General features: G+C 46.3%; 66 protein-coding genes (2 of these 66 running past the window's edge). 42 read left to right on the top strand and 24 right to left on the bottom strand.

Annotated elements, in window-relative coordinates:
• Positions 1-210, top strand: partial view of a multidrug transporter gene (locus NF859_RS02675; RefSeq protein WP_252742868.1) — the 3' portion only. The gene continues 471 nt to the left of window position 1, outside the view; only the last 210 of its 681 coding nucleotides appear in the window; the start codon falls outside the window, past its left edge; its stop codon occupies positions 208-210.
• A 29-nt stretch (positions 211-239) separates the two neighbouring features.
• On the opposite strand, the gene taw3 is transcribed toward NF859_RS02675, so the two are convergent.
• A complete protein-coding gene (taw3, locus tag NF859_RS02670) occupies positions 240-836 on the bottom strand; it encodes a tRNA(Phe) 7-((3-amino-3-carboxypropyl)-4-demethylwyosine(37)-N(4))-methyltransferase Taw3 (RefSeq protein ID WP_252742867.1) in 597 nt (198 codons plus the stop codon).
• A 31-nt stretch (positions 837-867) separates the two neighbouring features.
• A complete protein-coding gene (locus NF859_RS02665) occupies positions 868-1,215 on the bottom strand; it encodes a thioredoxin family protein (RefSeq protein WP_225807303.1) in 348 nt (115 codons plus the stop codon).
• Positions 1,216-1,316: 101 nt separating this feature from the next.
• On the opposite strand from NF859_RS02665, the gene NF859_RS02660 reads away from it, so the two are divergent.
• Complete coding sequence (locus NF859_RS02660; RefSeq protein ID WP_252742866.1) at positions 1,317-1,844, top strand: DUF998 domain-containing protein; 528 nt, start codon at positions 1,317-1,319, stop codon at positions 1,842-1,844.
• Positions 1,845-1,847: 3 nt separating this feature from the next.
• Here NF859_RS02660 and NF859_RS02655 read toward each other — a convergent pair whose 3' ends face one another.
• Together NF859_RS02655 and NF859_RS02650 are read right to left on the bottom strand one after the other, a co-directional pair.
• Positions 1,848-2,234 (bottom strand): transcriptional regulator, encoded by a 387-nt coding sequence (locus tag NF859_RS02655; RefSeq protein ID WP_252742865.1) that lies wholly within the window; start codon positions 2,232-2,234, stop codon positions 1,848-1,850.
• 91 nt (positions 2,235-2,325) lie between these two features.
• Positions 2,326-2,802, bottom strand: a complete 477-nt coding sequence (locus tag NF859_RS02650) for a DUF1858 domain-containing protein (protein WP_252742864.1) — start codon at positions 2,800-2,802, stop codon at positions 2,326-2,328.
• 111 nt (positions 2,803-2,913) lie between these two features.
• Between NF859_RS02650 and NF859_RS02645 the strand changes: the two genes are divergently transcribed.
• From NF859_RS02645 to NF859_RS02635, 3 genes are read left to right on the top strand one after another with little or no spacing between them, the layout of a single operon-like run.
• Positions 2,914-4,254, top strand: a complete 1,341-nt coding sequence (locus NF859_RS02645; protein WP_252742900.1) for a DUF438 domain-containing protein — start codon at positions 2,914-2,916, stop codon at positions 4,252-4,254.
• Position 4,255: 1 nt separating this feature from the next.
• Complete coding sequence (locus NF859_RS02640) at positions 4,256-4,567, top strand: cupin domain-containing protein (RefSeq protein ID WP_252742863.1); 312 nt, start codon at positions 4,256-4,258, stop codon at positions 4,565-4,567.
• Between the two features lie 42 nt (positions 4,568-4,609).
• Positions 4,610-5,683 (top strand): M24 family metallopeptidase, encoded by a 1,074-nt coding sequence (locus NF859_RS02635; RefSeq protein ID WP_252742862.1) that lies wholly within the window; start codon positions 4,610-4,612, stop codon positions 5,681-5,683.
• A 3-nt stretch (positions 5,684-5,686) separates the two neighbouring features.
• Here NF859_RS02635 and NF859_RS02630 read toward each other — a convergent pair whose 3' ends face one another.
• The 5 genes from NF859_RS02630 to NF859_RS02610 form a co-directional block, all read right to left on the bottom strand.
• Positions 5,687-6,499 carry a hypothetical protein gene (locus NF859_RS02630; protein ID WP_252742861.1) on the bottom strand — a complete coding sequence of 271 codons (813 nt, stop codon included), beginning with the start codon at positions 6,497-6,499 and terminating at the stop codon, positions 5,687-5,689.
• Positions 6,500-6,555: 56 nt separating this feature from the next.
• The gene (locus tag NF859_RS02625; RefSeq protein WP_252742860.1) at positions 6,556-6,909 is read right to left on the bottom strand and encodes a DUF302 domain-containing protein; all 354 of its coding nucleotides are present in this window, start codon (positions 6,907-6,909) and stop codon (positions 6,556-6,558) included.
• 12 nt (positions 6,910-6,921) lie between these two features.
• Positions 6,922-8,187 (bottom strand): urease accessory protein UreH domain-containing protein, encoded by a 1,266-nt coding sequence (locus NF859_RS02620; protein WP_289846397.1) that lies wholly within the window; start codon positions 8,185-8,187, stop codon positions 6,922-6,924.
• Positions 8,188-8,262: 75 nt separating this feature from the next.
• On the bottom strand, positions 8,263-8,592 hold the full coding sequence (locus NF859_RS02615) for a hypothetical protein (protein ID WP_252742858.1): 330 nt from the start codon (positions 8,590-8,592) through the stop codon (positions 8,263-8,265).
• Between the two features lie 2 nt (positions 8,593-8,594).
• Complete coding sequence (locus tag NF859_RS02610; RefSeq protein ID WP_252742857.1) at positions 8,595-8,801, bottom strand: hypothetical protein; 207 nt, start codon at positions 8,799-8,801, stop codon at positions 8,595-8,597.
• A gap of 157 nt (positions 8,802-8,958) precedes the next feature.
• Between NF859_RS02610 and dmpI the strand changes: the two genes are divergently transcribed.
• Both dmpI and NF859_RS02600 read left to right on the top strand, forming a co-directional pair.
• Complete coding sequence (gene dmpI, locus NF859_RS02605) at positions 8,959-9,159, top strand: 4-oxalocrotonate tautomerase DmpI (RefSeq protein ID WP_252742856.1); 201 nt, start codon at positions 8,959-8,961, stop codon at positions 9,157-9,159.
• 37 nt (positions 9,160-9,196) lie between these two features.
• Positions 9,197-9,658, top strand: coding sequence for a flavodoxin family protein (locus tag NF859_RS02600; RefSeq protein WP_252742855.1), 462 nt, complete (start codon positions 9,197-9,199; stop codon positions 9,656-9,658).
• Here the strand turns inward: NF859_RS02600 and NF859_RS02595 are convergent.
• Positions 9,651-10,187 carry a nitroreductase family protein gene (locus NF859_RS02595; RefSeq protein WP_252742854.1) on the bottom strand — a complete coding sequence of 179 codons (537 nt, stop codon included), beginning with the start codon at positions 10,185-10,187 and terminating at the stop codon, positions 9,651-9,653. The genes NF859_RS02600 and NF859_RS02595 overlap by 8 nt on opposite strands.
• Before the next feature lie 72 nt (positions 10,188-10,259).
• On the opposite strand from NF859_RS02595, the gene NF859_RS02590 reads away from it, so the two are divergent.
• The 12 genes from NF859_RS02590 (at position 10,260) to NF859_RS02535 (ending at position 25,229) form a co-directional block, all read left to right on the top strand.
• Positions 10,260-11,096: an NAD(P)-dependent oxidoreductase gene (locus NF859_RS02590; protein ID WP_252742853.1), complete on the top strand. Its 837-nt coding sequence runs from the start codon at positions 10,260-10,262 to the stop codon at positions 11,094-11,096.
• Between the two features lie 56 nt (positions 11,097-11,152).
• Positions 11,153-12,109, top strand: a complete 957-nt coding sequence (locus NF859_RS02585; RefSeq protein ID WP_252742852.1) for a HesA/MoeB/ThiF family protein — start codon at positions 11,153-11,155, stop codon at positions 12,107-12,109.
• Position 12,110: 1 nt separating this feature from the next.
• A complete protein-coding gene (gene thiI / locus NF859_RS02580) occupies positions 12,111-13,202 on the top strand; it encodes a tRNA uracil 4-sulfurtransferase ThiI (protein WP_252742851.1) in 1,092 nt (363 codons plus the stop codon).
• Between the two features lie 91 nt (positions 13,203-13,293).
• Positions 13,294-15,825, top strand: coding sequence for a hypothetical protein (locus NF859_RS02575; protein WP_252742850.1), 2,532 nt, complete (start codon positions 13,294-13,296; stop codon positions 15,823-15,825).
• A 73-nt stretch (positions 15,826-15,898) separates the two neighbouring features.
• Complete coding sequence (locus tag NF859_RS02570) at positions 15,899-16,420, top strand: ferritin (RefSeq protein WP_252742849.1); 522 nt, start codon at positions 15,899-15,901, stop codon at positions 16,418-16,420.
• 81 nt (positions 16,421-16,501) lie between these two features.
• Positions 16,502-18,505 carry a thiamine pyrophosphate-dependent enzyme gene (locus tag NF859_RS02565; RefSeq protein ID WP_252742848.1) on the top strand — a complete coding sequence of 668 codons (2,004 nt, stop codon included), beginning with the start codon at positions 16,502-16,504 and terminating at the stop codon, positions 18,503-18,505.
• On the top strand, positions 18,502-19,104 hold the full coding sequence (gene iorB / locus NF859_RS02560; RefSeq protein WP_252742847.1) for an indolepyruvate ferredoxin oxidoreductase subunit beta: 603 nt from the start codon (positions 18,502-18,504) through the stop codon (positions 19,102-19,104). Before NF859_RS02565 ends, iorB begins: the two co-directional genes overlap by 4 nt.
• Before the next feature lie 70 nt (positions 19,105-19,174).
• Complete coding sequence (locus tag NF859_RS02555; RefSeq protein ID WP_252742846.1) at positions 19,175-19,867, top strand: SDR family oxidoreductase; 693 nt, start codon at positions 19,175-19,177, stop codon at positions 19,865-19,867.
• 128 nt (positions 19,868-19,995) lie between these two features.
• Positions 19,996-20,721 (top strand): Fe-S cluster assembly ATPase SufC, encoded by a 726-nt coding sequence (gene sufC, locus NF859_RS02550; protein WP_252742845.1) that lies wholly within the window; start codon positions 19,996-19,998, stop codon positions 20,719-20,721.
• Positions 20,718-22,145 (top strand): Fe-S cluster assembly protein SufB, encoded by a 1,428-nt coding sequence (gene sufB / locus NF859_RS02545; RefSeq protein ID WP_252742844.1) that lies wholly within the window; start codon positions 20,718-20,720, stop codon positions 22,143-22,145. Before sufC ends, sufB begins: the two co-directional genes overlap by 4 nt.
• The gene (locus tag NF859_RS02540) at positions 22,145-23,251 is read left to right on the top strand and encodes a SufD family Fe-S cluster assembly protein (RefSeq protein WP_252742843.1); all 1,107 of its coding nucleotides are present in this window, start codon (positions 22,145-22,147) and stop codon (positions 23,249-23,251) included. Before sufB ends, NF859_RS02540 begins: the two co-directional genes overlap by 1 nt.
• A gap of 139 nt (positions 23,252-23,390) precedes the next feature.
• Positions 23,391-25,229 carry a hypothetical protein gene (locus tag NF859_RS02535; RefSeq protein ID WP_252742842.1) on the top strand — a complete coding sequence of 613 codons (1,839 nt, stop codon included), beginning with the start codon at positions 23,391-23,393 and terminating at the stop codon, positions 25,227-25,229.
• A 14-nt stretch (positions 25,230-25,243) separates the two neighbouring features.
• Here the strand turns inward: NF859_RS02535 and NF859_RS02530 are convergent, their stop codons facing one another.
• Together NF859_RS02530 and NF859_RS02525 are read right to left on the bottom strand one after the other, a co-directional pair.
• On the bottom strand, positions 25,244-25,906 hold the full coding sequence (locus NF859_RS02530) for a cytochrome b5 domain-containing protein (protein ID WP_252742841.1): 663 nt from the start codon (positions 25,904-25,906) through the stop codon (positions 25,244-25,246).
• A 9-nt stretch (positions 25,907-25,915) separates the two neighbouring features.
• Positions 25,916-26,113, bottom strand: coding sequence for a YgaP family membrane protein (locus NF859_RS02525; RefSeq protein WP_252742840.1), 198 nt, complete (start codon positions 26,111-26,113; stop codon positions 25,916-25,918).
• A 92-nt stretch (positions 26,114-26,205) separates the two neighbouring features.
• Between NF859_RS02525 and NF859_RS02520 the strand changes: the two genes are divergently transcribed.
• Positions 26,206-26,763 (top strand): Lrp/AsnC family transcriptional regulator, encoded by a 558-nt coding sequence (locus NF859_RS02520; protein WP_252742839.1) that lies wholly within the window; start codon positions 26,206-26,208, stop codon positions 26,761-26,763.
• A complete protein-coding gene (locus NF859_RS02515) occupies positions 26,764-27,285 on the top strand; it encodes a class I SAM-dependent methyltransferase (protein WP_252742838.1) in 522 nt (173 codons plus the stop codon). It begins immediately after the preceding gene.
• Here NF859_RS02515 and NF859_RS02510 read toward each other — a convergent pair.
• On the bottom strand, positions 27,276-27,842 hold the full coding sequence (locus tag NF859_RS02510; protein WP_252742837.1) for an NADPH-dependent FMN reductase: 567 nt from the start codon (positions 27,840-27,842) through the stop codon (positions 27,276-27,278). The two genes, NF859_RS02515 and NF859_RS02510, sit on opposite strands and share 10 nt — an antisense overlap.
• A 140-nt stretch (positions 27,843-27,982) precedes the next feature.
• On the opposite strand from NF859_RS02510, the gene NF859_RS02505 reads away from it, so the two are divergent.
• From NF859_RS02505 to NF859_RS02470, 8 genes are all read left to right on the top strand, one after another.
• Positions 27,983-28,552, top strand: a complete 570-nt coding sequence (locus NF859_RS02505) for a peroxiredoxin (protein WP_252742836.1) — start codon at positions 27,983-27,985, stop codon at positions 28,550-28,552.
• Between the two features lie 269 nt (positions 28,553-28,821).
• Positions 28,822-29,676 (top strand): FTR1 family iron permease, encoded by an 855-nt coding sequence (locus NF859_RS02500; RefSeq protein WP_252742835.1) that lies wholly within the window; start codon positions 28,822-28,824, stop codon positions 29,674-29,676.
• 70 nt (positions 29,677-29,746) lie between these two features.
• Positions 29,747-30,139, top strand: coding sequence for a CoA-binding protein (locus NF859_RS02495; protein WP_252742899.1), 393 nt, complete (start codon positions 29,747-29,749; stop codon positions 30,137-30,139).
• A 2-nt stretch (positions 30,140-30,141) separates the two neighbouring features.
• Positions 30,142-30,516 (top strand): DUF302 domain-containing protein, encoded by a 375-nt coding sequence (locus NF859_RS10685; protein WP_087037022.1) that lies wholly within the window; start codon positions 30,142-30,144, stop codon positions 30,514-30,516.
• Positions 30,517-30,612: 96 nt separating this feature from the next.
• Positions 30,613-30,819: a heavy-metal-associated domain-containing protein gene (locus tag NF859_RS02485; protein WP_252742834.1), complete on the top strand. Its 207-nt coding sequence runs from the start codon at positions 30,613-30,615 to the stop codon at positions 30,817-30,819.
• Complete coding sequence (locus tag NF859_RS02480; protein ID WP_252742833.1) at positions 30,820-31,011, top strand: YHS domain-containing protein; 192 nt, start codon at positions 30,820-30,822, stop codon at positions 31,009-31,011. It abuts the gene before it with no gap.
• 69 nt (positions 31,012-31,080) lie between these two features.
• Complete coding sequence (gene merA / locus NF859_RS02475) at positions 31,081-32,481, top strand: mercury(II) reductase (protein ID WP_252742832.1); 1,401 nt, start codon at positions 31,081-31,083, stop codon at positions 32,479-32,481.
• 166 nt (positions 32,482-32,647) lie between these two features.
• Entirely contained in the window at positions 32,648-33,556 is a 909-nt protein-coding gene (locus NF859_RS02470; RefSeq protein ID WP_252742831.1) for a DMT family transporter, read from the top strand.
• 9 nt (positions 33,557-33,565) lie between these two features.
• Here NF859_RS02470 and NF859_RS02465 read toward each other — a convergent pair whose 3' ends face one another.
• Together NF859_RS02465 and NF859_RS02460 are read right to left on the bottom strand one after the other, a co-directional pair.
• The gene (locus NF859_RS02465) at positions 33,566-34,471 is read right to left on the bottom strand and encodes a helix-turn-helix transcriptional regulator (protein WP_252742830.1); all 906 of its coding nucleotides are present in this window, start codon (positions 34,469-34,471) and stop codon (positions 33,566-33,568) included.
• Positions 34,472-34,492: 21 nt separating this feature from the next.
• Positions 34,493-35,851, bottom strand: a complete 1,359-nt coding sequence (locus NF859_RS02460) for a hypothetical protein (protein WP_252742829.1) — start codon at positions 35,849-35,851, stop codon at positions 34,493-34,495.
• Between the two features lie 235 nt (positions 35,852-36,086).
• On the opposite strand from NF859_RS02460, the gene NF859_RS02455 reads away from it, so the two are divergent.
• The 5 genes from NF859_RS02455 to NF859_RS02435 all read left to right on the top strand — a co-directional run bounded on the left by NF859_RS02455 (position 36,087) and on the right by NF859_RS02435 (position 42,181).
• Positions 36,087-36,434 carry an ArsR/SmtB family transcription factor gene (locus tag NF859_RS02455; protein ID WP_252742828.1) on the top strand — a complete coding sequence of 116 codons (348 nt, stop codon included), beginning with the start codon at positions 36,087-36,089 and terminating at the stop codon, positions 36,432-36,434.
• A 388-nt stretch (positions 36,435-36,822) separates the two neighbouring features.
• Positions 36,823-38,904: a heavy metal translocating P-type ATPase gene (locus NF859_RS02450; RefSeq protein ID WP_252742827.1), complete on the top strand. Its 2,082-nt coding sequence runs from the start codon at positions 36,823-36,825 to the stop codon at positions 38,902-38,904.
• Between the two features lie 157 nt (positions 38,905-39,061).
• Positions 39,062-39,583 (top strand): DUF302 domain-containing protein, encoded by a 522-nt coding sequence (locus NF859_RS02445; protein WP_252742826.1) that lies wholly within the window; start codon positions 39,062-39,064, stop codon positions 39,581-39,583.
• 71 nt (positions 39,584-39,654) lie between these two features.
• A complete protein-coding gene (locus NF859_RS02440) occupies positions 39,655-41,787 on the top strand; it encodes a copper-translocating P-type ATPase (RefSeq protein ID WP_252742825.1) in 2,133 nt (710 codons plus the stop codon).
• A gap of 97 nt (positions 41,788-41,884) precedes the next feature.
• A complete protein-coding gene (locus tag NF859_RS02435) occupies positions 41,885-42,181 on the top strand; it encodes an SHOCT domain-containing protein (RefSeq protein ID WP_252742824.1) in 297 nt (98 codons plus the stop codon).
• Between the two features lie 258 nt (positions 42,182-42,439).
• Here NF859_RS02435 and NF859_RS02430 read toward each other — a convergent pair whose 3' ends face one another.
• The 4 genes from NF859_RS02430 to NF859_RS02415 form a co-directional block, all read right to left on the bottom strand.
• Positions 42,440-43,174 carry a class I SAM-dependent methyltransferase gene (locus NF859_RS02430; protein WP_252742823.1) on the bottom strand — a complete coding sequence of 245 codons (735 nt, stop codon included), beginning with the start codon at positions 43,172-43,174 and terminating at the stop codon, positions 42,440-42,442.
• Positions 43,171-44,328, bottom strand: coding sequence for a cystathionine gamma-synthase (locus tag NF859_RS02425; RefSeq protein ID WP_252742822.1), 1,158 nt, complete (start codon positions 44,326-44,328; stop codon positions 43,171-43,173). Before NF859_RS02425 ends, NF859_RS02430 begins: the two co-directional genes overlap by 4 nt.
• Positions 44,325-45,494 (bottom strand): PLP-dependent cysteine synthase family protein, encoded by a 1,170-nt coding sequence (locus NF859_RS02420; protein WP_252742821.1) that lies wholly within the window; start codon positions 45,492-45,494, stop codon positions 44,325-44,327. The genes NF859_RS02425 and NF859_RS02420 overlap by 4 nt, the downstream gene beginning before the upstream one ends.
• Before the next feature lie 174 nt (positions 45,495-45,668).
• Positions 45,669-46,274, bottom strand: a complete 606-nt coding sequence (locus NF859_RS02415; protein ID WP_353936091.1) for a class I SAM-dependent methyltransferase — start codon at positions 46,272-46,274, stop codon at positions 45,669-45,671.
• A gap of 158 nt (positions 46,275-46,432) precedes the next feature.
• On the opposite strand from NF859_RS02415, the gene NF859_RS02410 reads away from it, so the two are divergent.
• Together NF859_RS02410 and NF859_RS02405 are read left to right on the top strand one after the other, a co-directional pair.
• Complete coding sequence (locus NF859_RS02410; RefSeq protein WP_252742820.1) at positions 46,433-46,783, top strand: hypothetical protein; 351 nt, start codon at positions 46,433-46,435, stop codon at positions 46,781-46,783.
• A gap of 115 nt (positions 46,784-46,898) precedes the next feature.
• Complete coding sequence (locus tag NF859_RS02405) at positions 46,899-47,639, top strand: GAP family protein (RefSeq protein WP_252742819.1); 741 nt, start codon at positions 46,899-46,901, stop codon at positions 47,637-47,639.
• Here NF859_RS02405 and NF859_RS02400 read toward each other — a convergent pair.
• A complete protein-coding gene (locus NF859_RS02400) occupies positions 47,580-48,200 on the bottom strand; it encodes a TRASH domain-containing protein (RefSeq protein ID WP_252742818.1) in 621 nt (206 codons plus the stop codon). The genes NF859_RS02405 and NF859_RS02400 overlap by 60 nt on opposite strands.
• A gap of 123 nt (positions 48,201-48,323) precedes the next feature.
• Between NF859_RS02400 and NF859_RS02395 the strand changes: the two genes are divergently transcribed.
• Genes NF859_RS02395 through NF859_RS02385 form a run of 3 tightly spaced genes read left to right on the top strand, consistent with a single transcriptional unit; the run spans position 48,324 to position 51,488 of the window.
• Positions 48,324-50,723, top strand: a complete 2,400-nt coding sequence (locus NF859_RS02395) for a heavy metal translocating P-type ATPase (protein ID WP_252742817.1) — start codon at positions 48,324-48,326, stop codon at positions 50,721-50,723.
• 42 nt (positions 50,724-50,765) lie between these two features.
• Complete coding sequence (locus tag NF859_RS02390; RefSeq protein WP_252742897.1) at positions 50,766-51,071, top strand: thioredoxin family protein; 306 nt, start codon at positions 50,766-50,768, stop codon at positions 51,069-51,071.
• Between the two features lie 60 nt (positions 51,072-51,131).
• A complete protein-coding gene (locus NF859_RS02385) occupies positions 51,132-51,488 on the top strand; it encodes a hypothetical protein (protein ID WP_252742816.1) in 357 nt (118 codons plus the stop codon).
• On the opposite strand, the gene NF859_RS02380 is transcribed toward NF859_RS02385, so the two are convergent.
• Complete coding sequence (locus NF859_RS02380) at positions 51,485-52,075, bottom strand: SagB/ThcOx family dehydrogenase (protein ID WP_252742815.1); 591 nt, start codon at positions 52,073-52,075, stop codon at positions 51,485-51,487. The two genes, NF859_RS02385 and NF859_RS02380, sit on opposite strands and share 4 nt — an antisense overlap.
• 159 nt (positions 52,076-52,234) lie before the next feature.
• Here NF859_RS02380 and NF859_RS02375 point away from each other — a divergent pair, with 159 nt between their 5' ends.
• Positions 52,235-52,684, top strand: a complete 450-nt coding sequence (locus tag NF859_RS02375) for an arsenate reductase ArsC (protein WP_252742896.1) — start codon at positions 52,235-52,237, stop codon at positions 52,682-52,684.
• Between the two features lie 116 nt (positions 52,685-52,800).
• Here NF859_RS02375 and NF859_RS02370 read toward each other — a convergent pair whose 3' ends face one another.
• The gene (locus tag NF859_RS02370) at positions 52,801-53,151 is read right to left on the bottom strand and encodes an OsmC family protein (protein WP_252742814.1); all 351 of its coding nucleotides are present in this window, start codon (positions 53,149-53,151) and stop codon (positions 52,801-52,803) included.
• A gap of 289 nt (positions 53,152-53,440) precedes the next feature.
• Here NF859_RS02370 and NF859_RS02365 point away from each other — a divergent pair, with 289 nt between their 5' ends.
• Together NF859_RS02365 and NF859_RS02360 are read left to right on the top strand one after the other, a co-directional pair.
• Positions 53,441-54,298 carry a cation diffusion facilitator family transporter gene (locus NF859_RS02365; RefSeq protein ID WP_252742895.1) on the top strand — a complete coding sequence of 286 codons (858 nt, stop codon included), beginning with the start codon at positions 53,441-53,443 and terminating at the stop codon, positions 54,296-54,298.
• Positions 54,291-54,623, top strand: coding sequence for a NifB/NifX family molybdenum-iron cluster-binding protein (locus NF859_RS02360; protein ID WP_252742813.1), 333 nt, complete (start codon positions 54,291-54,293; stop codon positions 54,621-54,623). Before NF859_RS02365 ends, NF859_RS02360 begins: the two co-directional genes overlap by 8 nt.
• Here the strand turns inward: NF859_RS02360 and NF859_RS02355 are convergent.
• Positions 54,598-54,798 (bottom strand): ATP-binding protein, encoded by a 201-nt coding sequence (locus NF859_RS02355; protein ID WP_252742812.1) that lies wholly within the window; start codon positions 54,796-54,798, stop codon positions 54,598-54,600. The genes NF859_RS02360 and NF859_RS02355 overlap by 26 nt on opposite strands.
• Positions 54,799-54,800: 2 nt before the next feature.
• Positions 54,801-54,983 carry the end of a heterodisulfide reductase subunit A-like protein gene (locus NF859_RS02350; protein WP_252742894.1) on the bottom strand. Its footprint extends 189 nt past the window's final position, so only the last 183 of its 372 coding nucleotides appear in the window; the start codon falls outside the window, past its right edge; its stop codon occupies positions 54,801-54,803.

Raw genomic sequence — 54,983 nt, 5'->3', positions numbered from 1 at the left:
CTAACCGTTACGGCCCTAACGGTCTTCCCGCCGGTTTATTATCCTAACAGCGTTCTTCCGGAAAAGCTTGCAGCCGTGATGAACCTCCTACCCACGGTGAGCGCGGCCAGATTGATGACAGGAGAGAGTGGAAGTGCGTTTTTGATCTCAATCTTCTGGGCAGTTTTTGGAGTGTTCCTGCTCTTGAAGTTCAGGGGGCTTGAGGGTTAGTTCATAACCGATAAAAACCCTTGGAAAGCTCAAGCTTTTAGTAGCCTTTCAATTTCATTCTCAAGTCTTCTGAGCTTTTCCTTGGCTCTTCTGAGCTGAAGATTTGCAATTTCAACTATCCTCTTAAGATAATCCTCACTTACCCAGAGTTCTCCATTCATGCCCAAGGGAACATCCATCCTCTCAGTTGAGCGAATTTCCACTACGAGCTTTTTGTGACTTATGCTTTTGATGTTTGAATGCTTGAAGCCGCAGGAGATAGCTAAGTTGAGCAATTCCACAGCATCTTTTAGAGTCTTTGCGGAAATATGGAGTATTGGGCTGTGAAGCATGAACCAGAGCATGCCTTCACTGTGTTTCCCTATAGCTTCAAGCACCTCCTCCAATTCCACTTCTCTATGCCACTTGCCTAGCCATACTGCATTGAGCTTGTCCCCAAAATCTGGCATCTGCATAACACTTATCCTGCCTGAGCAAGAGGATGTTGTGAAGTAGTTTTCAAGGGAGTTGATCTTCTTTAAAAGAGAGATAATGTCCTTGTCCACTAGACCTTTTTCAAGAGCTTCCTTCAGGCTTTCAAGGGCTTTCGCCTTCTGCAGCTCGAAATTTTTCTCATACAAAAACATGGGAGAAATTAAAGAGGGCTATTTTTAAAGTTTATGTGGAAAGATATTGCCTAACCCGTCTCTCAAATTCAGCAAAGTTCGGCACGCCTATGAATTCAACACGGTTGTTTATTAAAATCGTTGGTGTTCCCATTATGTTGTGCTCCATAGCCTTTCTCTGCCCTTCTGGAGTTGCAACACTCACTTCCTTTGCTATCACGCCCTCGTACTTTCTCGCTATTTCTTGCGCCATTGCCCATGCTATCGGACAGTAAGGACAAGTGGGAGAAGTTATGACCTCAATGATAACTTTTGGCTTCTTAGGCTTGACCTCAATCATCCCTGCTTTTTTCATGAGCTCAAGCATCTTTTTTCTTCTAATCATCTCCAGCTCGTCCATGCTCTCACCCCCAAGGAAAATTCATGTGAAGAGATTTAAAAATGAATTTATGAAGAAATTTTCAAGAAAGATTTATTTTTAACCAAAGCTAAACCTAAATCATGAGAATCAAGGTCTTGAAGTATTCCGGAATAGCGGGAGGAATGACTTATTGGCTTTTTACTTTCTGGGCAGTCTCAAAAAACAATTGGTTCTCGTTTTTTGAACACGCGCTCAGTAATCTTGGGACAGGAGAAGCTAACGCACCTTGGATTTACAATTATGGGCTGATAGTCTCTTCACTATTTGTAATGCTTTTTGCGGTATATTTGGTTCTCATTTCTCAAACAAAACTTCAGACCGTTGGAGGTGCTTATATAAGCGTGGCCGCAATATTCCTTGCACTTATAGGACTCTATCCTGGGGGAACTAGACCCCATGTCTTTGTTTCCACATACTTTTTTGTTCAGTTCTTTCTCGGAATGTTTCTTTATGGTTTAGGAAGCGAGAAAAGGGTTAGAAATATTTCGACACTACTTTTTATTCTCGCAATTATTGGAACCCTTATTGGATGGCCATCTGTGGCTTTAATAGAAACTTACGAGATACTGCTGATAATGGCTTTTGCACTCCTGATAGCTTTGCAGTGAAGTTTACCCAAATGTCTCTATACATATCCTGCAGAGCTTTGGATCTATCTCCGGGTCTACTTTGGAGTGGAAGGAGCAAACATAGCCTTTTCCAAGCATTTCAATGGCAATTTTGACGAGTTCTCCATGGATATAATACTCATCGGGCTTCTCCTTCATTATAATCTCTGCGAGTCTTTTCAACTTCTCATTAATGTCCGGGAATTTCTCTACCTCTATGAGAGCACCCCTATTCATTCTCAGGTATCTAGAGACGGCTGATTGAGTTATGTATAAAAGCTCAGCTATCTGAATTTGGCTAAGTCCTTTCTCTCTTAAAATCTCTACTACCCTTCTCCTGAGAGATGGATAGACATATTTTGCAACGGCCTCAAAAGCGTTGGTCTTCATGATACTTTTTATGACGATTGGAATATTTAAGGTTTTCTCAAGATGAAACGTGAAAGCCCGAACAATTGTGTGAAAATGTGGCGGGGGGAGCTCACCCTCTCTCCAGGCTCCTCAGATCCCTCATCATTTCCTCAAAGCGCTCGTCGCTCATGCCGATGAGCTTCTTTGCCTGCTTTAGGGTTACCGTCCTTGCGAGGGATTTTCTGAGCACAGGATTCTGGAGCGGTGAAAAGCCATACTTAACGAGTATATCAAGGGATTCAGGGTAAGCTTTGAGGAGCTTGGCCACGTTGGTATCTTCCGTTATCTCCTCTAGCTCCTCATCGCACTCTTCAACCTCCATTTTCAGCTCTTTTGAGCCTTCCATCTTTGTGACCTTCAGCACGAAGAACTCTCCCACTTTGTTCAGCTCCACTTGATAGCCAGCCTCTTCGAGCTTGGGTATTATATCTACAAAGGGTTTGTCGCCAATTACCTCGAGGGTTTCCCCGATTTTGAGCTTCTCCAGATTCTCCAATATCATAACCGCTGGTTGGGGAGGTTTCAACCCCCTCACATCCAGCATCATTTCCCATCACCGCTTCTATTTATGACATTTGGCATATAAACCTTGTTGGACAATTCTGTCCAGAAAGGCTTAAAAGCATTTGATATGACATATGTCATGAAGGTGATAATAATGACAGAACTTTTGAACAACCGCGAATACAAGAAGGAACAGCTCAAGAAGCTCCTCCTAAGGATACACGAGGGAGAGAGTGTTGAGAAGCTCAAGGAAGAGTTTAGAGCAGTTTTGAGCAACATCTCTCCGCTTGAGATACCCCTCATCGAGCAGGAGCTTGTGAAGGAGGGAATTTCCGCCAGGGATATAGCCAAGATGTGCGACCTTCATGTCGAGCTGTTCCGTGAAGCAGTCAAGGGAATCGAAGAACTAGAGGAGAAAGATTTGCCTGAAGGTCATCCACTTAAGACCCTATACCAGGAGAACAAGGAAATAATGAAGGACTCTGAGATGCTCAATCTCTATGCAAGAACTTTGGCAACAACAAAAGACGAACGTATGCGTAAAGAAATCCTAGGCGTTCTGGAGGAGATAGTGGGCAACCTGAGAATGGTCGGCTTCACCCACTACAACCGCGAGGAGATGCTGATCTTCCCGTACATAGAAAGGAGAGGCTTAACCGCCATAGCCACAGTCCTATGGACGAAGCACGACGAGATAAGAGCCATGATAAAACAGCTCGGGGAGCTTTTGAGGAAGAGTGATGAGATGTCCTGGGAGGAGTTTGTGGAAAAATTCAAGGCAAAGGCTGGTGAAGCGGCCTTCGCTTTGAGTGACATGGTTTTCAGGGAGAACAACATCTTTTACCCAACGCTCAAGGCTCTCCTGAGCGAGGGCGAGTGGAAGGCAATAAAGATGCAGGAAGATGAAATCGGCTACTACAAGGTAAAGCCGCCGGAGTGGGATCCGGGTGAGGACGTTAAGCCCCTCCACCCCTGGGAAATCAACCCCGAGCTGAGTGTTGAACAGCTCCTCGCTCTCCCGAAGGAAGTCCAGCAGGCCCTTAGAGGTCAACCTTTAGAGTTTGATAAAACCCAGCTAAAGCGTGAGGGGGACATAGACCTCGGAACGGGCTATCTGAATTTAGAAGAGCTAAAGGCAATCTTTGAGGCACTTCCGGTTGACTTGACCTTCATAGACAAAGACGATAGGGTTAGGTTCTTCTCACCCGGAGAGAGGATTTTCACGAGGACGCCATCGGTACTAGGAAGACCGGTTCAGCTCTGCCACCCGCCGAAGAGCGTTTACGTTGTTAACAAAATCCTCAGGGCCTTCAAGGAGGGCAGAAAGAGGGAGGCAACTTTCTGGCTCAAGCTCGGTCCGAAGTACGTTTACATCAAGTATGTCCCCCTGTTCAACGAGAAAGGCGAGTACATAGGGACGCTTGAGATGACGATGGACATTGCACCCTATAAGAAAATAGAGGGTGAAAAAAGGCTTTTGGACTGGAGGGATTGAGATGTTTGTAGTTAAAGCTGAAGAAGCCGAGAGGGTGGAGAACCCCTATGGTGCTAACGTTAGAGCTCTGCTCAAGAGGGAAAATGCAAAGGTAATGCTTGTCACTTTAAACCCAGGAGAGGCTTTAGAGAGGCACACAACGCCTGTTGATGCGTTTATTTACATCCTAAAGGGAAAAGCCCTCGTGGAGGTTGGGGAGGAAAGCGAGGAAGCTAAAAAAGACGTCCTAGTCTTTCTTCCAAAAAATATTCCTCATGCCGTCAGAAATGCTGGCAGTTTACCTTTGAAGTTTTTGGTTGTCAAGCTTGGCTAAATTTTTATTTTTCGAAACTCGTATATTTGTGAGGTGTGAAGTATGGAAAGAAAAATTTTTGAGAAAAGAATAAACCGGTTCCAGGAGCTTTTGAAGAGGGAGGATATTGACGGTGCTGTTATAAGAACGCTCTCGACTTTTGTCTACTTCACCGGCACGAAGTGGCTTAGGCCAGCCCTTTTAATACCTCAAGAGGGAGAACCAATCGTAATCGTTGCCAAAGGAGAAGCCGAACTCTTCAAACAGAGAAGCTGGATCGAAAACGTAATAGAGTTTCAAAAAACGGAAGACCTCATGGCTAATGTGACTATCTGGATAAAGAGAAACGGTTACAGCAGAGTTGGCATGGAGTTCAGCGTGGAGAGAGACGCATACATTCTCTTTTATGAACTCTTTAAAAAGCTCAACCCTGATGTAGAGGTTGTGGACGTTAGAGGACTTTCCATGGAGCTTAGGATGATTAAAGACAAATGGGAGCTGGAGAATATAAGAAAAGCAGGAAAAATAGCTGTGAAGGGAATGAGAGTAGCTGAGGAAGAAATAAAACCTAGAAAGACGGAGCTTGAAGTTGCTGCTGAGATTGTGAGAGAGTTAATGCTCAACGGTAGTGAGGAGCCAAAAGTTTACGTCTCGGCAACTCCAAGGGCCCATGCAGAGCCCTTCAAAGATGTTAAGATTAGGGAGGGAAGTGTTGTCTCAGTGGTAATAGGCGCCGACTGGAACCACTACTACGCAAACATAACTAGGTCTTTTCCAGTGGGAGAAATAAGTGAAAGGGCAAAAAATGCCATAGATGCAATGGAAGAAGCATACATAACTTCTGTAGAGAATACAAAGCCCGGTGTGAGGTTCGCGCAGGTGGAGCGGGAGATTGAGAAGCTCTACACATCCAGAGGGCTTAAGGAGTACTACATAACCGGCTACACTCACGGCGTTGGGCTTCTCATCGAGGAAGACCCGATAACGACGATAGTTGTCCCACACAGGGCGATGGAGGCTAAGGAGGGTATGGTGCTCGCCATGGTTCACGCCCCTCTGATGATACCGGAAGGGGCAGTAAAGAAGGAGGACACTTTTATCTTGAACAAAAAATTGGAGAACGTGACAAAATATTAAAAATCAGAAAGCTCCAGTGCCAATTCCGCAGATCTTTGCAAAAGGACAGATGGAGCAGTCCTCTGTGTATGGCTTTAATGGGGGCTCACCTTTAACTGCTTTCGTTATTTCTTTTGCCTTCTCCATGTCTTCATCGTCCCCTTCAAGGACGAGCGTTACACTTCCTTCCGCTCCTCCAGCGCCGCCAGCGGCTATTGGGATTGCATCAACATTGGCAAGTATTTCGTAGGCTTCAACTTCGGTTATAGGGATTGCGTGGGGAATAGGTACCAAAGCGGAGTATAGCCCTGTTCCCCAGTCAAAGGATTTTATTCCCGTCAGCTTTGCGCTTACTTCCACAGGCGTTGGAGTGAACTTCTCGAGGCTGATTGGGGTTATGGTTAATACTCCCTTGGTTATTGTCCATCCAAAAGTTCTGCCGATTGTTCCCCCGTCTGGAGCGGCTGCAAAAACCGCAACATTCCAATTAACGTCTATAGCGTTTCCCCCTTTGATGAAAACATCCTCGGGCCCCATCTCTTTCAGGGCTTCAAGTGGGTCGTCAAAGGGCTTTCCCTTGTAGAGGACGAGGTGCTTTGGCCACGTAGCCTTTGGGGTAACGCACGTTCTTCCCTTGCTTATTGTCCCCACGGTCCATTTTTCTTTTTCAATTTTCTCGCCGAGAATTTCCTCTGCAATGTAAGCGGCTGTTGTTCCAGTTGCTATGTATACAAAACCATTCTTGAGGGCGTTTTGTACTTCTTCCATAGCGACAACGGCTTTGGCAATCAAACGCTTGCTTTCAGTTGGAGTTAAAGTCACAAGAGCTCTTTGCATGAAAATCACCTCATTAAATTTTGCATCTTAACCTTATTAAAATTGTGGAAAAGAGGTTAAAGAGAGTCTATAACGGACTTAACGTCCTCAAGCGGCTCCTTGATGATCTCAACTATGTCATCTGCAGTGTTTATGGCAACGTATACGCTTCCTTCTTTCTCGTAGAGCAGCACTGGACAGGGAGCAAAGGATCCAACCTCGTATTCAACTTTTGTCATCTCATAGAACTTCTTCGGATTGCAGACGTAGAGGATTCTATATGGCTCCATCTCAACTCCAAGCTTTGCCTTAACGACCTCACTCGGCGTAAATTCAAGCACGACCTTGTATCCCTTCTCCTCAAGCTTTGCCTTCAACTTTTCTTCGGCCTCCTTTAGAGACATTTCGACCTTTCTTCTATACCTAAACATTTGACCACCTCCCTAAAGTTTTGCAAGCTTTTCAAATAGAGCACTCCAGAGCTTGAGGGGAGTTAGTTCGGTGAGCATTAGAACTCCGAAGAGAATTATCACAACTCCCAGAATTTTCTCCCACTTAGCTTTCTTCTCCTTGGTTAGGCTTAGTCTGTTCGATAGGAACTTTTTGTTTATCCAATCGGCAAGATCTTTCGAGCTAAGGATCAAATAGATTGTAAGCCCCATTCCCAGACCGTAGATGCCCATGACCATTATTCCCTTTAAGACGCTTCCGCTTAATGCAGCTGTAATAACAGCAAACCCAACATACGGTGCTATGCATCCAATCCAAGTGGCTCCAAGTGCAGAACCCAATAGAAAGTCGTAAACATAACCGTTCTTCGATGAAATTCTCTCTGAAGGAGAGGGAATGAATTTGAGCAGTTTTTGGTTAACGGTATTACTTACTAGGGACGCTCCAACCAGAATGAAACCGAGGCCCCCTACAAGATAGAGAGCCCCCCTAACCTGAGCGATATAAGAACCCAAGCTACCTGCTAAGGCCCCAAGCAGGGAAAAAGACACAACAAGACCCGCTATGACAACTTCAACCTTCCTCTTTGCAAAGAGGAGTGAAAAGGTTCCCGCTATAAGAGGGAGAACACAGGGCGAAAACACGCTTAGAATTCCAGCTGAGAAGATGGGTAGGAGGACTGCTAAAGATAAATTGCCTGTGGAAGAGGTTTCATCTTTCCCTTGTGATTCTTCGCTTGACCTCTCGCTATTCGTCGCATCTCCAATGCTGTTCTGCACAAAAAATTCCAAACCTTCGGGATTTAATGCCCCAACGGCCACACCTTTCAGAATCTTCTCTCCATTTTCAACTTTGAATATTACCATGGTTGGTGTCCCGGGCACGCCGACGTTTATTAGCTCACCATTTTCTTTTGGGGTGTAGTAGCCCACGTTGTCCGGCTGGATGACGAGAACTTTCCCGTAAACCTTGTATTGGAGGTTTGTTAGTGCTCTCCCCTTATACACATCGATTGAGACCAAATTTATGCCCCTCAAGACTTCCTTTGCCTTTTGTGTCGGGAAAACATTGGTTTTCATATAATTACAGGCTGGACAAGTCTCTGAATGATAAAAGATGAAGAAGTATTCTCCTTCATGAGCTGAAAGTAAGTTCTCAAGCTCTTTTTCGCTTGAGATTGTGTAAAACTCCAAATTCCCATAAGTTACACTACTCGCGCTCACCAAGCTTGTGAAGATGACAAGTGCAATCAGGAGCATAGTGGGCTTTCTCACGTTTTCACCTCAAGAAATGTGGAAAAATGAATTAAAAGGCTTTTCTTGAAGGATTTTTCATTAAAAGGTCATCGGAATGTAGCCTTTTTCTAAATGCTCTGCTATGATCTTTCCTACATACTCTACTTTGGTATATTTTTGCAGGGAAACCTCAAACCTCTCAAGCTCCGCGATTCTCTTACATGCTACTGGAAGCTTTCCAAGCTCTTTAAGCTTCTCAATCCATGGAATGAAGCGCTCGTCTCCATCTGCTACTGCCTTCTCTATCGGGCCGAAGAGTATAACCTCAACGTCCTCGACCCATTTGTGTTTTATTGCATTGGTTGCCCACATAAAGCCAGGTAAAGCTCTCTCGTCATCGCTTGAGATTATCACTAAGGCCTTCACCATTTTCAGCCCTCCAAAGCTTTAATGAACTCCTCAAAGCTCCCAACGGATATCTCCTTCTCTCCCGCTATGACGTTTATGTTTCCGCATTCATATTTTGCGCAGAGCCCTATGCACTCCTCGACACTCACGCTGTAGCCCTTCTCCTCAAGGAGCTTCACAACATCATTGAGCCTCTCCCCGGCACAGAACTTGCACACTTTAGCTTCCATTACCATCACCAATCTGTGCTTAATGAAGCAGACTTATGGCTCTTATCCTTTCCAAAATGGAAAGATTCTCCTGGGAAGACTTGACATTCTCACCACAAACAAGACCGCCCCGAGAGCTTTTTAAGGCAAATCAATGAAAAATAATTCTGGTGATCCCATGCCTACGATAATAATTGAAGGCCCGAAGGCAGATGTGGAGACCAAGAGGGAGCTCGTAAGGAGGATAACCGAGGTGATAAGAGAGGTCTACAAGGTGCACCACGTCAGTGTCATAATCCACGAGAACGAAACGGAAAACGTTGGCGTCGATGGGGAGCTCCTTTCGGATATCATCGCGAAGAGAAGGGGGACAAAGTAAGAGTGCCGGTCTTTTTTGGTTTAAAAGGGTGAAGGGCATGAAATCACTCGTCGTCTTTTACTCCCGGAGCGGGACCACTAAGAGAGTGGCTCAAGAGCTCGCAGAGGCCCTTGGTGCTGACATCGATGAGGTTATAGACAAAAAGTCCCGCAAAGGCATCCTTGGCATTCTAAGGGCTGGCTACGACGCCACGAGGGAAAAGACAACGGAGATAGAGTTTACGAAAGATCCCTCGGAGTATGACCTCGTCATAATCGGAAGCCCCACATGGAATAGAAGAGTAACCCCCGCGATCAGGACGTACCTTCTGCAGAACAGGGGGAAAATCAAAGCGGCGGCTTTCTTTGCCACGTGCCTCGGCAACTCCGGAAAGTGCCTCGACCAGATGAAGGAGCTCTACGGTGATAAGGCGCTCCTTAAAAAGACCCTGGTGAAGAAGGAGCTTGAAAAAGGAATAGAGAAGCTAAAGGAAGAGCTTAAGGCCCTGATGGCTATTTAAACCTCTTTCCAAATTCGTTGTGGCTGACCTTTTCCCATTCAAAGACTTCATCGCCGTGGGGCGGCTTGTTCTCTGCTGGATAGCCCACCCCAATTATGCAAAGCACGCGGTAGTTTTCTGGAATTCCCAGAAGCTCCCTCACGTACTCTTCTGCTGTTTTGGTCTCGTTGTGCGTCCTGTTCCTTATCTGCACCCAGAAGGAAGCTAAACCTAAAGCATAGGAGGCGAGATGGATGTGCTCGGCCGCTATACTAGCGTCCTCGATCCAGACGTCGCTCCTGCTTTTATCGGCGGCAACGACTATCGCCACCGGCGCCGTTTTGAGACCTGATGCTCCCAGTTTAGCCCTTGAGAGTGCCTCAAGCTTCTCTTTATCGTCAACAACTACAAAATGCCACGGCCTCTTGTTGTAGGAGCTCGGCGAAAGGAAAGCAGCCTCAAGGAACTTTTCTATAAGCTCTCTAGGTACAGGTTTATCCTGAAAGCGCCTTATGCTCCGCCTCTTTTTGAGCACTTCAAAGAACTCCATCCCACCACCGTTAAGATTTCTGACATAACGATTATAAGAATTTTGAAAAATAATCCCTTTAGGTGATTGTCTATGATCGGATGGATTGGCTTGGGTCATATAGGTAGGGCCATGGCGGAGAGGTTATCAGAGGAGTACGAGCTCCTCGTCTGGAACAGGACAAGGGAGAAGGCCAAAGGTTTCAAGAACGTCGCAAGAACTCCGGAGGAAGTGGCCGAGAGGTGTGACGTGATCTTCCTCTCGCTCTACGACAGCGAAGCGGTGAGGCAGGTCTCGGAGAGGCTTTTAAAGGCAGACCTCAGCGGGAAGATAGTAGTGGACACCACCACGAACCACCACGAGAAGGTCTTAGAGTTCCACGAGATGTACAGAAATGTGGGAGCCTTCTACCTTGAGAGCCCCGTCATCGGGAGCGTCGTTCCGGCGAGAAACGGTCAACTGACGATCCTCGTGAGCGGAGAGAGGGAGGCCTTTGAAAAAGTCCGTCCCTACCTTGAGAAGCTCGGGAAGAAGATATTCCACTTTGAGGAGCCTGGAAAGGCCACGAAGCTCAAGCTGATAAACAACTTTGTGCTTGGAGCCTTCATGGCGGCGCTCGGTGAGGCAGTAGCTTTAGGTGAAAACGCTGGAATCCCGAAGGAAGAGCTTATAGAGGTGCTTGAGAACGGCGCAGGCAACTCGGTGGTGCTGAAGGCGAAGAAGGCAAAGCTCTTGGGCGATGATTATTCGACGCACTTCTCCGCGAAGAACCTCGTTAAAGACCTCTCCTACGCTTACGACCTGGCCCTGGCATCGAGGAAAGCAGTCCCGCTCAACGCTACCGTGAGGGAGCTCTACAGGATCGCCTTTGAAAGGGGCATGGAGGAGCTTGATTTTTCGGTGGTTTATAAACTCCTCCGGGAGCTTTAATTTTGAAAAGGATTAAATTCATAAACCATCTTTCATACTTTTTTCGGTGAGGTAGCATGGACTTTTCGAGACACTTTCCTATCATAGGCATTGAAGGGCAGAGGAAGCTGAGCGAGAGTAAGGTGGCAGTCGTTGGGGCTGGTGCCCTTGGGAGTTGGGAAGTTTACTTCCTCCATAAACTTGGAATTGGAGAGATAATCGTCATAGACAGGGATTTTGTAGACGAAAGCGACCTCCCTAGGACAATATACACGAAGGAGGACATAGGAAAGCCAAAAGTGGATGTGCTAAAGGAGAAGTTTGGAGTTAAAGGTTACTTTGAGGATTTGAACCCCTCAACAGTTGCTCTTCTTGACGAAGCTGATCTGATAATAGATGGAACGGACAATATTTACACAAGGCAGGTTATAAACGACTATGCAGTAAAAAACGGTAAGCCTTGGATATATGTGGGGGTCTTATCTACTTATGGAAACATAATGCCGATAATTCCGGGTAAAACAGCATGCTTCAGATGTTTTATGCCAAAGTTGCCATCTAGACCCATGCCCACCTGTGCAATAGCCGGTATTATGAGTTATGTTCCACCCCTAGCGGCTTCAATAGCCGTTAGTATTGCAGCGAAGATTTTGTTGGGAGAAGAAGTTAAAAGCGAACTCATATTCTTTGATACAAAAACTCTGGACTTTGAGAAAGTTGAAGTACCTAGGAGGGAAGATTGTCCTGCATGTGTAAGAAGGGAGTTCACATTTCTGGAAAAACGCATAAAAATAGAAAGACTTTGCGATGGCTCAATTCAAGTAACGCCTCCAGAAAGAATGGATGTTAACTTTGAAGAACTTGGAAAACAGCTCGAAAAGCTTGGTATTGAATATCTAAAAACTCCCCAATTCATTCAATTTGAAGATGAGGATTATGAGATATTGATTTTCAAAAGCGGGAGGATGGTAATTAGGGGAGCTGAAGAGGAGAGAGAAGCAAAAAATCTCTTTGCGAGATATTTGGGTGGTTGACGTGATACTCGTAAGATACGGAGAGATAGCAATAAAAGGTAGAAAAAGAAGGGAGTTTGAGAGAAAATTAGCCGAGAATATCCAGAAGGCTCTAAGGAGGAAAGGCATAATTGGAAAAGTGAGGGTAATAAGGGGAAGGATTCTCGTTGATGCCCCGGACGAAGCAGCGGAGATAATAGCCAAAGTCCCTGGGGTGGTGTCTGTATCTCCTGCTAGAGCTATGGACTACGATGATGTTCCTGTATATCTCAAGGAGGCCCTTAGACAGTTTAATCCAAGGAGCTTTAAAGTTGAAACTCAAAGACTGGATAAGACTTTTTTGAAGACATCTATGGAGGTTAATAAAGAAATAGGAGCGTTTATTGTCAAGGAATTTGGATGGAAAGTAGATCTCGAGAACCCGGAACTTACCGTAGGCATTGAGATAATAGATGGTAAAGCCTACGTGTTCTTTGAGAAGATTAGAGGCGTTGGTGGATTACCCGTTGGCACGCAGGGAAAAGTTGTTGTCCTCTTAAGCGGAGGGATAGATTCTCCAGTGGCGGCATTCTTAATGCTAAAAAGAGGGGCTGAGATAACAGCGGTTCACTTTGACCAAGGAAAAAACGCGAAAAAAGTCGTAGAGAGGGTCGTGGAGATCCTCAACGACTACTCCCCCGAGCCAATAGAGCTGATCGTGGAGAACCACTTTGAGATCCTTAAGCCCTACGTTTTTACCTTGAATAAGCTCAACCGCAGAGAATGGACATGTGTAGTATGCAAGGTCGCTATGCTCAGACGAGCAGCTGAGATAGCAAAAGAACGGGGTGCCCTTGGGATAGTAACGGGGGATTCTTTAGGACAAGTAGCCTCTCAAACCCTAACGAATCTTTACTTTGAAACCATGAGTGTGGATTTTCCAGTCCATAGACCTCTCTTGGGATTTGACAAGGAGGAGATAGTGGCGATAGCAAGGAAGATAGGTACCTATGAAGCTTTTCTTGAGTATCCTTACTGCGACTGTCCCTTCAGACCCGAGAGGGTAGTTACACAGGGAAAACTGGAAGAGTTTGAAAGAATAAGGGAAGAGCTTAGAAAGGAGGGCATAATCTGAGAAGTTTACAAAGGAATAGTATTTCTTGATTTATGATAGAAGTTTGCTTTTCAAAACATTCTTTTTGAGAAAGCAAACTTTATATCGTTTTATGTTGTATAAACATTTAGCCAAACTTCAAAAGGAGGAATTGTGGATGGGTTTAGGGGACTCTTCCTTGCCTTATTTAATGAAGTTCCCGAGCTCTAAAAAATCTTTGTGTGCTGTGTTCCTCTTTTTGTTAATACTACCATTTGCATCCTCTGGAAAAATATTTGTATGGGACGTTGGGGGAATAATACTCCATCCCAGGCTCTTCCCCGATGGGCTTTACTTCAGCACCTACGGAGAAAGGGTGTGGCTCAAGACCAATGAAACCCACTTCATATACTGGGAGCAACCTTACCTCCTCAACGGCCTTTCGGTTGGAGATAAAGTTTATATGGCTGCTGACTGGGGGCCGGCTCTGGCATTAAATCCGGCCAACAACACTCTCTACGCTTGGGAATACCCCGGCTTGCAGTTCATCCACGTCTATGCCAAAAGAGATACCGCGTACTTTGCCGGCATGCTCAACAGGACCGGTGGAGTTGGAATAGTTAAAAACGGCACCATGGTCTTTTATCGCCTCCCCAATGAGACCTTCAAAGCCTACGACGTCTTTCCAGTTCTCGACAGGGTTTACTTCACCGTTGAGTTTAAAAATGAGCCCAAGGGTGGTATTGGAGTGCTCTTCCCTGAGAACGGGACGTTCTACCTATGGCGCTTTCCCGAGAACTATTCGACTCTCGTTCCAGATGGGATAACCGTTGATGGGAACCTCACAATTTATGCGGCAATAATGGAGGGCGAGATGGCGGGCGTTGCGATGTTCGAGCCCCAAAACGCTACTTTCCACTTCCTCAAGATTATAGGCCGTCCCCTTCACGTTAAGCTCTTTGGAAACTACGTTCTCCTGATGAACTCGGACTGGGATCTGGTGCTCTTTAACCCGAGGAACGTCACTTGGACTGGAGAGGCCGTTCTCAAAAAGGAGGCCGGGAGAGCGGAGGTTATCCCCCTCGGAGGGCCCACCAAGACCCTGGAAGTCAGGCGCGGTGAGGTAGAGATAGAGCCCACGCTTGAAAAGGTGGAGAAAAGGGACTATCCCGAGGGCTACACTACCTTCTATGCAATCGCCTTCACGCACGACTTCGGTGGGGGTTATGTTGGTTCAGATGGAAAGCTAATACTCCTCGAAGAGCTGAGGCCAAAGGTTCACCTCCTCTACGAGAGTGGAACCTTAAGGGCGTGGGTGACGCCGAGGGAGTGCTTCCCGGGGCCGGTTTTCATCTACATAAACGGAAAGCTCGCGAGGTGGGGGGAGGAGGTGGAGTGGAACGCAACTTTCCTGGCCGGTGAGTACAACATCACAGCGGTCTACTTTGACGGCGAGGACGTTTACATGAATCAAACAGTGATCATAAGTGATTTAAAGCCAAAACTCCTCTGGAAAAAGTCCCTTAGAGTAAAAAATGGGACGATTATTTATGGAAAAATAAACGTGCCTGGAGCATCTGTGAACATCTCGGGGAGAACAGTCTGGACAGACTCGGATGGTTACTTCTCCTTCTTTGTAGAGAATAGAAGTTATTCCTCAACTGAAACCTCAGAACCTAAACCTAGTACTTTTAACTGGGCTGTTCTTCTCGTGGTTCTCGGTGTTACAACTGGAGCTGGAGGAATTGCCTTCTACATGAAGAAAGATAAGCGAGGGTTGGTTTTGCTACTCATGGGGCTCATCTTAATAGCAGGGTACTTTGCAGTACCAAAACCAAGAGAAGCTGTCTTAGAAGAAAAACCCCTAACTCTTTCTATCGTTGTGGTTATGCCTCCGGGCTTTTATGGTGCTAACATAACTGTATTAGTAGATGGCGAAGAAATCGGAAGGACCGATAAGAGAGGGAGACTTAATATTCCACTTGATTATGGTATTCATGAGGTTCTCCTCAGATCGGGTAATTCAACGACATCTCTTATGGTTGCAATGGCAGAGGACAGGAACTTAACGGTGCCTTTCTTCCCCGGAGTTAATGCCATCCTAAGAAATGGGCCTGGTTACAACAGTTTTTCTGCAAGTTTTGGTGAGATAACACTTAACACAATGCATGCCAATACTTATCCTTTAGGACCCATGAGCTTGAAGACTTATACTACTCCAGAGGAGTGTGAACTGTGCAAACTTAAAGCCTCTATGGTTGGCGTTGTGGAAGGTGAAACCTGTAGGTTGTGCTGCCTTGAAAGTAAAAACTTTGGACCTGCTGTGGTTTTTGCTTACTACTTCCATCTGATATGGGATGTCATAGAAAGATATCAATGCATCATTCCATGGCCTCCAATGCCTGAGACCAATGCCGTTGTAACTGGGGCTTCAATAAACTCTTATGCAAGTGACATCCGGAAAAGTCTTCCCCAGTCGGGATGGGGTGATTTGCACCCGTGTTTGGCCCCCCTTGACGGTATAGATCCCCAAGACCCGGCCAACATATGCACTATACTCGAATGTGCAGATGTCAAGTTTGACTGCAACTGTTATATGACTTGCGTTACCGGGCCTTTCAAGGTGTGGGATGCATTCGTCAAGTGTCTGGAAAATAAAGAATAGTGTGTAGAGGAGAAATGAATTCAAACCAATATCTTAAAATATTCTAAAGTCCAAAAAAGTAGTGGTGGTAGGCATGTTGAGTGAAAAAATGCTTAAGGCTCTGAATGAACAGCTAAACAGAGAGCTTTATTCTGCCTATCTGTACTTTGCTATGGCGGCATATTTTGACGATTTGAACCTTGAGGGTTTTGCCAGCTGGATGAAAGCTCAGGCTGAGGAAGAAATAGGGCATGCATTGAGATTTTACAACTACATATACGACAGAAATGGGAGAGTTGAGCTTACTGAGATTCCGCAACCTCCAAAGGAGTGGGAGAGTCCAACAGAGGCTTTTGAAGCTGCTTATGAGCATGAGAAGTTCATAAGCAAATGTATAAACGAACTGGCAGCTTTGGCTGAGGAGGAAAAAGATTACTCAACGAGGGCATTCTTGGAGTGGTTTATTAACGAGCAGGTTGAGGAAGAGGCAAGTGTAAAGAAAATACTGGATAAGCTAAAGTTCGCCAAGGACAGCCCACAGATCGTGTTTATGCTTGATAGGGAATTAGCCGCAAGAACTCCAAAGCTTCCATCCCTTTTGCTGCAGGGTGAGTGATTTCATTTTTGCCCCTTTTTACTCATTTTTGTTCTAAGAAAGACCTTTATAGTTTGAAGTCTAAATTATTTTGGTGTTCCTATGTCCCTGAAAGAGGTTCTCAAAGAGGAGCCCCACACGGGGTATATGCTGGCTAATGAGGCTATTGTAAGGGCAGCATTGGAGGCCGATGTGAAAGTTGCGGCTTTTTATCCAGGTTCTCCCCAAACAGAAATTCTCGACACCTTCGACAGGGTTTCCCGCTACCGCAACGACCTTGTTGTGGAAATAGCGGCCAATGAGAAGGTAGCCCTTGAAACAGCTGCCGGAGCCGCTTTCGTCGGTCTCAGAGGATTCACGTCAATGAAGAGCGTTGGAGGGAATGTAGCCTCAGACACCCTCTACTCGCTCGCATACACCGGCGTTAAGGGCGGGCTCGTTGTGGTTATAGCGGACGACCCTTATGCGCACTCCTCCCAGTCGGAGCAGGACGGCAGGTGGTTCGGCTATACGGCATACCTTCCGATGCTTGAACCATCCAACCCGCAGGAAGCCTACGAGATGGTAAAGAAGGCCTTCGAGCTGAGCGAGAAGTACGGGAGCGTTGTTTTGGTGAGGACAACGACGAGGGTGAACCACCAGAGCGGCCTCGTAAAGGTCGGAAAGCTTGAGAGGACGCCCTTCGATAAGCTCTCGTGGAAGGAGAACCGGAGGAGCTACGCGACCGTGGGTTCGCTCGCGAGGAAGTTCAAGGCTGAGCTTCTGGAAAAGATAGCGAAGATGAAGGAAGACCCGGAGTTTTTAGCTTTGAACCGGGTTGAATACTTCGACGGAAAGGAGGTGAAGGAGGTAAAGCCCGAAGAGGCAAAGGGAATCGGCATCATCACCTCCGGAGTTGCCTACTCCTACGTCCTTGAGAGCCTTCAGAAGCTCGAGGGAGAAGCATACATCCTCAAGCTCGGAGTCCTCAACCCGATCCCAGAGAAGCTCATTGGGGATTTCATGGAGGGCCTTGAGAAGGTGATAGTGGTTGAAGAGCTATTCCCATACATAGAGGGCTTCGTGAGGCAAATAGCGAAGGAAAGAAACCCAGACATCGAGATAATCGGCAAGAAGAGCGGCCACTTCCTTGAGATGCTCGAGTACAACGTTCCCATTGTCATCAAGGTTCTCGCTGAGGTTCTCGGAAAGGAGCTCCCCTTCGACTATGAGGGGCACTTTAAGAGGATGTGGGAGCTTGCAAAGCTCGCCCCGCCGAGGATGCCCACCTTCTGCGCAGGCTGTCCTCACAGAGCTACTTTCTGGGCCCTGAGGAGGGCGATGGGTAACATAGAGAACTACTACTTAGCAAACGATATCGGCTGCTACTCGATGCTGGCCCTTGAGCACATCGGCTGGAGTGATTCTCTCCTGGCGATGGGGGCTTCCCTCGGAATAGCCCACGGCGTCCAGCATTCCGCCCAGGAGAGGGTAGTGGCGCTTGTAGGCGATTCGACCTTCTTCCACGCCGCTCTGCCCGGAATAGTCAACGCCATCAGGAACAACTCCAAGATGACGCTAATAATCCTTGACAACGCTGTGACGGCTATGACCGGCCAGCAGGCTCATCCGGGAAGCCCCAAGAAGGTGAACCCCTACGAGAAGCGCATAGACATAGAGAGCGTGCTCCGTGGATTAGGCGTCGAGAAGATCGTGGTAATAGACTCATTCCAGGCGAGGAAGAACATAGGCAAGCTTAGAGAAGCTTTGAAGTACGACGGCCTCTCCGTGGTCATATCGAGGGGAGACTGCGCCCTCTACCACTTCCGCGAATACAGACGTGCTGGAGGAAAGATAGTCCCCTACTTCGTTGACAAGGACGCCTGCGAGAGGGCCTACAACTGCATAAGAGACTTCGGCTGTCCGGCGATAGTTATAGACGAGACCGACCTGAAGGCGAAGATCCTTCCAGAGGTCTGCGTCGGCTGTGGCGTCTGCGCTCAGCTGTGTCCACATAACGCTATCCACTCGACGGCAACCCTTTACGGCGGTGAGGACAAGCCCTACGTGACGATAGAGGATTACCGCGAGCTGGAGCAGATAATGCTCAGGAGGGGAGGACAATGAACGTTATCTACTGCGGCGTCGGCGGTCAGGGTATAGTGCTCATGTCCAACATAGTCGGGGAAGCGTGCGCGAGGAAGGGAATTCACGTGGTGAGCGGGGAGCTCCACGGCCTCTCCCAGAGAAGCGGTTCCGTTATAGTCCACCAGCGCATCGATGAAGGCCTCTCGCCGCTCATTCCCTACGGTGAAGCGGATGTAATCCTCGCCCTTGAGCCGATGGAGGCTTTAAGGTACATTTACTTCCTCAAGCCCGGAGGAGTTGTGATAACCAACACGCGCCTCATCCACCACCCCTACGAGACAGAAAACTTCGTGAAGGGCAAGATAGACAAGTACGTGACCTACGATGAGATAATTGAGAACATTAAGAGGGCTGGAGCTAAGCTCTACGAGATAGACGCCCTCAACCTGGCTGAAGAAGCAGGAACGGCCCTCGCTCAGAACGTCGTCCTCGTTGGTGCCCTAACGGCCCTTCCAGACTTCCCAATAGACAAGGAGACAATGCTTGAGGCCGTGAAGGCAAGTGTACCTGAGAAAGCTGTGGAGGCCAACGTAAAGGCCTTCGAACTCGGCTATGGGGCAATGAAGGAGCTCCTTTGATTTTTTCTTTTCCCTTTAATGTTCCAATGTTCTTTTAAACCCTGCTGGAGGAATATGAAAGGTGGTTTTTGTGAAGGTAGCAGTTGTTACAGGTGCGTCGAGGGGAATAGGCAGGGCGATAGCGGAAATACTTGCTGAGGAAGGCTACTCGCTTGCCCTGGGTGCTAGGAATGTTGAGGAGCTGGAGAAGCTCGCTGAGAGCCTGGAGACAGAAGTATTCTACCATTACCTCGACGTCTCAAGGCCGGAGAGCGTTGATGATTTTGCCAGTAGGGTTCTCCAACGCTTTGGGGAAGTTGACCTGGTCGTTGCGAACGCAGGCATTGGCTACTTCGGCAGGCTTGAAGAGATAAGGGACGAGGACTTTGAGAGGATGCTCCAGGTGAACACTCTCGGCCTCTGGAGGACGATTAAGACATTTCTTCCGAGCCTGAGGAAGAGAAAAGGGACCGTCGTGGCGGTAACTTCGGACGTTTCGGCAAGGGTCTTCCCGGGCGGAGGGCCCTATGTAGCCACAAAGTGGGCAGCGAGAGCTTTAGTCCGGACTTTTCAGATGGAGAACCCCGAGATTCGCTTCCTTGAGCTGAGGCCGGGAGCGGTGGATACTCACTTCGCTGGAAGCAAACCCGGAAAGCCAAAGGAACATGGCTTTCTCAAGCCGGAAGAGGTTGCCGAGGCCCTACGCTGTGTGTTGAAGCTCCCACCGGATGTTAGAGTTGAGGAACTCATGCTCCGCTCCGTCTATCAGAGACCGGAATTTTAAGCAAAAGGGCTGAAATTTTTAAACTTTTCTCTTTTGTTATTCTGCTTTCATTACTCACTTTTGTGTAGAAAACTTTTAAAAGCATTTTCTCTTACACAAAACTGTACCGATAATGGACGGTGATGGTCATGTTGAAAGTGGATAACCTGAGAGTTAAAGTGGAAGATAAGGAAATTTTAAAGGGTATCTCCCTCACCGTTGATGATGGAGAACTTCATGTTGTAATGGGGCCTAATGGAAGTGGGAAATCCACTCTAGCTTTGACCATAGCAGGTCATCCAAAATACCAAGTAGTAGACGGCAAAATACTCTTTGAAGGAGAAGACATAACCAACATGCCTCCCGAGGAAAGGGTCAAAAAGGGGATTTTTCTAAGCTTTCAGCATCCAGTGGAGGTTGAAGGTGTCAAGGTTATCCAGTTTTTGCAGAGAGTTTTGAAGAACCTCAAGGGGTTTGATGAGATACAGGCTTATGAGCTCATATTTAATGCTGTTCAAGAGCTCGGGTTGGATGAGTCAATACTTGCAAGGTTCTTGAACGTCGGATTTTCTGGAGGCGAGAGAAAGAAACTTGAAATGCTCCAGGCATACCTTGTGAAGCCAAAGCTTCTTATCTTGGACGAGCCCGACAGCGGGGTTGATGTGGATTCTCTAAAAATGATAGCCAATGTTATAAACAAACTTCACGAAGAAGGCACGTCGATTCTCTTGATAACCCACTACGGTAGAATCCTCGAGCACCTTAAGCCCAGCAGGGTTCACGTTATTAAGGAAGGAAAAATAGTTGCATCTGGGGGAGTTGAGCTGGTAAAGATGATAGAGGAGAAGGGTTTTGCGGCGGTGAAGGCGTTATGAGCGAATATTCCAAGCTTGAAGAAATTTTAAAGGCTGGCTCCCTTGAGGAAATACTCGGTACCGCTGTCCCCTATCCTAAGGAAATAGAACTGAAAGGAAAGATAAGCCGAGACACCGTTGAGGAACTTTCAAGAATAAAGAAAGAACCAGAATGGATGCTTAGGCATAGGTTGAGGGCTTTAGAACTTTTTGAAAGACTCCCGATGCCCAAATGGGTTGTTGGTATTGAGGAACTCGATCTGGACAACCTTATTCTTTACACCAAACCGGAGCTACAGAAGGAGGTAAGGGACTGGGATGATTTGCCAGAGAACATTAGAAAAACTTTTGAGAAACTTAACATTCCGGAAATAGAAAAGAAGTTTCTTTCTGGCTTAACAGCCGTCTTTGATAGCGAGAGCGTTTATTCTCAGCTCAAAGATGAGTTTGAGAAGAAGGGCATAATAATGGTTCCAATGGAGGAGGCCGTGAAAAAATACCCCGATTTGGTCAAGAAGTATTTCGGAAGGGTCTTTCCACCGGGTGAGCACAAGTTCTCAGCCCTTCATCATGCGCTCTGGAGTGGAGGTGCCTTCGTCTACATCCCCAAGGGGGTTAGAGTGCCTTTCCCGATAGAGGCCTTCTTCGTCATAGGCTCGGCCTTAGAGGGGCAGTTCGAGCACACTCTCCTCATAGCGGATGAGGGGAGCTACGTCCACTTCATAGAGGGCTGTTCAGCACCGATGTACAAGGGCTTCTCCTTCCACGACGGCATGGTCGAGATATACGCCCACAAGGGAGCAACCGTCAAGTTCACAACCATACAGAACTGGAGCAGGAACGTCATCAACTTCAACAACAAAAGGGCGATAATCGAGGAAAACGCCTACGTCGAGTGGATTGAGGGAAGCATAGGGAGCAGAATAACCTACACATATCCGTCAAGTGTTCTAAAAGGGGACAACGCCAGGACTGCTCAATACGTAGTCTCACTCAGCAACGGACCTTTCCTAAAGGATACTGGGGCTAAGAGCTTTCACGTGGGCAAAAATACAAGTTCAAAGATAATTTCCAAGAGCATAAGTGCCAACGGGGGAATAAACATTTATCGTGGTCTCGTTAGGATAGCCAAGGGAGCAAAGAACTCAACTGCTACAGTTTCATGTGATTCTCTCATTCTTGATGAAGAAAGCAGGGCCTACACTTATCCACACAACCAGAACGATGAGCCTTCGGCAAGCATAATTCATGAGGCAACGACTGGAAAGCTCAGTGAAGATAAGCTCTTCTACCTCAACGCGAGGGGCATAAAGGAAGAAGAAGCTAAAAGCCTCATAGTGCTTGGTTTTATAAGCGAAATTCTTGAGGGACTTCCCTTTGAATACGTTGAAGTTCTCAAGAAGGTTATAGAGCTTGAGTTCAGCGAAGTGGGAGGTGTTGGATGATGTCACTTACAATAACTGCAGAAGCGCTTGAAAAGCTCACCTATCAGAAGTACGGAGATAGCCCTACGATAAGGAGTTACACCAAATGGAAGCTGTTCGAGGAAAACTCTCCGCTAAAGCTCCCTACGGAAGCAAAAGCCAGCGAAGTGCCGGTTAGCGGACACGTTGTGTTTTCTGGAAGCGAGACAAGCTCTGATCTTCCCCCAGGAGTTGAGCTTGAGGAGGGAACCCTAGGTCTTTCTCAGCCAGAAGAGTCGAGAATTCTGGGCTTCCATTTTTATGCCCTTAAGAAAGCTTACCGGCTTAAGATAACCAAAAACTTGCTTGAACCGCTTGTAATAGTTTCCCACCTCTCTGAAAATGCTTTCATAAGCCATCACCTCAGTATTGAAGTAGAAAACACCAATGTGCCGATAATAATCTACGACCTCTCTGAAAAAGGAACAAAATCCTTTGTGGTTGAACTTAGGCTTAAAAATGCTGAAGCTGAGATCTTGACCGTTGGGAATCACAAAGCTTTGTCCCACTACCTTCTCAGAGCTACGCTTGGCGAGAGATCAAAGGTTAGAGCGTTCACTATAGTCAAGGGAGGAAAAATGAGCCACCACAGAGAAGACTACTCCCTTGAAGGAGTTGGAAGCGAACTCATCTTAAGGGGAATTCCCATAGGGATAGGCTCAGCCGTTGATTACCTAACTAATGTTCTTCAATATGGAGAGAAAAGTAAAAGTGAAACACGGGTAAACGGTTATTCCTACAAGAATGGATGGGTAGTGCACAGAGGTGTAGCAAAAGTTTTTGAAAAGGCTAAGAACTCTTCGAGTGAAGTCAGCTCCCACGTGGTCATCATGGATGAGGGATCATTAGGCGTTAGCGTGCCGATGCTTGAGGTGGACACCGGAGAGATAGAGACGGCGTCGCATTCGTCGAGCGTTGCCCAGTTTGATGAAGATGCCCTATTTTACCTACGCTCCCGTGGATTGAGCAGGGAAGAAGCCTTGAGCCTTTTTGTGCACGGCATTGGGGAGGCTTTAAGTGATCACCTAGAGAGGTTAAAGGCAAAGGCCAGAAGCAACATAATGACCCTCATTGAAGAGCTTTTGTGAGTACAATTTTGTTTACTTTTTTCTTCCTTGTAAAGCACAACTGTTATATACCCTTACAAGTAACTCTTATTATAAGTCACTAGACAGAATTTGCTTCTTTTGATTTTTGCCTTTTCGTGACTGAAAGAAGGTTTTAAAAATGAAAACGAAAAAATTTGCAGGCTTTGCCCTGCTTTTGAGTGTAGTGTTGCTTGGAGCGTTCATCTCTGGATGCATAAACCAAAGTGTTAGTACGGAAACTGTCAGCAGACCTGAGGAGACGGTAACAAAAACCGAAACCGAGACAAAAACTCAAACGGAAACAACTAACCCTACTACTACAACTCCAAAAGAGACCACAACTAGTGCTCCAGCAGAAACTATCCCCCAGCCCAGCTGGGAGGCCGATGAGGAGAAGCTTGATGGGTTAATCGAGCTCTACGACAAAGAGATAGCCAATACAAAGGAAAAGCTTGAAAAGCTCGGCCTTGAGCTTGAAAGCCCCGAAATCCAGAACTGGGAGAAATCAGCGAAGGTTCTCGCGGAGATGGCCGCCAACGAGAGCGACGTTGAGAAGAGGGTTTACATCCTCCAGAACTTGGCGGAGTTAAAGTACTACGAGGCTCTAAATATGAGGTCGCTCGTGGGAGTGGGTGCAGTTGAGACTTCCTACTGGGAGAACGCCAGCAACGGAGAGCCGATAACGGACTTCTACAACATGCGTGGCGAGTTTTTCTACATCTCGAACGGTGAGATATCAAAGCTGGGCCGCGAGGCTATGGTAGAGAAGATGATGGCGGTTAAAGGCTACCAGATGGAGGGCCTTGAGATATACCACGTCGGCACTGGAAGCGCTTTAGTGGCTATCCGCGAGGGTGGAAGAACCGTTGGGGCAGGACAGGTCTATCTTTCAATAAAGCTCTACGCCAAGAACGGCATGAAGATAAAGGCCGCAGCTGGGGGCTTCGGAGTTCTAAAGATGGTGGATCCCAACACGGGCGAGACAGTTATGCAGATAGCCCCAGACGAAAGCGGAGTTTACACGGTTCCTCCCATTAACACGACTCTCCTTGGAATATCTGACGACGGCTTTTGCTACAGACTCTTACCTCCGGACAACAACTACCTTGAGTTCCTGGACGTCCAGGACGAACCCCTTGACATAGACCAGGCGATATGCAATTTGAACGCCCAGATAGCGCCATTCGTCTTTGAGCCGACCGATAGCGACACCGGCCCCTACGACCCCACCCCGATGGAGGACCTCTATCTCATGCCTGGCCAGTACACGATTACGGCACTTTCAATGAAGGCCGACCTTAAACAGCTGGCTGAACAGCTGGTCAACCTGAACATGATCATAGGAGGAACTCACTCCGAGACAAAAGATGCGAAGAGGGTCCTTGATGCATTCCAGAGCGCCATAACGGGCTCTTCGTTGAAGGCCTCGATGCAGACCCAAAGTGAGCTGTGCTCGTGCACAATAAGCCCCCTCCTCGACGGGATATTCATGGACAAGTTCGGCGAGAAGTCCTTCGGAGAGCTTCCAAATGCGAGGGTAGTCAACATCACCTTTGGAAATGGGCCTTTCATTCCCATCCAGCTGGAGAAGGCAAAAAACGTTAGCTCGGAGGTCATGGTCTACGCCATAACCGACGCGAAGGACAGAACCACCGTGATAATCGGAGATCCGGGAACCAGAGCAGATGGCGCGGAGCTCGGAGAGGTCGAGCCGAGGTTTGCATCCATAGCCCCAAGCATGACAAGACTCGCAGCGGACTACCTCGACAGGGTATTCCTCGAAGTCTACACCGGCAGGAACCCCCAGACTGGCAAAGAAATCAAGGTAATCGCCTTCAAGGTTCTGAACACCGACGGGACGGTAGGAATTAGGACGACAGCGTTCATCGAAGACGGCCAGGTTGGTGTGGTCTCACTTCCCATAAGCGGAACCCAAGAAGGGAAGCTCTCAAACGCAGAACAGGCGAGCGAACGCTGAAAAAGTAAAGGGCATTAGTCATCCTCTCTTTCTTCCTTTTCTCTGTCTCCTTTAGCCCCTGTCTCAAATGAACCCTGCGATGAGTTTCCAATGCTCCCAACGTAGTAGCTCTGCAGAACCTCGTAGGCGCTCTGGTCGTGCTTGGAGAAGAAAACTTCAGTGGCATTGGTCCCGCAATAGGCTATTATCTCCTCCCTGCCGCCGCTGTGGGTGTCTATGAGCGAGGTAACGTTGTATACGTCGTTTCCTATCACGACCCAGCAGTCGTTCTCCGTGCTGTGCTTTGCCACCTCCTCGAGGGTTAGCCCCACGGAAGTGCTGTTAGATGCTGAAACCGAGCTTGAAAGTGACGAAGAGCCTCCGGGAACGAGCGCCAGGAGCAATACCACTGCAACTACGGCCGTCCACGCCCCTAAGACGGTCTTTTGAGTTTTTTCGCTCTTCAATGCCTCAAGCCTTTTGAGCGCAATAGCTAATCCAGCTGTCACGTGGACGTAGAGGAGGGGTATGAAGAGGTACGCCGTCAGCGCGTGAACCCTTCTTGCCGTGGAGTAGTCCAAAAGGCTTCCCAGGTTCGAAGATGGGTTTCCCATGGCTAATCCAGTTGCCATCATGACGAGGCTGGCCAGTATGAGCAGTTCCCCTGACGCTATGAGCACTTTAACGGTGTTTTTCACTCTCTCACCTCAGCACTCTTTGCAGGTACTTATGCCGAGGAGTTTATAAATTGCACAGAATCCCGTGAGGCCCGTTATGAGTGCTATCAGGCCGATAAGGAGCACGACGAGCTCGTACCTGAAGTCCCTCAGAGCCCAGAGCGCTATCAGGACTATTCCGAGCACTATCCTCAAAAGCCTGTCCATCTTGCCCTCGTTCCTCTCCATGGACATCACCTCAATTTTTTCATGAATTCAAAAGACTTATATTCATTTCCCAAGAAATTTTAGGATAGAGCCTTCAAAATGAAGGTGATCTCATGGACGAGCGCGACCTAAAGATATACCGTATCCTCAGGGAGGACGGCAGGACGAAAATCTCAACCATAGCGAGGGAGCTCGGGATAAGCCACCCCTCCGCCAGGGAGAGGCTTGAGCGGCTTGAGAGAAAGGGGGAGATAAAGGTTCAGGCCCTCCTCAACATAAGGAAGAGGGGCTTCGTCTCCGCCGTGGTGAACCTCCGCGTGAGGAGCATGGACGAGGCAGAGAGGCTCGCCGATGTCTTCGCGAGGTGTCCCAGAACGGTCTTTGTGGCAGCAACCACCGGAAAGTACAACCTCAACCTGGCCCTTGTTGCCGAGAACTACTCCGCCCTTGAGGCCACTATAGAGAACACGATACGCCCTCTGGAAGAAGTGAGAGAGATGGACGTCTCCCTCGGCTCCTCTCCAGCCTATCCTGAGTTCGTGGACTTCAAGCTCGACCCCGTTAGAGAAGTGGCCCCATGCGGAAAGGTGTGTAAGGACTGCTACCTCTACGGCAAGAAGTGCCACGGCTGTCCCGCCACGGTCTACTTCAAGGGCTTTGGGGGTGAGTGAATGCACTACCTCCATGACGAATTTAGGAAGAGAATCCAGCCGGTTGAACCTCTGGTGGAGCTTATAAGGGAGAGGATTCCCAAAAAAGGCATTCTCGTAGATTTTGGAGCCGGAACGGGGTACTTTACGCTTCCGCTGGCGAAGCTCTTTAGGGAGGTCTATGCTGTCGATATAAACGCGGAGAGGCTGGAGTACCTTAAGGAGAGGCTTGAGGAAGAGGAAATAACGAACGTAAAGCTAATCCTTGGAGATAGACTTCCCGAAGTCCGCGCCGACCTGATACTCCTATCCAACGTCCTCCACGAGCTTCCAGAGCCGGAGAGGTTCCTTAGGGAAGCGGCTAAAAGGTCTGACTACGTCCTCCTGCTCGACTGGAAGAAAATTCCCACTCCGCGCGGGCCGCCCTTGTATGAGAGAATAAGCGAGGAAGAGGCGAGGAAAATGATGGAAGAACACTTCAGCGTGGAGGCATTTAGCCTCTATCCCTACCACTACTGCCTGCTTGGAATTAGTCAGAGGTGAGTTTCATCCCTCGTCAGCTTCTTTCTAACTTCCTCTCTTATTGGTCTTAGAGCCTTCGCGTACTTCTCAAGCGTCTTGAGGAGTCTATCTACTCTCTCTTCGTATTTTTTGTCCTTCAGCTCATCGTCTTCAAAGAGGTCATCGACATTGTAAAACAGAACTTGCCCGATGGGAAGCATTTTGTAATTTACTGCCGCTAATCTAAGCTCTTGGAGAAGTCTTACTCCACCTGTAACTGACGATACGGTGACTATTCCAACAGGTAAGCTCTCGTACTCGTCAAATATTGTGTCGAGGAGTATCTTAAGCTCTCCTGGGTAGCTCCCGTTGTATTCGGGAGCAACTATCACGAGAGCATCAGCCTCAAGGATTTTTGCCCTATAGCGTTCCATTTCCGGTGTTACATTCCAGCGGTGGGTATAACAGAAGAAGTAGTCCTTCACGTCTATAAGCTCGGCATCCCAGCCAAGTTCTTTGGCCTTTCTTGTCAAATATCGGGCAACTTTCTCGCTTCGTCTTCCTTTCCTTGCCGTTCCGAGAATAACTTTGAGCTTCATGCTACCACCGTGTGGAATTTCTGCTTTGGGGCTTTAAGTTTATCCTTTCGAAGTGAAAAGCTTCGAAGTTCAAAACTTCACACTTTGTTAGGACAACCTTTTTAAATTAGGGTTACCTAATTAATCGTGAGGTGAACCAAATGGTGAGGGTTGGAGAAGTGATTTCCGATTTTGAGGCCGATGCCTACTTCCCGGAGAAAGACGAAATAGGAAAGCTCAAGATTTCGGACTACAGAGGCAAATGGGTTGTTTTAGCCTTTTATCCAGCGGACTTTACATTTGTCTGCCCAACGGAGCTTGAAGAGCTCGCTGAGTATTACGAGGAGTTCAAGAAGGAAGGTGCTGAAATAATTAGCGTATCTACTGATACAGCTTACGTTCACAAAGCTTGGCACGATCATTCCCCTGCAATCAAAAAGGTGCGCTATCCAATGCTAGCTGATCCTGCGGGGAAGATATGCAGGCTTTTTGGGACTTACATAGAGGATGAGGGGGTCTCATGGAGGGCCACTTTCATAATAGATCCGGATGGAAAAGTTGTCAGCATGGACATTCACGACAACAGCATAGGGAGAAGTGCCAAGGAGATACTTAGAAGGCTCAAAGCTTCCAAATATGTAAGAGAACACCCAGGAGAAGTCTGTCCGGCGAGCTGGGAGCCAGGCAAGGAAACTTTAAAAGTTAGCCTTGAGCTAGTTGGAAAGATCTAAACCCTTGTTCTATTATTTTTTGTTAAATATTATTCTGGAAATTTTTCATATTGCTAAGCCCATTAAGCCATGCTTCTCAAAGTTGTGGAATTATGTCGAATGTCATAAAATTACAGTTCGATATTAGAAGTAAACTGGTTTATAAAAATGGTAATTTTCTTGTGGATGGGTGCATTTAACTTTGCTATTTCGAAATTTCAATTCTGAAAGGGTAAAAATAATAAGCCGACAAAATTATTTTAGGTTGGTCTAAAATTGGAGGTGAAAAAATGATAGGGCAGTTCCTAATCACATTTAGGGAGGTATTGGAGGCTGCGATAATTGTTGCTATTATAATTGCCTACCTTAAACGTACTGGTAGGGAAAAGCAGATCAAAGACGTATGGACAGGAGTTGGATTATCAGCACTTGCCAGTGTAGTTTTAGGAGCTGCAATCCTTGCACTCTATGGAGGCCTTGAGGAGAAGGAGCTCTTTGAAGGAGTTGCCTCTTACCTGGCTGTCATAGTGCTAACGAGCATGATTTACTGGATGGCCACCAAAGGAAGGAACATCAAAGCCGAAATAGAAAGCAAGGTAAGTAGGGCCATAAACCCCTTCGCTTTAATAGGATTCACCTTCATAGTGGTTTTCAGGGAGGGTCTTGAGACGGTGCTCTTCCTTACGCCTTTCGCCACCCAGGACTTGGGAGGAACTTTAGTAGGACTCATGGGTGGTGTTATCAGCGCTCTGGTTTTGGCATACCTAATCTATGGGGTGGGAATGAGAATAAACCTGAGGACGTTCTTCTATTACAGCTCAATATTGCTCGTGTTTGTTGCCGCTGGATTAGCCGGCTACGGAACCCACGAGCTTATTGAATGGGGAGAAGAGGAAGGGATGAGTTTAGGATTCATTGAAGAACCAGCTTACAATCTCGGCATATCAGAGGACAGTATATTCCACCACAAGGGAGCTATTGGTTCAATCTTTGCGGTGCTCTTCGGCTACTCAGTGAAGATGGAGTGGGGAAGAGTGATAGTCCAGTTCGGCTACCTTATAGTGGCTCTCTATCTTGTCTTAAGGGCATATGGCAAAGAACCTTCCTTAGCTCCAAGGAATTCCAGATTAAAAAGCACTGGATGATCCTCTTTTATCCATTTTTGTCCAAAAACGTATAAAAAGGGTGAACCGTAATTCAAGCTTGGTGAGGAAAATGAATGTGAAAGAATTCAAGAAGATAGCTCTCGTTGGAGCAAGCAAAAACCCCGCTAAGTATGGGAATGTAATATTGAAAGATCTCCTCAGCAAAGGCTTTGAAGTCCTTCCAGTGAATCCGAATTACGATGAGATTGAAGGCGTGAAGTGCTACAAAAGTATCAAAGAGCTTCCAAAGGATGTGGATGTCATAGTCTTTGTAGTTCCACCTAAAGTAGGTTTGCAGGTGGCGAAGGAGGCTGTTGAAGCAGGCTTCAAAAAACTCTGGTTCCAGCCAGGAGCCGAGAGTGAGGAGATAAGGGAATTTTTAGAGAAAGTAGGGGTGGAATACAGTTTTGAAAAGTGCATAATGGTCGAGACGAGCGACAAAAAGATGTTCCTGGAGGTGTGAGAGTGTTTTATTACGTGAGAAAGTTCGAGGAAGATCTTGACTTCCTATGGGAGCGCTTCAAGAAGAGGCTTGAAGAGGAAGGTTTCCTTCTCATAGGGGAAAGGATTCCTGTAGCGATAGTGGAAAGAGAGGACGGCATTGTCGCGGACTATCATCTCTTATTTATATGTGACAAAGAGCTCGTGGCAGAGCTTGTGAAGATAGACCCAAACATAGGAGCTTTGCTCCCCTGCACGGGCTTTGGCTACCGCAGAGAGGACGGAAACTACCTCGGCGTTACTTTGCCTAGTGTGGCATGGAAGATAGCAGGGGAAGAAGTAGTTAAGCTCATGAAGCCCATGGAGGAAAGGGTTATCAAAATTATCGAGTCCCTATAATTTCAATTTTTAAAACTTTTTTGATTACTTTTTCCCACTTTGAAAAAGATAAGGGCAATAAATGTTCTATTCTAAGGTAATTCTGGTGATAGCAAAATGATGAGAGCTATATTGAAAATACCCAATATGAGCTGCCAGCACTGCGTTATGAGGATAAGCAAGGCAATTGAGAGTGTTGGAGCTAAGGGCGAGGTCAGCCTTGAGAAGAAGACTGCCGTTGTTGAGTTCGATCCTGAAAAGACAAGGCTTGAAGACATTGTAAGGGCAATAGAGCGATACGGCTACGAAGTTGAGGTGGAGTAAATGCCCATTGATCCTGTGTGTAGAATGGAAGTTAGTGAAGGAACTGAACTTAAAGCAGTATATAATGGCAAAGTTTACTACTTCTGCTCCCCTGAATGTAAGGCCGAATTTGAAGCTAACCCGGAAGAATACATTAAAGGGGAAGAGATGGAACACGAACATGGCCACAAAAGACATGGATGCTGCCACTGATCTTTTTCTTCTCTCTTAATCTTTTGGTGCACTAGAATCAGATTTTTTTGTTAGTGGAGGTACAACATGATGAACGAATACGATTTTGTTATTATTGGAGGTGGAGCGGCGGGATTTGCTGCGGCTTTAAAAGCGGATGAGCTTGATGTGAAGACCCTCATGGTCAACCGAGGCCCGATTGGAGGGACGTGTGTAAACGTTGGCTGTGTTCCGACTAAGTATCTCCTAACCGCCTTGGAACTTAAGAAAAGGGCGTTAGTGAATCATTACTCCGGCTTAGGCTTCACCCTTAAGGAGTTTGACTTTAGAAAACTGCTGGACGGAAAGGATGAACTCGTAAAAAAGCTAAGGAGAGAGAAGTATGAGAAAGTTCTGGAGAGTCTAGAGAACGTGGATTACATCGACGGCTCTGCGAGGTTTAGCTCAAACAGTGAAATCGTGGTAAACGGCGAGAAGATCAAGTTCAAAAAGGCCCTCATAGCAACGGGTGCAAAGCCAAGAATTTTAACCATAGGCGGTGTTGAAGACGTTAAGGACAGAATTCTAACCCACATTGAGGCACTTGAACTTAAAAAGGCTCTCGACTCGGTTGTAATCATCGGTGGGAGAGCCCAAGCCTTAGAATTCGCCCAGATCTTTGCGAGGGCCGGGAGCGAGGTAACTCTTCTGCAGAGAAGCATAAGGATAATGCCCACAGCTGAGCCTGAACTGGCAATAGAGCTTGAGGACATTCTAGGTGAGGAGGGGGTCAATATAAACACTTCCGTGAAGATAAGACGCCTTGAAAGAGCTGGAGAGGGAGTTAGAGTCCATGCTGAAGTGAGGGGAAAAGAGAAGGTGTTTGAAGCACAATACGTTTTCTTCGCGACTGGGAGAAGTCCAAATACTCACAATCTGGGCCTCGAGAACACGGATGTGAAAACCAACGAAAAGGGCTTTGTTATTGTGGATGAAACGCTGAAAGCAGGCAAAAACATTTACGCGGCTGGAGATGTGATAGGTGAGCCTATGTTAGAGACAGTGGCAGCCAAGGAGGGCTTTACCGCGGCAACAAACGCATTGGAGGAAAAGAACATTAAGATCGACTATAGGGTTGTTCCGAAGGTTGTGTTCACCGATCCGCAGCTTGCGAGTGTGGGGTTAACCGACAGGGAAGCCCAAAAGTTTACGGAATGCTCATGCAGAACGGTAGAGATCTCGAACGTCCCAAAGGCATTGATTCTAGGTGAAGAAAGGGGCCTGATAAAAATGGTCGTTGATGCAAAAACAAAGGAGATCCTTGGAGTTCACATCTTAGCTTACAACGCCGCTGAGATGATCCACGAGGCGGCTATGGTAATTAGGAACAGAATGACCGTAGATGAGGTTATAGACACTCTTCACGTCTTCCCGACGATGAGCGAGGCAATAAAGCTTGCCGCACTTTCCTTCAAAGGAGACATATCAAAAATGCCGTGTTGTGCCTTATGAGACTGTCATCACGGGGCAAGTCTTCCTTATGAGGCAGAAAACCCCACCCGTAAGGGCGGGGTAGTTTACTCAAGTGTTACTTTGCTCGAAAGAATGAAACTTTGTATTACTCTCCCATTTTTTCATGTGAAATACGTTTATAACTTCCCCTTTTGTATCTATTAGCATGACCCACCACTACGGCTATGTGAGCGCAGTTTTGGCAGCCCTGCTCTTTGGAATAAGTTCAACGCTGAATAAAATAACCCTTAAAACTGTTCACCCCATGATAATAGCAGGAAGTATCTACCTGACAGCTGGGATAGTTTTAATGTTTCTCCGTTTTACACCCGTCAAGGAGAAGATCCTTGAAAGACTTGAATTTAAAGTCAAAACCCAAGAGGTCTTCTCAAGGCGAGATTTACTGTTGTTAGCTTTTATCGTGCTTTTTGGCTCTTTCTTGGCGCCGCTCTTATTCATGTTTGGACTGAGTAAGACAACAGCTGTCAATGCCTCTCTCCTGCTCAACACGGAAACTCTGTTCACAGTTTTAATAGCTCTCATGGTCTTTAAGGAGAAAGCCTCAAGAAGAGGCATCCTCGGGATTCTCTTAATTTTAATTGGGGCTGCTGTGATCTCAACGGAGAATTTCAGGGAGGTGGAGCTCAGCAAGGGTATCCTCGGGAATATTTTAATAATCTCAGCAGGCCTTTCATGGGCGATAGATAACAATTTGAGCAAGCTCCTGAGCATTAAGCGAGATCTTCTATTGGTGACTTCTCTAAAAGGGCTTTTTGGAGGAAGTGCATTGTTAGTTTTAGCTTCTCTAATTGGAATCCCCCTTCACATCCCACTTCAGAGCCTTCCATATGTATTGACGGTCGGTGCTTTCAGTATAGGCTTTTCCATCGTGCTCTTCCTCTTTGCCCTCAGGGAGATCGGTGCAATGAGAACAGGGGCGATTTTCTCAACTTCCTCACTAATTGGTGCGTTCTTTGCTTTTCTCATACTTGGAGAAGGTTTTGGAATAGCTAAAGCGCTTTTTGGCATTTTGATGTTCCTCGGGGTGTACCTGCTTTCTCTGGATGAATTTTAACAAAGAAAATTAAAAGAGAAGTTCGACCCAATTTTCCCTCTTCTTCTTGTATATCTTAACTAATCCCTTTTCCTCTAGGCGCTTAAACATCCGCCAGGCGGTGGTTTTTGGGATTCTTAAGACATCTTTGACCTCAGCTTGAGGTGCTTTGCCTCCCCTGTCGTAGAGGTATAATAAAACTCTCATCTCATCCCTTGAGAGATCCATATTTTCGATTTTCTTTTGGAACTCTTCTCTGCTTAATGGGAGGGAGGAACTGCTTGTGGGACTTTCAGATGGCTGCTTCTTGATGAATAAATACCCTCCAGCAATCAGTATTGCTAGGATTGGTAGTACATAAAGGAGCCATTTTGTTTCTTGCTGTACTCCCTGTGGTGGCGAAGTGGGAGAGATGCCTTCGACTTCTGATCCCGAAGTGGTTGATGAAGGGTTTCTTTCGATTACATATGAGACGCTGATGTTTCCAGGAGGCATTACAAGTTTATTCTTGTCGATTTTAAGGGGGACTGAATTTAACCCAACTATCACGGCATTTTCAGGGAAATCAATCGTTACCGGGACCTCAGAGGTCAAATTAACACTCCAAAGAGGGCCTTCTTTAGAGGTTAAATCAGGAGTGTAGTAGGTAACCGTAATAGCAGTTACATTTTCAAAGTAAATGGACAAAATGGAGTTATTTAACTTGTATAAGAGGGGCTCATTATTTTCATCTCTAACCATTAGACCCTTAACGTTTCCCCCCATTAGAGGAACATCCACCACTACAGTATATTCATCGGGAACTATCACTTGGGTAACTTTTACATACCCATCTTCATATATGGTAAGCTCCAGAGTTTCTACTGTATATTGGGCTAAAGCAAGGGGTGAAAAAACAAAAAGCAGGAGCATGCTGATTATAAGCTTCTTGTTCACCTGAGATCCCTCCGTAGGCTGCTAATGGTCTTCTTCTGGGGACTCGTCAGATTCGTCATCTCTTGTGGAATTATATTCACCACTCTCCTTTCCCCAATTTTCTGTATAGTTCTTCTCATACTCCTTGCTCTTATCTTCGTGTCCCTTCTCTTCATTGTCCCATTTTTCTGTGTAGTTTCCATCATACTCCTTGTTCTCCTTTTCTTCTTCCCATTCGTACTCCTCTGTGGAGTTCTGGTTTTCATAGTGCTCCTCTTTTTCCTCTTCCCACTCTTCACGTTCGCAGTAACGTTCGTAGTAGGTATGCTCGGAGTCTCCTTCTTTGTATTCCTCGCAGTACTCTTTGAGGTATTCCTTATAAAACTCCCTTTGAACTTCTTTGATCTCCTTGATTATGTCCTTCAGCTCGTCATTCAGGTCTTTGATCAGCTCTAATGCTTCCTCGTATTCACCCTCTTTCACAAGCTCGTTCACTTGAGCCATGATATCTTGGAGCTCTTCTTGGTAATCTTGCAATATGTCTTGGATTTCTTCTTGATAATCCGGTGGGTATGTGACGTTAGCTACCTGCGTAAGGTTTTCGATTATGCCCATAAGTTCGATTGTCTTGTTTATCTGAACGTTGAGTTTTGACATGAACGTTAGGGCTATGTCCTCAGCTTTCATTGAGAGCATTTGTGGGATTAGCTCCTCCTCAATTGCTTCACTTAGCCTGTCCTTAAGCTCTTCGGCAGTTTCGAGATCATTTTTGAGTGCAGTAAGGTTTCCATTATCTATGTCAATTCCCACTTTTTCATAAGCCTTTGCTGTTTGGTTATACAGTTCAAGAAACACTGAAACATCTATTCCCAGCTGTGATGCCTCACTTAGTATCTCCTCAACATAAGAGAGATATTCCTTGGCCCTGTTAAGTTCTTCTTGGGCCTCAACAACAAGTTCTTCATGTTCCTCGGTTTCGTTTTTAGCTATTTTTTCCTCTTCTGGCATCAGTTCTTTGATAATATCTCTATATCCCTCCATGGCATCCATTGCAAGCTTTATTGCAAGCTGGTAGTTGGAGCTATTATATGCCTCCCACGCTTTTTCTCTGAGAGCTTCCGTTTCATTAAACTCCTTTAGGATTTCATTGTCTACATTAAGGGTAACGTTAATCATGACGCTGGTATAGTTTGAGAGCTTTTCAATAATAAGTAGCAATCCATAAGCCTGCTCTGCTAAGCTCACATTAAGGGTAGTATTTACAGTTACGTTGCTTGTTCCCTCCGTGCTTCCCTCGAAGGAAACAGTTTCGTTTGATACTGTTGCATTGCTTGCTAGTCCTATGCTCCCAAGCAGCAAGAGGACAAAGATTGATGCACCAATCATTTTCTTTGAGATCATTTTTTCTCACCTCATGCTCTAATACTCTCTCCTAATATTTTAGGGAACCGGCGAAATTTGAAGGTTTCATCCGGTTTCTGGGAGTTTCTTTTGATGAATAGAATCGTATTATCCCTAGTGGTCGATAGTTGGGGATTTTAGGCACCTTTTCAGGATTTGTCACTTGGTTAATGAGTGATTGAGAACAATGTTTATAAGTCTTTGCACAATTGCTCAAATATAGGGGCGGATAAATATGACAGAAGTATGCAAAGTGTATGAGGAACATATGGATAAGATAATTGAAGTTAAAAAGAGGTTGCCAGAGGAGGAGTTAATTTTAGATGTTGCAGACTTTTTTGACGCCCTTGGAAATCCAACAAGGTTGAAGATTCTTTTTGCACTTTTGGAGGAGGAGCTCTGTACGTGTGACCTGTCAAATATTACGGGACTTTCGGTTTCTGCTGTCTCACATCAGCTTAGGGTTTTGAAAGATAGAAAAATTGTTACTTACAAAAAAGACGGGAAAAACGTTTTCTACAGGTTGGATGACGAGCACATAAGGGAGATTCTAAAAATTGCATTAGAGCATCTGAGAGAATAGTCTAAAGCCCTCTCCAAAACTCACTGATGTCTTCAGACAAAAGTAGAAAAGAAAAATAGTCTAACCTAGTTCGTTGTACTCTCTGGATTTTAGGTTTATTCCAAGGTTGGTGATTTTCCTTCTCTTGGTACAGATTTGCTGGGGTTTTTTACTTTATTATCCTCCCAGTGCTCTTGAGTACTTTAAACACCCACCAAATCCCCTCCATGATTAAGAGCAAAGCTTATAAACATTTGCACAAATGCTCAAATGTAAAGGTGATAAATTATGAATAAAAATAATGCATTTCATAGGATGAGCATTTCTACGGGGCACTTGAAATTAAAGCAAAGTCTCCTGGAGAATGTGGGATGTTTTTCTGTAGCTGTATGCACCGGGGGTGAAATAGATGCCTAAAAAGCTTAAATTGGAAGGTCTCGACTGTGCAAGTTGCGCTTACGAGATAGAAGAAGCCCTTAAGAAAGAGGGCTTTGAGTTTGCCTTAGTTAACTTTGCTACAAAGGAGGCTATAATCGAGGGTGACATCGGAAAGGCCAAGGAAATAATCAAAAAGGTCGAGCCTGATGTTGAGGTTATAGAAGCGGACGAACATGAGCATGGACACAGCCACGAGCACGGAGAGGAAGAGGAGTACGGAAAGACGGTGTACATGATAGGAACCTCACTGTTGCTCTTCTTCATAGGGCTAATTTTGCGCTACTACTACGACATGGACAACGCCCTAGTATTTGGGATATTCCTGGCGAGCTACGTCATCTCCGGCTGGAAGGTGCTGAGAAGTGCGGTAGTTAACTCCATCCGCGGCAACGTCTTCGACGAGAACTTCCTTATAGCAGTGGCCACCATAGGTGCTTTTATAATCCGAGAATATCCGGAAGGAGTAGCAGTTATGCTGTTCTACGTCGTTGGTGAATTCTTCCAAGATCTTGCAGTTGGAAAGTCGAGGCGCTCGATAAAGGCTTTACTTGCGTTAAAAGCTGAGTATGCCAATTTACTTCGGAACGGTGAGATCGTCAAGGTCAAGCCTGAGGAACTGAAAGTAGGGGATATAATAATCATTAGGCCAGGTGAGAAAGTCCCCGTTGACGGCGTTGTTATTGAGGGTACTTCGAGCGTTGACACCTCTGCCCTAACGGGAGAGAGTGTCCCAAGGACTGTGAAAGAAGGCGAGGAAATCCTCTCGGGAATGGTCAACCTCAGCGGCCTTCTAAAGGTTAGGGTCACTAAAGAGCTGAGTGAGTCAACCGTCTCGCGCATCCTTGAGCTCGTTGAAAACGCTAGCGCTAGGAAGGCTAAGACGGAGAAGTTCATCACAAGGTTCGCCCACTACTACACTCCTGCTGTTGTTGGCATAGCGGCACTGATTGCTACTGTCCCCCCACTCGTAACGGGGGATCCATTTACCCCTTGGGTCTATAGGGCTCTTGTGGTTCTGGTCATCTCGTGCCCCTGTGCCCTCGTGCTCTCGATCCCGCTCGGCTACTTCGGAGGCATTGGTAGGGCGGCGAAGGAGGGAATACTCGTCAAGGGCTCTAACTACCTGGATGCCCTCAAGGAGGCCACAATAGTGGCCTTCGACAAGACGGGAACCCTAACCAAGGGAGTCTTCAAGGTCACGAAGGTGGAAACAAGAAACGGCTTCAGCGAAGAAGAGATAATAAGGTTCGCCGCTTTGGCAGAGGCCCACTCGAACCACCCGATAGCGAAGGCCATAAGGGACGCCTATGGGAAGGAGATCAACGAGGCCGAAATCAAGGAGTACGAGGAGATAGCAGGCCACGGCGTGAGGGCAAAGATAGATGGCGTGGAAGTTATGGTCGGAAACGACAGGCTCCTCCACAGGTTCAACGTTGAACACGACACCTGCCGCGTGAAGGGAACCGTAGCCCATGTCGTGATCAATGGCAAATACGCAGGCTACATTATAATCTCGGACGAGATAAAGGAGGACTCACCAATAGCCGTTAAGGAGCTCAAGCGCCTTGGAGTGAAGAAAGTAGTCATGGTCACTGGTGACAACAGAGAAGTCGCGGCAGAGATAGCTAAGCAGATAGGCCTCGACGGCTTCTACGCGGAACTCCTCCCCGAAGACAAGGTGAAGGTCATAGAGGAACTTGAAAAGGAGAAGGGCAATGGCAAGGTCGTCTTTGTCGGGGATGGAATAAACGATGCTCCTGTCTTGGCAAGGGCGGACGTTGGCGTGGCCATGGGTGCTCTTGGAAGTGATGCCGCCATAGAAACGGCCGATGTAGTCATAATGGACGACAAGCCCTCAAAGCTGCCAAGGGCGATCAAAATAGCTAGGAGAACGCAGAGAATCGTCTGGCAGAACATAATCCTTGCACTCGCCATTAAGCTGACCTTCGTAAGCCTTGGAATCCTAGGAGAAGCGACAATGTGGGAGGCAGTGTTTGCAGACGTGGGTGTCTCCCTAATAGCGGTCTTCAATGCGATGAGGATTCTGAGGTGACTTTCCTTATTTTTCATTTCGGCTGGAACTTCCACAAAAACAACCATATCTTTTTCATTTTGTTAAATTTTCTAGCTTAAACTTCCTATTTAGTGAATAATAATCCTTTTGTGCTTTACAGTAGAGTAAGCATTGAAAGGGAAAAAGGTGATTCAAAATGAACGGCAAAATGAATGAAATGGAGAAGAAAGGTGAAATGAAAGGCAAGGGCAAGATGAAAGGTGGCTGCAAGGGCCACGGAAAGGGTATGAAAGGTCACGGAATGCACGGGACGGAGAAGATGGATGAGCCAAAGGGGGAGTACGCTTATGTCCGGGAGGTCGAGGCAGGATTTGACGAGACCGTTGAGAAGGTCAAGGAGGAGCTGAAGAAGGAGGGCTTCGGAGTCCTCAGCGAAATAAGGGTTGACAAGCTCTTCAAGGAGAAGCTCGACCTCGATATGGAGCCCTACGTAATCCTTGGGGCGTGCAATCCGAACTACTCGAGCGAGCTGATAGGGATAGACCTCAACAGCGGCACATTCCTCCCGTGCAACATGGTAGTCTACGTCAAGGAAGGGAAGACCTACGTGAGCTTACTTCTCCCGACGGTGGCCATGGGCGTTACCGGGAACGACGAGCTCCTTGAAGTGGCCGAGAAGGTGAAAGAGATATTAAAGGATGTGGTGGATAGGATCTGATTTCTTTATTCGAGTTTATCTCTAAGAAATCTTATCGGGTTAAAATCAGAAAATTATTTGGAGGGTGTAGAGTGAAAGGAGGGAATAATGAAGAAGAGAGGCATGTCAAGCACGAAGTCACAGATCATAAAAATCATAAAACTGGACCCCATAGTGGAAGGAACCATGAGATGCATAAGGGCCATAAGATGGAGGAGCATGACAAGCATGGGCATACAGAGCATGAACATGAGAGCCATGGTAAACACAAACACTCCCACGCGGAGCACCACAGAATGATGATGGAGGACTTCAAAAGAAGGTTCATTGTTTCTTCGATACTCACGATTCCGATACTCCTTCTCTCGCCGCTGATACAGAACTTCTTTGGTTTCAAGTTAACTTTTACTGGTGATCACTACGTTCTTTTTTTGCTTTCCGCAATGGTATACTTCTACGGTGGATGGCCGTTCCTTAGAGGGATGCAAGACGAGTTAAAAAAGAAAATGCCTGGGATGATGACGTTAATTGCCCTAGCAATCACGGTGGCGTTTTCTTACAGTGTTGCCGTTACATTTGGATTGCCCGGGAAAACATTTTACTGGGAGCTGGCAACGCTTATCGACATCATGCTTCTGGGCCACTACATTGAGATGCGCTCCGTCCTCGGCGCCTCAAGGGCTTTAGAAGAGTTGATAAAGCTTATGCCTACCGAGGCACACTTAATAACTCCTGAGGGCATAAAAGATGTCCCGGTAAGTGAACTTAAGAAGGGGGATGTGGTTTTAGTTAAGCCCGGGGAAAAGATACCCTCCGACGGTGTTGTCATTGAGGGCGAAACGAGCGTAAATGAGGCAATGCTTACCGGTGAGTCGAAGCCCGTCTACAAAAAGCCCGGCGACAGTGTTATAGGTGGTTCAATAAATCTCGAAGGCGCAATAAAGGTCAGGATAGAGAAGACAGGGAAGGATACTTACCTCATGCAGGTTGTTGAGCTTGTGAGGCAGGCCCAGGAGACGAGATCTAGAACCCAAGATTTGGCGAACAGAGCTGCTTTTTACCTCACGCTCATAGCGATTACAGCGGGAAGCATAACCCTCGGAACGTGGCTTTATATGGGAATGCCCTTTGTCTTTGCCCTTGAACGTATGGTGACGGTGATGGTCATAACGTGTCCGCACGCCCTTGGATTGGCGGTTCCACTTGTTGTTTCGGTCTCAACTTCGCTTTCCGCCAAAAAAGGAATTCTTATAAGGAACAGGGAGGCCTTTGAGAGAGCTAAAGACGTCCAAGTGGTGGTATTTGATAAAACTGGAACACTAACAGAGGGCAAATTTGAGGTAACTGATGTAATCCCACTGGAAGACGTTGAAGAATACGAAATTCTAAAATATGCTGCTGCCCTTGAAGCCCACTCAAGCCATCCAATTGCGCAAGGTATAGTTGAGAAGGCAAAGGAGCTCAATCTCGAATCCTACGAAGTCAAGGAATCAAAAGTTCTGCCGGGTAAAGGAGTTCAAGGTATTATTAACGGAAAAGAAGTCTTTGTAGTGAGCCCCAATTTCGTGAAGGAAAATGGCCTTTGGAAAGATGATGAGCGTGTTGATAAGGTTCTTGAGCAAGGTAAGACCGTGGTCTTCTTAATAATAGATGGAAAGCTTGCAGGGGCAATAGCCTTAGCAGATAAGATAAGACCTGAGTCAAGGGAAGCGATAAAGAAGCTCCATGAGATGGGTATTAAGGCATATATGCTTACAGGAGACAACGCCAAAGTTGCAAAGTGGGTGGCGGAAGAGCTTGGTTTAGAAGGGTTCTTTGCAGAGGTTTTGCCTCATCAGAAGTCTGAGAAAGTTAAAGAGCTCCAGGAAAACGGGTTCATAGTTGCAATGGTGGGGGACGGTATAAACGATGCCCCGGCTTTGATTCAAGCCGACGTAGGTATAGCTATCGGAGCTGGAACCGATGTGGCAATAGAGAGTGCGGACATAATCCTCGTCAAGAATGACCCAAGGGATGTGATAACGGCAATACACCTTGCGAGGGCAACTTATGGTAAGATGGTGCAGAATTTAGCGTGGGCTACTGGTTACAACACATTTGCTATTCCCCTAGCAGCTGGTACACTTTACAGCTATGGGATATTGCTAAGTCCTGCCGTGGGTGCTTTGTTAATGAGCTTGAGTACAGTTATAGTTGCCATAAATGCAAGGTTTTTGAAGGCTTAAACTTTATTTTTGGAAAATTTTCGATTTGATTATTTCCATTTCGGTAGAGATAAACCATATAATCTTTAGAAAAAGAGTAGGTATTGGTGAAAGAAAAATGATGTTTGAGAATATTGGTGGAGACTTTTTGGTTCATGTTGGAGAAGAATGGGGGTGGCATCATATGATGGGATTTGGTTGGTTTGGATGGTTCGGCATGATTTTCATGCTGATCTTCTGGGTTCTGATAATAGTTGGGATAGTGTGGCTCGTCAAGTGGCTGATAGAAAGTACAAGCAGAACGGAAAAAGCCTCGAAGAAGAGGGCACTTGAAATTCTCGATGAAAAATACGCCAGAGGTGAGATAGACGACGAGGAATATGAAAGGAGGAAGAGAAAAATCTTGGAAGGCTGAAGATCTCTCTATTTTTTATTCTTAAGTATCAAAATGAAACCCCTCAAAGACAGTCGCGTGTTGGGTTTCCTCTTATGATATCTATTCTTGTGGACAACAAAACTCTAAGTGTTGAGAGCGTTTACTATACTCTCCACTATGGGATTTTAATGGGATTTTAGGGAGAATGCTGAATATACTTATAGCAGAACGTACTATTAGAAGAAGGCTCTTAAAAGCCCACTTAAAGCTAAAAGAAACAGCAGAAAAAGAAACCTCTTAGTCAGCAAACACGGCTTTGTACAAGCCAACTATAATATCGCCAACCTCACAATAAACATCCATATAGTTGACCTTTGTTAAGTTAAATACTCTCGAACCCATCTCCCTGATTTCCTCCAGCGAGAATCCAAGGTGGGTGTCCTTCAAAGTTTCTTTAAGCTCTTCATGCTCGTGTTTAAGGACATCAACTATCACCACAATTCCCCCATCCCCTAGAACCTCTTTCATGCTTCTTAGCACTTTCTCTGGCTCTAGAAAGTGGTGGAATGCTAAGGTGGATAAAACAACATCAAATTTCTCTGGGGCATTTATATTGTACTGTTTGTTTGCAATATTGACAGATTCCTTAATTTTCTCGGCGACTCCCCATATGGGAATTATACCCTTATCCTTAAGTCTCTTCAGCATGCTTGGAGTTATATCCAACCCATAGATCTCTACATCGACTCCGTTATCTTCGAGCTTCTTTTTGATCCTCTCAGTAAAGAATCCGGAACCGGCCGCAACGTCTAGTATCTTGAGTCCTTTTCTATTCAGCTTCATGATTTCACTGACTATCTCTTCTACTATTGTCTGTATGCACTCTTCTCTAAGATAATCTCTAACAATATCGTCCCTTTCCGGGGCTTCTTTTTCGAAGTACTCTATCTGATCCATAAGCTCATTTATTGAATTCTCATCAAAGCTGAGCTTTTTTAGAAACTCTCTGACCTCATCAAGAGTCGGTATCATGCTCTCACCGCCTGGAACCCTCTCTCAAGATCTTCGATGAGATCCTCAATGTCCTCTATTCCAACTGAGACTCTGATGAGCGAGTCTTTTATCCCCACTTTCTCCCTCTCTTCCTTGGGAACGGAAGCGTGCGTCATGATTGCCGGCAGCTCTATGAGCGACTCGACACCTCCGAGGCTCTCAGCAAGTGCGAAGATCTCTAAGCTTTCAACGAACTTTATGGCCTTCTCAAGACCCCCTTTGAGCTCAAAGGAAAGCATCCCACCGAAGCCTCGCATCTGTCTCTTCGCGAGCTTGTGCTGTGGATGAGATGGTAAACCTGGATAGTAAACGCGCTCAACAAGCGGGTGCCCCTCAAGGTACTTCGCTATTGCCATGGCGTTCTTCTCGTGCCTCTCCATCCTAACGGCGAGCGTTTTAATCCCCCTCATGACGAGCCATGAGTCAAAGGGGGAAAGGATCGCCCCGATAGCGTTCTGGTGGAACTTGAGCTTTTCATAGAGCTCCTCATCGTTTACCATAACCGCCCCACCGACAACGTCCGAGTGCCCGCCGAGGTACTTGGTGGCACTGTGGAGGGTTATATCTGCTCCGAGGTCGAGGGGGTTCTGGAAGTAGGGACTCGCAAAGGTGTTGTCCACTACCACTATGATGCCCTTCTCGTGGGCGATCTCGGCTATCGCCCTTATGTCTGCAAGCTTCAGGAGCGGATTCGTGGGAGTTTCAAGCCAGATCATCCGCGTGTTTTCCCTTATTGCCTTTCTAACGTTCTCTGGATTTCTCGCGTCAACGTAGGTGAACTCAAGTCCGAAGCGCTCCATTACCTGGTTGAAGAGCCTCTTTGTGCCGCCGTAGAGGTCATCGAACGCTATAACGTGGTCCCCTCTCCTTAACAGCGCCAGAAGCACCGTTGACTCGGCTGCAAGTCCGGAAGAGAAGGCAAGTCCGTACTTTGCATTCTCAAGCGCTGCTAACTTTCTCTCAAGACCGTCCCTCGTTGGATTGCCGCTCCTCGAGTAGACGTAGCCCTCTTCAACCTCCTTTACGCTTTTCTTTGCAAAGGTTGTTGAGAGGTGGATCGGTGATACCACATCGCCGTATTGCATTCTCTCTGGTTCTTCGCCTATGTGAATCGCCTTAGTTGAGAACCTCATCTCAGCACCTCCAGAACCTTTTCATCCTTAATCTCGAAGCCGTTCTCCAGCATCCATTCATCATTGAAGATTTTCGTCAGGTAGTTCCTCCCCGTGTCTGGGAATATCACGACGGCCTTCTTGCCCTTAACACCATTTTCTTTGAGGTACTTTATGGTTCCATAGAGAGCTGCCCCCGAAGAGCCTCCTGCTAAAATGCCCTCTTTCCTTGCAAGGAAGCGAGTCATTGCAAACGCCTGCTGGTCATTAACTACCACTATGTCATCAACTAAGTTCAAATCTACAGTATCTGGTAACAGGTCTTCCCCTATTCCCTCGACAAGGTACGGATGAGCTCTCTTTACAGCTTCCTCTAAACTCATTCCTTTTTTCACAAGGTTGTATATCGAGCCGACGGGATCAACCCCGATTATCTTGACCTCCTTCCTCTCCTTTAGATAGCGCCCGATTCCGGTTATCGTCCCTCCGGTGCCTATACCAGCGAAGAGGTAGTCTACTTCCCCATTGGTCTGCTCCCAAATTTCCCTGGCGGTCGTTTCGTAATGAGCTATTGGATTGTACTTGTTGAAGTACTGGTTGGGTATGTAGGCGTAGGGGATCTCCTCGACCTTTTCCTCAAGGATGTCCTTCAGCTCTTCCAGTCTTTCTTCCCTAACGAGTCTTTGCACGTATTCGACTATTTCCCTGAGTTCTTCCCTACTAATAGCTCTCTCTTTCTTCCATATGAGGTTCCTTACGGCTTCGGCGACTTTATAATAGGAGTTCGGATCACTTGGGGAAACGGCTGTTGGTGTTCTTATGACGAACGCTCCGAGGGCCTTAAGGAGGAGCTCCTTCTCAATGCTCATTTTGTCGGGCATCGTGAAGACCGTCAAGTAACCTTCATCAGCTGCCACTAATGCAAGACCAACACCGGTGTTTCCAGAAGTTGGCTCAATTATCACAGCTCCCTCGACGATTTTACCCTCTTTCTTTGCACCCTCAATCATGTATTTCCCGATTCTGTCCTTTATGCTTCCCCCAGGGTTGAAGAACTCCACCTTAGCATACAGCTCATTCTTGAGGCCAAAGTACCTCTCTATCTTCTTGAGCCTCACCAGTGGAGTGTTCCCTATCGTCTGCACGATGTCATCATAAATACTCATTTTTGTGTAATTTTCCTCCATTCTAACCACCACTTACACATTAGTGACTAAAAGTGCATATATATCTTTCGATTGCGGCAAAGCTGCTTTTTGAAAAAGAGGGAACAACTCATGGTTATTTAACGAAAGGTTTGAAATAAAAGGTTTTGGACAGAACTGTGAAGTCCATAGGCTTTTTTTGTGTTTTATTTGCTTTTATGGTTTTGTCGCCACTATTAGCCTTACGATATCATAAAAGAGATTCTCAACTTTTTCTATTTTAAAGCCTGCCCTCTCAATGTTTTTCTGAGTTTCTCTAAGCATTGAAGTACCGAGGAGCGTTCTTATGAAGGGCTCCATGAGGTAGAGAGGGACGTTGAGAAGCTTTGATTCGCTTTTCATGTGCTCAAGAAATATTGCTCTTCCTCCGGGTTTTAGGACTCTATAAGCCTCTTTTAGTCCTTTAATCGGATCTGGAACTGTACAGAAGACGAACGTGCTAACTATAGTGTCGAAGGTATTATCCTCAAACTCCAGATCTTGGGCGTCCATGTATAAAAGCTTGACGTTCTCCAGTCCGAGCTTCCTTCTCCGTTCTTCAGCTTTTTTAAGCATGTTTCTGCTGAAGTCTATGCCAATAACCTCCACATCCTTCGGGTAGTATGGGAGATTCTTTCCCGTTCCCATTCCTATCTCAAGGACTTTACCTTTAACAAGACTTAGGGCTTTTTTCCTGTATTTTGAAAAAGCTTGTATCTCCATCGGGCTCTCAAACAGATCATAAATCTTTGCAAATCTATCATATTTTTTCGCGGGGTTCACGGTTCTCGCCTGTTAATTATCTTTGCAAACTTCCAATTAAGATTATCCTTCCATTCTGGTAAAGGAACAACTTTTTGCTTGCCATGTTGGGAATGATAAGCCTATTAATATTGTGTTCACTTAGTAGTAAGTAGAAAAAGAAACAGGAGGATGATAAGATGGAATGGAAGTCGCTATTAATCGGATTCATAATTGGGGCGCTCATAGCAATCCCATATGGCCTAGCCCACTCAGGCGGGGTTGATGAAGATAGAGGAAGCTTTTGGAATGGCTGGGGAATGATGAACGGCCATGGAATGAGCATGATGGGCTATGGTATGCATGGTATGATGAATGAACATGAAGAGATGGAAGAATACATGATCGATGGAAACTTCACCGAGCTCCATGAAGAAATGGAAGCGGAGATGGAAGAGCACATGGGTGTTAGCTGGGAAGAAATGAAGGAAATGCACGAGGCATGTGAGAAGTATATGGGTTTTGAAGAAGAGGAAGAAGAGAGCCCATGACTTGCCTATCTTTTATTCATATTTTGAGGGATTGGTGCTGTGAAAGGACTTTTTACGCTAATGTCCTCAGTGTCATTCCATAAAATTTGGCAACTTACATAAGAGGTGCCACAAAATGAAAAAGATTGTCTTGATATTATTTGGTCTGTTAAGCATGAGCGGAAGAGTTCTAGCCGAGCCCATAAACGAATTTACGGGATTGACGACCCTTTCCGTAATAGCACTTGGGATTCTGAATGCATTTAGGCCCTCTATTTTTCTGATGATTGTGTTTCTCCTCTCGATGATAGCTCTGATCGACAAAAATAAGGTTCTCAAAGTTGGACTCTCGTTTACTGCGGGAGCTTTTCTAGGATATACCATAATAGCCTCCGTCTTGATGAACCTCCACGGAAAATTTATCGGCTTAAGGTACTTTGTTGTGGCATTTGGTATCCTAGTGGGGGCATACAAAATAGCATCATCTCTGGGATATGTGAAAATATCCCCAAGCAACCCCCTGAGGGAGAAAAGCAACAGAATTCTTGAGAGAGCTACATCACCACCGAGTGCTTTTTTAGTTGGTGGCATAATGTCTTTTCTCTCTCTTTCGTGTGTCCTTCCCTCATACCTGCTTGTAACCTCTTTGTTATCTGATGGATTCTCCTTAGGCACTAGGGCAGTACTCTTGGGAGTGTTCATTGGGATTTCAGTGCTTCCCTTGGCATTAGTTACGTTGGGGTTCCACTATGGAAGCAGATATGCAAAGCTCGGCGAAGCGGTCAACAAACTCTCAAAAATGAGTGGAAGAGAGGATTTAGCCATGGGGGTGGTGCTCGTGTTCGTGAGCATCCTTTACCTTCTGCTCCTTGGATAGTTTAACTTTCTCCAGATTTTCCCTTGCCTTCTTGAACTCCCGGAAGCAAGTTGGACAGCAGAAGAAGTAGACTTTGTTGTGGTACTTGTAAACTATCGGTTCTCCAACGATTTCCTTTCCGCAGTAGTCGCACTTGAAGGGCACCTTTATTTTTGGTTTGAGCTTCCTTTCTCTACTTTCAAGGATTGGCATTATCTCAATAACCTCCACGCCAGTGCCCTCAATAACTCGCCTGAGGTCTTCCATACTGTCCACAGCGACTTTTATGAGGTACTTCATGCTTGTGAAGCGGTTTATCTCGATTATCTCCTCGAACTCGTCCATCTTTTTCGGGTTCTCAGTTTTAACAACTAGAGCAACTACATTATGGGCCCTCTGAAGTTCCGGGTTTAGCTTTATGGTGTAACCCTGGATTATCCCTTCCTTTTCGAGCTTTTCCAGTCTAGATCTTATTGTAGGTCTGCTAACTCCGAGCCTATCGGCCAGCTCGGATATGCTTAGCCTTGCATTGTCCATTAAAAGGTATATAAGCTTTAGATCCAAATCATCTAACTTGGTCATTCCAACACCTCCATTCTCTGTGAGTATTGGTTGCCAAAATATAAAAAACATTTGGTTAGCGTTTACATTTTGGTATGAATAATACCCATAAGTTCCGTCACGAAGTAAATATTGGTGGTGGAAGTGAAGATCACTCTTAAAGTTAATGGCATGACATGTGCTATGTGTGTTAAAACCATAGAGATGGCCTTAGCTGAATTGGAGGGTGTTAAAGCTGCAAAGGCAAACCTAAACAGTGAGACCGTCTTTGTTGATTTTGATGAGTCAAAAGTTAGCTTAAATCAGATCATCAAAGCCATAGAAGATGTGGGCTACGAGGTTATTAGGGAGCGCAGGGATGCCGTGATAAAGATAGGGGGCATGACGTGTGCAATGTGCGTTAAAACCGTTGAAAATGCGATAAAAGAGCTCCCTGGGGTCATGGAGGTGAGCATTAATCTTGCAACTGAGAGCGCAAGGGTCTCTTACAATCCGGCTCTTGTAACGGTTGAGGACATCAAAAAGGCCATTGAGAGTGTCGGCTACGAGTTCATAGGGGTGGAAGGAGAGGAAACTCACGACATAGAAAAAGAAGTAAGGGAAAAGCACATAAAGGACATGAAGCGCAACCTTGTAGTAGCTTGGAGTGTTGGGATACCCCTATTTATTTCTATGCAGCTAAAGAGGTTTGGAATTCACATTGAAAATCTGATCTATGCTCAGTTTCTTCTCGCGACAATAGCCATAGCCTACGCCGGCAGGGGAATTTTCAAAAAAGCCTATTCCTCACTTAGACATAAGACCCTTAACATGGAGGTCATGTACTCTTTGGGCATAGGTTCCGCTTATCTGACGAGCGTTCTGGCCACATTTGGGATAATTCCAAAGGAGTTTAACTTTTATGAAGCCAGCGTCCTTCTTATGGCGTTTCTTCTCTTGGGTCGTTACCTTGAAGCAAGGGCAAAAGGGAGAACAAGTGAGGCGATAAAGAAACTCATGGGGCTCCAGGCAAAGAAAGCTACCATTGTAAGAGATGGGAAGGAAATCGAGGTTCCGATTAGTGAGGTTAAAGTTGGAGATATAGTTATTGTAAAGCCGGGTGAAAGGATTCCAGTGGATGGAGTAGTTATTGAAGGAGAAAGCTACGTGGATGAGTCTATGATCACAGGTGAACCTATCCCTAACTTAAAAAAGATTGGAGATAAAGTCATCGGAGGGACTATAAACAAGAACTCCTTCCTCAAGATTAGAGCGGAAAAAGTTGGAAGGGATACACTCCTCGCTCAGATAATAAAACTAGTTGAGGAAGCCCAAAACACGAAGCCTCCAGTGCAGAGGCTGGCTGACACTGTGGTGACTTATTTTATACCTACTGTCCTTGCAGTATCTCTGCTCTCCTTTGCATACTGGTACTTCATAGCCGATAGGCCATTGGTGTTTGCCTTTACCACTCTACTCAGCGTTCTCGTCATAGCCTGTCCGTGTGCCTTTGGTTTAGCAACTCCAACAGCTTTAACGGTAGGCATTGGGAAGGGGGCCGAGCTTGGAATATTAATCAAGAATGGTGAGGCATTGGAGATAGCTAGAAAAGCCACAGTTGTCCTCTTTGATAAAACCGGAACACTCACAAAAGGAAAGCCAGAGGTTACGGATGTGATACCTTTGGACATGGATGAAAAAGAGCTATTATCGTTAGTTGCGTCTGCAGAAAAGCGTTCTGAGCATCCTCTTGGCGAAGCAATCGTAAGAAAGGTGGAAGAGCTTGGAATCGAGATAGAAGAGCCCGAAGAATTTGAGGCAATAACTGGAAAGGGAGTTAAGGCCAGGGTTCGTGGGAAGGAAGTTCTTGCTGGTAATAGGAAGCTTATTATCGAGAACGGCATCAGCCTTGAAGGGGTTGAGGAGACCCTCCAGAAGCTTGAGAGCGAGGCGAAGACTGCTATAGTGGTGGCAATAGAAAGGAAGATTGTAGGGATCATCGGCATAGCGGACACGATCAAAGAAGGCGCTAGAGAAGCTATCGAAGAGCTCCACAGGATGGGGAAGAAGGTGGGGATGATAACAGGCGACAACAAACGAACTGCGGAGGCGATAGGGAAGGCCTTGGGCGTTGACTACATCCTTGCGGAAGTCCTGCCGGGAGACAAAGCCAACGAAGTCAAAAAGCTCCAAGAGAAGGGGGAGATAGTAGTCTTCGTTGGTGATGGCATAAATGACGCTCCTGCTTTAGCTCAAGCAGATGTTGGCATAGCCGTTGGAAATGCAACCGATATAGCAATGGAGAGTGGAGACATAGTATTGGTCAAAAATGACCCAAGAGATGTTGTCAGAGCAATAAAGCTCAGTCAAAGGACACTATCAAAGATAAAGCAGAACATATTTTGGGCCATGTTTTACAACACGATTCTTATACCCTTCGCCGCCGGGCTTGCGTATGTGCTCTTTGGAGTAACTTTCCAACCAGAGTGGGCAGCCGGGGCTATGAGTTTAAGCAGTGTCAGTGTCGTTACAAACTCCCTCATGCTTAAGCGGGTTAGGGTTTGACAACCCTTTTATCTTTTGAAGACAAAATAAATGGTGATGATCATGATAGTGGAATACGATGGAAAGATCGACTTCACTAAGGGAAAGGTTGTGCTATGGTTTTCCATCCCGGGATGTCCTCCGTGCAGGCTAGTTGAGACCTTTATGGAGGAATTAAGTGAGGAATTCAAAGATATCCGAGTTATTCATGTACACGCAGAAAAATGGGAAGATCTCGTGGACAAATTTGACATTCTAAATGTTCCCACCCTTGTTTACCTCAAGGATGGGAAAGAAGTTGCAAGACAGAACCTCATAAGAACCAAGGAGGAAGTCCTACTGAAATTTGAAGAACTTCGTGAAAGTTAGCTTTGAATCAATTTGAAGCTTTCAAAATCCTTTTATATTTTTAGAAAGAGTATATTTCAGGTGAAAGACGTGAAAAAAGTTATTGGAGCGGCAATTTTGTTGGGTTTGGCAGTGGGAATTTATATTCTAGGGTCTCAAGAAGGTGGAAGATACATAACTCTGAGGGCGACTTTCAAAATGGGTGGCGCAGTTTACAGGGGGTACGAGGTTGAAGGAGGAGTGCTTGTTTTTAAGTTTGAACGAAGTGGGGACTTCTTTACACAGGCAATAGAGACAAAAGAATTCACCACAAGGGAGAAGCTTTCTCCTGAGAAAGTAATTATGGAGATAAACACCAATGGCCAAATAAAAAGGTATGAGGCGAAGTTGATTGAAGAGAAAGGAGATGTAGTTATTTACGAGGCTAGCGAGCTCTAATTCTCTGGAACCCCAACAGGAAAGATGTATAAAGGCTCTCCAGGTACATCAATTACTTTTTTGACTTCTCTATCTCTAAAAGCCCCAACTGCAACAGTCCCAAGTTTTAGGGCGGTAACTTGAAGGTAGATGTTTTGTCCCATGTGTCCGGCATCTATGTGCACGTACCTATATCCTCTCTCCCCGTATCTTCTTGTCGTCCTTTCGTAGTGGGCAACTATGATAATGTTTATCGGTGCGGTTTCCACGTGCCTTTGATTGAGGCATGCTCTTGCTAATGGCCTGCTTAAGTCGCCTTCTCTCACGAGCTCTAAGCTATGAGTTTTCCCATCGTAGTGATAGAGACCGGGCTTAAGGCCTTCTACTTTTGACACCGCTACATAAACTTCAAATGGATAGCAAGCACCTGCACTTGGAGAAGTTCTTTTACCCCAGGCGTTTATTCCATAAGCGGCCCAGAGTATCTGAGACACCTCTTCAAGGGTTAGCGGCTCATCTTTGTATTTTCTTATGCTTTTCCTCAGGTTTATCGCTTCCTCAACGCTCATCTCACCTTTAAGCCTTGGGGCAGGAAGTTCAACCTTCATGGCGCATCCCAGAATTGATGAAGGTGTCTTCATTGATTAAGGTTTTCCAAAACCAAAGGTGGAGATGGAGGTGGAATTTTCTTCATCTATATTGCACTTTAATAGACTACTGCGGAAAGATATTTAAAATGACTTTCTAACCCCATCGTGGTGAAGAAAATGGAAGAAAAGCTCATCCTCTTCGTCTGCGTGAAGAACTCCGCAAGAAGTCAGATGGCAGAAGCTTTCTTCAACCACTTCAACGATGACCTGAGGTTCAAGGCCATGAGCGCCGGGACGGAGCCAGCTGAAAAGATAGACCCACTAGCGAGGAAGGTCATGGAAGAGATTGGAATTTCTCTCGAAGGCCAGTACCCGAAGCTCTACACCGAAGAGATGGCCGATAAAGCTTACATCGTCATCACGATGGGCTGTCTCGACAAGTGCCCCTACGCTCCACCAGAAAAGACCTGGGACTGGGGGCTCGATGACCCCTATGGCCAGCCGATAGAGAAGTACCGCGAAGTACGGGACGAGATAAAGCGCCGTGTGTTAAAGCTCATCGAGGACTTGAAGGCCGGAAAGAGCAGAGAAGAGATAATAGGTAGGAAGAGCCTTTTCACTCTTTGAACACTTCTCCCGTAACCAAGTCTATCCCAATTTTTCTAACCTTCAGCTTCCAGAGCTTCTCTGGAGCACCGCCGCCTTCTTCCTTATACCCGGCCATCTAGATTATTCCCGCGTTTTCAAGGGCAAAGAGAGTAAGGTGTCTCTTTGGGGCCTGCCTCAAAGTTAATGAGAAAAGCAAAGTGGAGGCTCTTTAGTCCGCTGGCTTTACTATCTCCACTTCCCCCTATCTTCTCTGCCCCGACCGTGTTGAAGACCGTCCCGTACTTCTCTGCAAGCTCCTTAACGCGCATGATCTTCTTCTCGTCCTCGTTCGTGGATACCGTGATCTTGTAAGTTATCTCCTTCAGCTGGGGCTCATCGAACCCGCGCCAGCCTTTAACTTCAACCTCAAAGCCCCTCACGTCGAGGCGCATTTTCTTGATGAGCCTCCCCCAGTTGACGGTTAAACAGCCGCCTATGGCAGCCAAGAGGTACTCCGTTGGATTTGGCCCTTTGTTATAACCATCGGTGTTTGTATCTATTATGAAATGTGAACTCCCTCACCTTTGCCTCGCTCCCAACGTTGCCGTCCCACTTAAGGTGTGCCGAATACTCAAGGCGCTCCATACAATCACCGTTTTAAAATGAACGCCATTTCAAATAAAGCCTTTTTCCATGCAAATCTTAACGTTCGAAAGCCTTTTATATATCTCCAGGGAGTTAAAAATGGGATGAGAGGTGACCCACCACCATCACCACGGCGAGCTTAAGGGCAGAATGCTGTTTTCTTTCGTCCTCAACATAACGATAACACTAGCTGAAGTCATCGGCGGTATTCTTTCTGGGAGTTTGGCTCTCTTAAGCGACTCCCTCCACAACTTCAGCGACTCAATGAGCATCCTCGCGAGCTATTTGGCCATAAAGATTGGCGAGCGCGAGAGGAACGAAAAGTACACCTTTGGATATAAAAGAGCCGAAATCCTAGTTGCTTTTGTCAATTCTGCCGTCCTTGTTGGTGTAGCATTATTCCTCCTTGTTGAGGCCTATAAGCGGTTTAAAAACCCCGAACCCATAAATGGGCCTCTTATGCTTGGAGTAGCTTTAATAGGCCTTTTGGCCAACCTGATATCGGTTCTCCTGCTCCATGAGCATGCACACGAGAGCATGAACGTCCGCTCCGCTTATCTGCACTTATTGAGTGACACACTGTCTTCAGTCGCCGTTGTGGTAGGTGGAATAGCTATCATAAAGTGGAACATCCTCTGGATTGATCCGCTCATCACAGTCCTAATCTCGCTCTATATCCTCCGTGAGGGTTATGAAATTCTCAGGGAGAGTGTTGAAGTACTCATGGAGGCTTCACCAAATCTAAATTTTGAGGAGATAAAACGAGAGATTGAGAGCATCCCAGGTGTTAAGAATGCACACCACTTCCACGCTTGGAGGGTGGGAGAGAAGGAAATCCACTTTGAGTGCCACGTTGAGGTTAATGATATGCCCCTCAGCGAGGCCCAAAAGCTCATAGATGATATTGCGGAGAGACTCAAAAGCTTTGGAATAACTCACGTAACGATTCAGCTCGAAGCAGGAAGGTGTGGGGACAAGAACACAATCTGCGGTGGGGAGAGTGGTTAGGGTTGTGATTCCAACTTCAAAAGGCGGTCTTGACGATAAGATTCACAAAAGCCTTGTAAGGGCATATACCTTCACATTGGTGGAACTTGAGAATGGGGAAATCAAAGGTGTGAAAGTTCTGGAAAATCCCTATAAGGACAAGCCTTATGGTGCAGGCCCCAAAGTTGTCCTGTTTTTGGTCAGCAGGGGAGTAAACGTCCTTTTGACGCCAATGGACTGCCCGAAGGGAAAGGCGATACTTGAGGCAGGAGGGGTTAAAATAATCAAAGTAAAACCGGGAAAAAGAGTAAAGGAGGCAATCAAGAGTCTCCAAAGTAGCTTATAGCCCCCGTTGGGCATATTCTCTGGCAGCCTCTGCAGAACTCCACGCACTCCTCGGGTTTTACCACTTTGGGCTTGCCCTCGGAGGCATCATAAACCCCATGGGGGCAGAAGTTTGCACAAGTTAAGCAGCCGGTGCACTTGTCATAGTCGATTATTGGATACCAGTTGTCTGCCATTTTTATCCCTCCTGAGTATCAACGCTCATAGCTTCTTCAATTGCTTTGATTGCCTCTTCCGTGGTCATGTTCCTAATCTCTATTCCGATGAACTTGTGGTCATCGAATCCAAGCTCCTTAAACGTCCAGCCAAACATCTTCTTCTGCATAACTGGATCGCACCCAGCAACAAAGAGCTTCTCTAT

The sequence above is a fragment of the Thermococcus alcaliphilus genome (assembly GCF_024054535.1).
Classification (GTDB): Archaea; Methanobacteriota_B; Thermococci; order Thermococcales; family Thermococcaceae; genus Thermococcus_A; species Thermococcus_A alcaliphilus.
This window is presented reverse-complemented; position numbering and strand designations above follow the sequence as displayed.

Coding starts and splice junctions, on each gene's coding strand:
- NF859_RS02570 (WP_252742849.1), top strand. CDS start 15,899: ATGTTGAGTGAAAAAATGCTTAAGGCTCTGAATGAACAGCTAAACAGA.
- NF859_RS02500 (WP_252742835.1), top strand. CDS start 28,822: ATGATAGGGCAGTTCCTAATCACATTTAGGGAGGTATTGGAGGCTGCG.
- sufC (WP_252742845.1), top strand. CDS start 19,996: ATGTTGAAAGTGGATAACCTGAGAGTTAAAGTGGAAGATAAGGAAATT.
- NF859_RS02660 (WP_252742866.1), top strand. CDS start 1,317: ATGAGAATCAAGGTCTTGAAGTATTCCGGAATAGCGGGAGGAATGACT.
- NF859_RS02535 (WP_252742842.1), top strand. CDS start 23,391: ATGAAAACGAAAAAATTTGCAGGCTTTGCCCTGCTTTTGAGTGTAGTG.
- NF859_RS02635 (WP_252742862.1), top strand. CDS start 4,610: ATGGAAAGAAAAATTTTTGAGAAAAGAATAAACCGGTTCCAGGAGCTT.
- NF859_RS02445 (WP_252742826.1), top strand. CDS start 39,062: ATGAACGGCAAAATGAATGAAATGGAGAAGAAAGGTGAAATGAAAGGC.
- NF859_RS02575 (WP_252742850.1), top strand. CDS start 13,294: ATGTTGTATAAACATTTAGCCAAACTTCAAAAGGAGGAATTGTGGATG.
- NF859_RS02520 (WP_252742839.1), top strand. CDS start 26,206: ATGGACGAGCGCGACCTAAAGATATACCGTATCCTCAGGGAGGACGGC.
- NF859_RS02420 (WP_252742821.1), bottom strand. CDS start 45,494: ATGGAGGAAAATTACACAAAAATGAGTATTTATGATGACATCGTGCAG.
- NF859_RS02625 (WP_252742860.1), bottom strand. CDS start 6,909: ATGTTTAGGTATAGAAGAAAGGTCGAAATGTCTCTAAAGGAGGCCGAA.
- NF859_RS02620 (WP_289846397.1), bottom strand. CDS start 8,187: ATGCTCCTGATTGCACTTGTCATCTTCACAAGCTTGGTGAGCGCGAGT.
- sufB (WP_252742844.1), top strand. CDS start 20,718: ATGAGCGAATATTCCAAGCTTGAAGAAATTTTAAAGGCTGGCTCCCTT.
- NF859_RS02355 (WP_252742812.1), bottom strand. CDS start 54,798: ATGGCAGACAACTGGTATCCAATAATCGACTATGACAAGTGCACCGGC.
- NF859_RS02585 (WP_252742852.1), top strand. CDS start 11,153: ATGGACTTTTCGAGACACTTTCCTATCATAGGCATTGAAGGGCAGAGG.
- NF859_RS02590 (WP_252742853.1), top strand. CDS start 10,260: ATGATCGGATGGATTGGCTTGGGTCATATAGGTAGGGCCATGGCGGAG.
- NF859_RS02425 (WP_252742822.1), bottom strand. CDS start 44,328: ATGAGGTTCTCAACTAAGGCGATTCACATAGGCGAAGAACCAGAGAGA.
- NF859_RS02400 (WP_252742818.1), bottom strand. CDS start 48,200: ATGACCAAGTTAGATGATTTGGATCTAAAGCTTATATACCTTTTAATG.
- NF859_RS02595 (WP_252742854.1), bottom strand. CDS start 10,187: ATGGAGTTCTTTGAAGTGCTCAAAAAGAGGCGGAGCATAAGGCGCTTT.
- iorB (WP_252742847.1), top strand. CDS start 18,502: ATGAACGTTATCTACTGCGGCGTCGGCGGTCAGGGTATAGTGCTCATG.
- NF859_RS02505 (WP_252742836.1), top strand. CDS start 27,983: ATGGTGAGGGTTGGAGAAGTGATTTCCGATTTTGAGGCCGATGCCTAC.
- NF859_RS02390 (WP_252742897.1), top strand. CDS start 50,766: ATGATAGTGGAATACGATGGAAAGATCGACTTCACTAAGGGAAAGGTT.
- NF859_RS02540 (WP_252742843.1), top strand. CDS start 22,145: ATGTCACTTACAATAACTGCAGAAGCGCTTGAAAAGCTCACCTATCAG.
- NF859_RS02525 (WP_252742840.1), bottom strand. CDS start 26,113: ATGGAGAGGAACGAGGGCAAGATGGACAGGCTTTTGAGGATAGTGCTC.
- NF859_RS02650 (WP_252742864.1), bottom strand. CDS start 2,802: ATGATGCTGGATGTGAGGGGGTTGAAACCTCCCCAACCAGCGGTTATG.
- NF859_RS02470 (WP_252742831.1), top strand. CDS start 32,648: ATGACCCACCACTACGGCTATGTGAGCGCAGTTTTGGCAGCCCTGCTC.
- NF859_RS02405 (WP_252742819.1), top strand. CDS start 46,899: ATGAAAAAGATTGTCTTGATATTATTTGGTCTGTTAAGCATGAGCGGA.
- NF859_RS02630 (WP_252742861.1), bottom strand. CDS start 6,499: ATGCAAAGAGCTCTTGTGACTTTAACTCCAACTGAAAGCAAGCGTTTG.
- NF859_RS02600 (WP_252742855.1), top strand. CDS start 9,197: ATGAAATCACTCGTCGTCTTTTACTCCCGGAGCGGGACCACTAAGAGA.
- taw3 (WP_252742867.1), bottom strand. CDS start 836: ATGTTTTTGTATGAGAAAAATTTCGAGCTGCAGAAGGCGAAAGCCCTT.
- dmpI (WP_252742856.1), top strand. CDS start 8,959: ATGCCTACGATAATAATTGAAGGCCCGAAGGCAGATGTGGAGACCAAG.
- NF859_RS02480 (WP_252742833.1), top strand. CDS start 30,820: ATGCCCATTGATCCTGTGTGTAGAATGGAAGTTAGTGAAGGAACTGAA.
- NF859_RS02375 (WP_252742896.1), top strand. CDS start 52,235: ATGGAAGAAAAGCTCATCCTCTTCGTCTGCGTGAAGAACTCCGCAAGA.
- NF859_RS02610 (WP_252742857.1), bottom strand. CDS start 8,801: ATGGAAGCTAAAGTGTGCAAGTTCTGTGCCGGGGAGAGGCTCAATGAT.
- NF859_RS02510 (WP_252742837.1), bottom strand. CDS start 27,842: ATGAAGCTCAAAGTTATTCTCGGAACGGCAAGGAAAGGAAGACGAAGC.
- NF859_RS02435 (WP_252742824.1), top strand. CDS start 41,885: ATGATGTTTGAGAATATTGGTGGAGACTTTTTGGTTCATGTTGGAGAA.
- NF859_RS02655 (WP_252742865.1), bottom strand. CDS start 2,234: ATGAAGACCAACGCTTTTGAGGCCGTTGCAAAATATGTCTATCCATCT.
- NF859_RS02645 (WP_252742900.1), top strand. CDS start 2,914: ATGACAGAACTTTTGAACAACCGCGAATACAAGAAGGAACAGCTCAAG.
- NF859_RS02515 (WP_252742838.1), top strand. CDS start 26,764: ATGCACTACCTCCATGACGAATTTAGGAAGAGAATCCAGCCGGTTGAA.
- NF859_RS02365 (WP_252742895.1), top strand. CDS start 53,441: ATGCTGTTTTCTTTCGTCCTCAACATAACGATAACACTAGCTGAAGTC.
- NF859_RS02410 (WP_252742820.1), top strand. CDS start 46,433: ATGGAATGGAAGTCGCTATTAATCGGATTCATAATTGGGGCGCTCATA.
- NF859_RS02450 (WP_252742827.1), top strand. CDS start 36,823: ATGCCTAAAAAGCTTAAATTGGAAGGTCTCGACTGTGCAAGTTGCGCT.
- NF859_RS02640 (WP_252742863.1), top strand. CDS start 4,256: ATGTTTGTAGTTAAAGCTGAAGAAGCCGAGAGGGTGGAGAACCCCTAT.
- NF859_RS02665 (WP_225807303.1), bottom strand. CDS start 1,215: ATGGACGAGCTGGAGATGATTAGAAGAAAAAAGATGCTTGAGCTCATG.
- NF859_RS02485 (WP_252742834.1), top strand. CDS start 30,613: ATGATGAGAGCTATATTGAAAATACCCAATATGAGCTGCCAGCACTGC.
- NF859_RS02495 (WP_252742899.1), top strand. CDS start 29,747: ATGAATGTGAAAGAATTCAAGAAGATAGCTCTCGTTGGAGCAAGCAAA.
- NF859_RS02455 (WP_252742828.1), top strand. CDS start 36,087: ATGACAGAAGTATGCAAAGTGTATGAGGAACATATGGATAAGATAATT.
- merA (WP_252742832.1), top strand. CDS start 31,081: ATGAACGAATACGATTTTGTTATTATTGGAGGTGGAGCGGCGGGATTT.
- NF859_RS02460 (WP_252742829.1), bottom strand. CDS start 35,851: ATGATCTCAAAGAAAATGATTGGTGCATCAATCTTTGTCCTCTTGCTG.
- NF859_RS02430 (WP_252742823.1), bottom strand. CDS start 43,174: ATGATACCGACTCTTGATGAGGTCAGAGAGTTTCTAAAAAAGCTCAGC.
- NF859_RS02380 (WP_252742815.1), bottom strand. CDS start 52,075: ATGAAGGTTGAACTTCCTGCCCCAAGGCTTAAAGGTGAGATGAGCGTT.
- NF859_RS02615 (WP_252742858.1), bottom strand. CDS start 8,592: ATGGTGAAGGCCTTAGTGATAATCTCAAGCGATGACGAGAGAGCTTTA.
- NF859_RS02565 (WP_252742848.1), top strand. CDS start 16,502: ATGTCCCTGAAAGAGGTTCTCAAAGAGGAGCCCCACACGGGGTATATG.